This window comes from Pseudonocardia zijingensis (genome assembly GCF_042657305.1).
Classification (GTDB): Bacteria; Actinomycetota; Actinomycetes; order Mycobacteriales; family Pseudonocardiaceae; genus Pseudonocardia; species Pseudonocardia zijingensis.
Map to the genome: position 1 here is coordinate 57,502 of NZ_JBHSKO010000028.1, position 44,405 is coordinate 101,906.

Here is a 44,405-nt window from a genome sequence, read left to right on the forward strand (position 1 = left end):
GCATACCTGGAGGTCATGCGCAGCGACCTCGTCAAGACGCTGGAGTACGGCGACGTCCCCGCCCCGGTTCAGGTCGGGCAGCAGCCGCGTCCGCACTGCACGCACGCGTCCACGGCGATCGGGGGTGACCGGCTCGGCATCGTCGAGCGCTGCCCCGGCGAGGGGAGCGACCGGCTCACGCTGGTGGCAGCCGACGGCGACGACGCCGAGTCACCGGAGGTCGACTTCTCCACTCCGCTGCCCGGTGGTTCCGCGGTGGTCGTCGCGGTGTCCGCGGAGCGGGTGGCCGTGGCGCTGCCCGGCCCGCCCCGGCTGCTGGTGTACGACCACGCGGGCCGGCAGGTCGCGGAACACCCCCTGGACGTGCCGGACGCCGACCTCACCGACCCCCCGGGCGGGCTGCCCACCACCACCGCTCCCGACCAGCAGGTCACCTGGTGGACGGGGTCGCGCACGATCGTCCTGGACGGCCGGGAACTCGCCCCGCGCTGGACGGTGCCGGACGCGCTCGGCCCGGCCGTCGCCTATGCGGACGCCCTGGTCGTGCCCGTCCCGGGCGGGCTGCGGGTGCTCCACCCCGGGAGCGGCGCAGATCTGGGCACGCTCCCCGTCGACCGGCCGCCCGGCCCGGTGCGGCTCGCCGCGCTGGGTGAGGTGCTGCTGGAGCAGCGGGCGGGCGACGTGGTGGCGCTGCGCCCCGTGTAGCCCTGGTTCGCCGATCCGCCCCGATGGGGTGATGCTGGAGGGGTGAGCACCGCGACCCCCGCTCCCGCCCCGGCCGAGGGGCTCTTCCCGCCGGGCAGCGCCACCCGGCGGGTCATCGGCGACCCGGCCGCCCTCATCGGCGGCATCAGCGCCCTGTTCCTGCAGGCCCTGCACCCGCGGGCGATGGCGGGCGTCGAGCAGCACTCGTCGTTCCCGTCGGACTTCTGGCCCCGGCTGCAGCGCACCGCGGGCTACGTCACCACGCTCGCGTTCGCCGACCGCGCCACGGCCGAGCAGGCCGCGGCGCGGGTGCGGGCGATCCACCGCCACGTGCGCGGCACCGACCCGGTGACGGGCCTGCCGTACGCGGCTGACGACCCCGACCTGCTGCGCTGGGTGCACGTGAGCGAGGTCAGCTCGTTCGCCTCCGCCGTGCGGCGGCTGGGGCTGATCGATGCGGCGGAGGAGGACCGGTTCCTGGCCGAGCAGGTGCGGGCGGGCACGTTGCTGGGCGCCACGGACCTGCCGGCAGACCGGGCCGCGGTGGAGGCCTACTTCGCGGCGGTGCGCCCGGAGCTGGTGGCGAGCCCGGTGGCGTGCCGCGCCGCTGCGCGGCTGATCATCGCCCCGTTGCCGTGGCGGCTCGCGCTCACCCCGGCGCGGCCGGTGTGGACGGCCGTGGCCGCGGTGGCCGTCGGGCTGCTCCCGGACTGGGCGAAGCAGCTCTACGGGATTCCCCGCCTCCCCGGTTCGGACGCCGCCACCACGGCCGGCCTGGCCACGCTGCGGGCGGCGCTCCTGACCTTCAGACGAGCCACTGGGCGGCCAACACCCCCGCGGTGAGCGCCACCACGGCGAGCGCCGCGCCGGCCGCTCCCGGCCCGCGCGTGCGGTCGGCCCGCCGTTGAACGAGGACCGCCACGACCGCCACCACGAAGTGCGCGACGATCATCAGCGCCCCGGGCCCGGGCACGCCGCGCACCCGGGCCACGATCCCGGCCACGAGGAGCACCACGGCCAACGCCACGAGCCCGCCCGCCAGCACCCCGGCGAACCCGCGGAGCAGCCGCAGGGCCCGCGGTTCCGACCCGCGGTTCAGGGCGCCAGCCCGGCCCACGACGCCTCCTCGGGGGCCGCGGCGCGGCCCTCGGGGCAGTGCCTGCGCACGTCGCAGCTCCCGCAGCGGGGGGCGGGGCGCGGTGGGAACAGCTCGTCGGGGTCGCCCCCTGCGGCGAGCTCACCCGCGGCCCCGTCGAGCGCCGCCGCGGCGGTCTCGGCCCGCGTGACGTGCGCGCGCAGCGACTCCGCGTCGTGCTGCCACGCCGCCACCGTGCCGGAGGGCAGGTGGTGCAGTTCCACCTGCGTGCAGCGGCGGCGCAGCGTGCGTTCCACGCCCACCGCGTACAGCGCGAGCGCCTGGGACGCCGCCGCGTCGTCCGGGGTGGGGGCCCGCCGGCCGGTCTTGTAGTCGATCACCACGAGCTCGGCGCCCCGCCGGTCGATCCGGTCGACGCGCCCCTCGGCCACGATCCGGTCGGTGGCCGCGGACACCCACCGCTCCAGGCCGACGGGTTCGGTGTCGGGGTCGAGCTCGGCGACGTACTCGGAGATCCAGCCGCGGGCCCGCTCGCGGTAGTCGGCGGCCTGGTCTGCGTCGCGGAACCCCTCGCTGGTCCAGTAGCGGTCGACGAGCCGGGCCGCTGCCCGCGGGGTGCGCTCGGCGGGCGGCAGGTCGAACAGGGCGCGCAGGGCGAGGTGCACGACGGCGCCGAGGGTGTTGCCCGCGCGGGCTCCCCCGCGCGCCGGGGCCGGCCGGTCCAGGTAGGTCATCCGGTACCGGCGCGGGCAGTCGTTCCAGGTGCCGAGCCTGGCCGGCGTGACGCGCACCAGGCGAGTGGTGGCGAAGTCGAACCCGAGCTGCACGCCGTCCACGGCTGTGACGGTAGTCGCCCTCCGCGCGGCCGATCCCCCGGCCTCAGCCGGTGAGCACCTCGACGCCGCCGGGCAGCCCGGCCGTGGAGTCGAGCAGCTGCTCCAGCGACTCCGGGGCGGTGGTCTCCAGCGCGATCGGGGTGGTCTTGTTGGTGCCGTGGTAGTCGCTCGACCCGGTGCCGACGAGCCCGGTGTCGGCGACGAGCCGGCGCAGCAGCGCGCGGTCCTCCGGCGCGTGGTCGGGGTGGTCGACCTCCACGCCCACGAGCCCGGCGCCTGCCAGCTCCGCGATCATCGACGGCTCCACCACGCGTCCGCGCCTGCGCGCGAGCGGGTGGGCGAACACCGTGAACCCGCCCGCGGCGCGCACCATCCCGATGGCCGTGCGCACGGGGGTGTCGGTCTTCGGCACGAAGTAGGGGCTGCCGTTGTAGAGCAGCGTCGCGAACGCCTCGTTGACCGACTCGACCACACCCGCGGCCACCAGCGCCTGCGCGAGGTGCGGGCGCCCCGCGCTGGCCCCTTCCGGCAGCAGCGCGAACACCGCATCGGGATCGACCGGGTAACCGTCGGCGGCCATCTTCTCGGTCATCCGGCGCAACCGCTCCACGCGCTCGGCACGCAGCCGCGACTGCTCGGCCACGATCGCCGGGTGCTCCGGGTCGAACTGGTAGCCGAGCAGGTGCACCGCGACGTCCCGGTCCCCGCGCCCGGTGGGGCTCTTGCACGAGAACTCGGCCCCGCGCAGCAGCCGCATGCCGGGCGGCAACGCGGCCGCGGCCTCCGCCCACCCCGCCGTGGTGTCGTGGTCGGTGATCGCCAGCACGTCGACGCCCGCGGCCGCCGCGGCCGCGACGAGCTCGGCCGGGCGATCGGTGCCGTCGGATGCGGTGGAGTGGGTGTGCAGGTCGATGCGGGGGCGGGGCACGCCTGAGGCTAACCCGCCCCCGATCTGCGACGTCAGCGGCGCCAGCGCGGACGGGCGAGCATGCCCGTGGCGCGCGTCTTGCCCTTCTCGCCGAAGACGAGCTCGGACAGCGCCTCGTAGATCTCCTCCGGGCGGGGCAGGTAGTCGATGCGGTTGAGCGCCTGGATCTGGCCCGCCGACTCCACGACGATCGTGCCGTAGCCGAACATGCGCCCGCCGAGCGTGCGCTGGAAGGTGAGGTCGGTGACCTTGCCGAGCGGCATCATGCCGACGTTGTGGGTGATGATGCCCTGGGCCAGCATCACCCGCTTGTCGGTGATGACGATGCGCTCGATCCACCACAGGATGGTGAGCACGGTGAAGCGCAGCACCGCCACGAGCGCCAGGTACCAGGCGAGGTTGTCGAACAGCACGCTGTCGGGCAGCAGCCGCTCGCCGATCACGAGCGCGAGCAGGAACAGGGCGGTGGAGCTGACGTGGTTCATCATCACCGCCCAGTGCTGCCGCACGCGGATGACCCTGCGCTCCGTGGGGAGCAGGTACTCGTCGATCTCGCGAGGGGCGAGCATGGCGCTAGACGAGTTGGGTGACGAATCGAATGACGGACTCCGCGCCGTCCCTGAGCGTGGTGCCGATGCTCGTGACGGACCCGGCCGCGTTGTCCGGCTGAGTGAAGACGAAGAAGAGGAGAAGCGCGATCGCGAGCAACCCGACGATCTTCTTGACGTTCACCACAACCACCGTTCTGACTGGACGGAGACCACTGCTGATGATTTGTACCGCACCGATCGTGTCCAGGGTATCCGGCGTGCGGGCCTCTATCGTCGCCGTTGATGACATTGGGTGAGGAGATCATCCCCTGTGTGGGGGCAGTCGCGTACGACGACGAGGGCAGGCTGCTGCTCGTCCGGCGGGCCAACGCCCCAGGCAGGGGGCTGTGGTCGCTCCCTGGCGGCCGCGTCGAGGAGGGGGAGGACGACGCAGCCGCGCTGGTCCGGGAGATGGAGGAGGAGACCGGCCTCGTGGTCCAACCGGGTGATCTTGTCGGCCGCGTGCGCCGGGGCCCGTTCGAGATCGCGGACTACCGGTGCCGGGTGGTGGGCGGCACCCTCCGGGCGGGGGACGACGCGCTCGACGCGCGGTGGTGCGACGAGGCCGCGCTGCTCGCGCTCCCGCTGGTGCCGCTGCTGTACGAGACGCTGCGCGAGTGGGACGCCCTCCCCCGCTGACGCCTACTGGGCCTTCGGTTCCGGGCGGGCCGGCTGCTCCCCGCCGCGGGCCTCGCCGTACGAGCGCTTGGGCACCATGACCTTGCGCCGGAACGTGCACACCACGGTGCCGTCCTGCTTGTACCCGCGGGTCTCGACGTGCACCACGCCGCGGTCGTCCTTGGACTTCGACTCGGTCTTGCCGAGCACCTCGGTCTCGCCGTAGATCGTGTCGCCGTGGAACGTCGGCTTGACGTGCTTGAGCGACTCGATCTCGAGGTTGGCGATCGCCTTGCCGGAGACGTCGGGCACGGACATGCCGAGCAGCAACGAGTAGATGTAGTTGCCCACCACCACGTTTCGGCCGAAGTCGGTGGTCTCACCCGCGTAGTGGGCGTCCAGGTGCAGCGGGTGGTGGTTCATGGTGAGGAGGCAGAACAGGTGGTCGTCGTACTCGGTGACCGTTTTGCCCGGCCAGTGCTTGTAGACCGCGCCGACCTCGAACTCCTCGTAATACCGGCCGAACTGCAACGCTGCCGCCTCCATCGCCGATGCACAGGACAGTAGGGGTAATCTAGTCGGTGGACCGGCTGTGTCCGCTGTTCACGGACATGGCCCTGCACACACCGTTGAAGGAGGTGAGCGCGGTGCCGACGGCACCCGGATGCAGTAGTCGCCGCGCTCCCGGCACGGTGATCGGCTGACGGTCTCCCCGGTCGGGGGCGCGAAGTTCCACGCGCGCCGCCCCGAGCTCTGCTCGTGGCGTTCCCGATCGAGTCCAGGAGGTACGTCGTGCCGCCCCTGTCTGCCCTTCGCCCCGCCATCCGCGCCCAGCGCCAGGTCCGGCGCGACACCGTGCTGTCGAACAAGCTGCGCGTCCCGATCTCGGCGTACGTCGTCGACTGCGCCGTGTACGCCGACGGCAAGCGCCTGCCCGGGCGATGGACGCACGAGCGCGCCTTCGCCGAGGTCCGTGAGCGTGGCGGCGACACCTTCGTCTGGATCGGCCTGCACGAGCCGGACGAGGAGCAGATCACCGGCATCGCCGACGTGTTCGGCCTGCACGAGCTCGCCGTCGAGGACGCCGTGCACGCCCACCAGCGCCCCAAGCTGGAGCGCTACGACGACATGCTCTTCATGGTGCTCAAGACCGTCTGCTACCGCGGGCGGCCCGCCGAGGGCGCCGAGCACGAGATCGTCGAGACGGGCGAGGTGATGGTCTTCCTCGGCCCCGACTTCGTCATCACCGTCCGCCACGGCGACCACTCCTCGCTGCGCGACGTGCGCCGCGCGCTCGAGGACGACCCCGAGCAGCTCGCGCTCGGGCCCGCCGCCGTGCTGCACGCCATCGCCGACCACGTCGTCGACAGCTACCTCGAGGTCACGGCCGCCATCGAGGACGACATCGAGGAGATGGAGACCCGGGTCTTCGCCCCGCGCTCCACGGTCGACTCCGAGCAGATCTACGTCCTCAAGCGCGAGGTGCTGGAGCTGCGGCGCGCGGTGGTGCCGCTCGCACAGCCCGTCCGCAAGCTCACCGAGGGCTACAGCTCGCTCGTGCCGCACGACGTCCGCTCCTACTTCCGCGACGTCGACGACCACCTCGTCACCGTCACCGAGCGGATCGCCGGGTTCAACGAGCTGCTCACCACGCTGATCGACGCCGCGCTCGCCAAGATCACGCTGCGGCAGAACACCGACATGCGCAAGATCACCGCGTACGTCGCCATCATCTCGGTGCCCACGATGATCGCGGGCATCTACGGGATGAACTTCGACTTCATGCCCGAGACCCACTGGACGTACGGCTACCCGATGGTGTGGGTCATGATCATCGCCAGTTGTCTCACGCTCTTCCGGGTGTTCCGACGCAACCAGTGGCTCTGAGCGCGTCCGTGTGCTCGGATGGGTCCGGCGTGGCGGGCTCATCCGGGGGGCGGCGTCACCGCGCTGGTGGTGATCGGCGGCGCGCCTTTCGTCCTCCGGCGCCGCAGGAAGACGTGAGAGGCGCACTCGTCGAGCGGGCCGGATCACGACCGGGTGGTTAACCTCACGGGGGTGACCGAGCGCCGACCGCTCAACCCGCTGCGGCTGCTGCAGCGCCCGCGCTGGGCCGACCAGGTGCCGACGTGGGCCGATGCCAAGCCGGGTCTCATCCGCGCCGCGCTGGGGCGGGCACAGGCCCGCTCCGCCGGCGGCTGGTACGTGCTCGCCGGCAGCCGCGAGGTACGCCCCGGGCGCGCGTTCGGCTGCGTCGTCGCCGGGCGCGAGCTCGTGGCCTGGCGGGACGATGCCGGTGCGCTGCACGTCGGCCCGGGCGCGTGCCCGCACCTCGGTGCCGCGCTCTGCGACGCTCCGGTGCACCGCGGGCAGCTGGTGTGCCGCTGGCACGGGCTCGCGCTCGGTGCGGAGGGGCGGCCGGGCTGGCGCACCCTGCCCGCGCACGACGACGGCGTGCTCGCGTGGGTGCGTCTCGACGAGCCCGGCGTGGAGCCGTCCGGGGCACCGGTGCTGGGCCCGCGCCCGCCCGCCGACCGCAGCGTGCCTGCCGTGGCCACCGTGATCGGGCGGTGCGAGCCGGAGGACGTCATCGCCAACCGCCTCGACCCGTGGCACGGCGCCTGGTTCCACCCGTACTCGTTCACCGCGCTGCGCGTGCTCAGCGCGCCGCCGCCGGACTGCCCGCCCGCAGAGGACCGCTTTCTCGTCGAGGTGACGTTCACGGTGGGGCGCCGCCTCGGCGTGCCCGTCCGCGCCGAGTTCAGCTGCCCCGACGCGCGCACGATCACGATGGAGATCGTCGACGGCGAGGGCAGCGGGTCGGTGGTCGAGACCCACGCCACGCCGCTGCGGCCGGGCCCGGACGGCCTGCCCCGCACCGCCGTGATCGAGGCGGTGGTGGCGCACTCCGACCGTCCGGGCTTCGTGCACGCGCGGCGCGTCGCCGCGGCGTTGCGGCCGCTGATGGGCGTGGCGGCCCGGCGCCTGTGGCGCGACGACATCGCGTACGCGGAGCGCCGCTACGCCCTCCGGGCGCGGGCCTGACCGCGGGCGGTCAGCACGAGCGCCACCGCGAGCAGCACCCCGCCCGCGACCCCGGAGAACCCGAGCCGGTCGCCGAGGAGCACCGCCGCCAGCGCCGCGGCCGTCAGGGGTTCGAGCAACGCCATCAGCACACCCACGCCCACGGGCGCGGTGCGCAGGCCGCGGAAGTAGAGCGTGTAGGCGATCGCGGTCGGGACCAGGCCGAACGCGAGCAGCAGCCCCACCGACGCCGGTGTCGGCGCGAACCCCGCCCCCGACACCGCGGCGGCCACCGGCAGCAGCACCGCACCGCCCACGGTGAAGCCCGCGCCGGTCGTTTTCATGGCGTCGAGACCGGGCACGGGGCGGGCCCCGAGCAGCGACATCGCCGTGAACCCGGCCGCGGCCACGAGGGCGCACGCCGCCCCGGCGAGCGCGGCACCGGCGGACGGTCCGCCGTCGGCGGGAACGCCCACGAGCAGGACGAGGCCGAGCACCGCCAGCCCGACGGCGAGTACCCCGCGCCGGGTGGCACTGCGCGGGCGGGCCAGCAGGACGAGCACCGGCGACGAGCCGATCGTCACCAGCGTCGCCACGCTCACGGACGTGAGGGAGACGGCCGTGAAGTAGGCGGCCTGGAACAGCGCGGCGAGCAGGCCCGTGGCCACGATGCGGGCCCAGGCCGCCCGGGTGCGCGGCAGGCGCCCCCCGGTGGCGAACAGGCAGCAGAGCAGGATCAGGCCACCGACGGCGAGCCGGTAGGCCGCGACGGCGGGCGACGAGAGGCCTGCCACCTGGCCGAAGAGGCTGCCGAGCAGACCGCCGGTGCCCCACAGGACACCGGCGAGGACGAGGGAGGACACCCCGGAGGACGGGGTGGTGCGAACGGTGGACACGGGTGTAGGCGCTCCTGCGACGAAGGGGAATGGTCGCTGAGCGGGGCCGATCAGGCCCGGAACGATCCGCCCGGTGCACGGGCGGCGACGGAGACGGCCCCGCTAGGAGCGGGGCGGCGGGGTGATCGGGTACATCCGGTGCACGAGAGCCACGGTACTAGCCGCCCGCAATGCAGATTTCCCCCACCGAGACGGGCAACTCAGGCCACGAAATGCGCATCTCAGGCCACGAAACGCGAGACTCGCGCCCAGGGTGGCGAGTCCCCCACCCTGGCGGCCGAGTCCCCCACCGGTGCGCGAGTCTCGCGTTCGGTGGGCCGAAATGCGCGCTCAGCTGGGTGGCCTCGTCACGTCGATGCCCTCGGCGGGTGTCGGGGCATCGGGGTCGACGGTCACCTCGGCCACGGAGGGGGCGACGCCGGCGGGGTCAGCGGGCCGGCGCCCGAGGAAGGTGTGCACGATGTGCTGCTGCCAGCCGGGCACCGTCTGCACGCGGATGTCCTCGAAGCCTGCGGAGGCGAGCCGTTTCTTGAGCTCCGCGACGCCGTCGAACTGCAGCGCGCTGCGCCACAGGTAACGGTAGAGGTCGGTGGAGCCGGCGCGGACGCGCGCCATCGGGATGATCACGCCCCAGCAGACGGTGGTCCAGACGACGCGGCTGCGCAGCGAGTCCCGCACGGAGTACTCGTGGAGCGCGATCGGCGCCCCGGGGCGCAGGAGGCGGTGGAACTGGCGCAGCGCCGCGTCGCGGTGCACCAGGTTGCGCAGCAGGTAGGCGGCGAGGATCCCGTCGAAGGGCCCGACGATCCCGCTCATCGCGAGGTTCTCGGCGTTGCCGTGCACGAACCGGACGGTGCGCGGCCACGTCTTGCGCTGGGCCTGCGCGAGCATCTCGTGGGACGCGTCCACCGCCGTGATCTCGGCCTCCGGTGCGGCGTCGAGCAGGGCGGCGGTGGAGGCACCCGTTCCGCAGCCGACGTCGAGCAGTCGCAGGCCTGCGCCGCGGTCGGGCAGGCCCATGCGCTTGGTCGTGAGTCTCAGGTGCTCGTGGTAGCCGGGATTCGAGCCGACGAGCTTGTCGTAGGTCCGTGCGTGCGTGTCGAACGAGCGTGCCACCCCGCCCCGCTCGATCGGCCCTGGCTTCGGAGTCACGCCTCGCATCCTGTCTCATTTCCGGCGGCACGTCGCGGGTTCCGTAGCCTGAACGGGGTGGTGCGCGCACTTGCCGTCAGCGACGAGATCGAGGCCGGGCTCTGCGCCGGCCGGGCCCGGCGACTCGGTGTCGACCTGGTCGTCGCGGCCGGCGACCTGCCCTTCGACTACCTGGCCGAGATCTGCGACGAGGTCGACCGGCCCGGCGTGCTCGTGCCCGGCAACCACGACCCCGACATCTCGGGCTATTCGCAGCGCGCCGGGCTGTGGACGCGGGCCGGGATGCCGGCGCGCTGGCCCGGCCCGGCCGGGTACGTCGACGCCGACGGCCGGGTGGTCGACGTGGCCGGCGTGCGCGTGGCAGGCCTCGGCGGGTGCGTGCGCTACCGGCCCGGGCCGAACCAGTGGACGCAGGCCCAGCAGGCCCGGCGGGCCCGACGGCTCGTGCGGGCCGCGCAGCGGTGCACCCGGGCCGACGGCAGGCCGGTGGACGTGCTGCTCACCCACGCCCCGCCGCGGGGCTGCGGCGACCGCTCCGACCCGCCCCACCACGGCTTCGAGTGCCTGCACGACGTGGTGTGCGCACTGCAGCCGCGCCTGCTGGTGCACGGGCACATCCATCCGTACGGTGAGCGTGTTCCGGACCGGGTGATCGGGAACACCCGCGTGGTGAACGTCGTGGGACGACGGATCCTGGAGCTGTAGACCGCATGGCCGACACCGGGTTCCCCACCGTCGACGCGGAGCACGACTTCCTGCGCGCGCGCCGCAGGCAGGTGCTCTCGCGGCTGGCGGCGTGGTTGCGCCGCGAGCCGGACGACGTCTCGGAGGTGCTGCCGTTCGACGAGGTCGTGGCCGCGCTCGGGCGCACGGGCGAGCGCAAGCTGGGGTTGCAGGTCATCGACCTGGACTCGATCGTGGGCAGCGTCGACCGCACCCGCGACTTCGACCGCCGGTTCCGTCCGCGGTCGGGTCGCAGCCGGGAACGCTGGGAACGGCTCGCGCGGGCGCAGCGCCGCGGCGAGCCGATCCCGCCGATCGACGTCTACCGCGTGGGCGAGCTTCACTTCGTCAAGGACGGGCACCACCGCGTCTCGGTGGCGCACGCGCTGGGCCTGCGCACGATCGAGGCCTACGTCACCGAGGTCACCACGCGGATCGACGCCACCGGCATCTCGCGCCGCGGCGACCTCATCAGCAAGGACCTGCGCCGCGTGTTCCTCGACCGGGTGCCGCTGCCCGGGCCGGCGCTCGCCACCATCCTCGTCACCACGCCGTGGTCCTACGCCGAGCTGAGCGAGACCGTGGAGGCGTGGGGGTTCCGGCTGATGCAGCAGGAGGGCCGGTTCCTCGACCGGGAGACGGTGGCCCGGCGCTGGTACGCCGAGGAGTACCGGCCGGTGGTGCGGATGATGCAGCAGGCCGACCTGATCGGCGACCGCACCGAGGCGGAGGCCTACCTGCAGCTGTCCTGCCAGCGCTACCGCCTGATGCGCACGCACCGCTGGGACGACGAGGTGATCGAGCGCCTGCGCTCGGCTCCCGGCACCTGACGCGCCGCCCGGAACGCCGAGGAGGCTCCACCGGTGTGGTGCCGGTGGAGCCTCCTCGGTCGAGCGCGTGGGATCAGCCCGCGGCCACGGGGGCCGCCTCGGCCGTGGTGAGGTTGCGGCCGCTGCCCGGGTCGAAGACCTGGATCTTGCTCGTGTCCACCCAGACGTCGACCTTCTGGCCCTCGGTGGCGCGCGACGTGGCGGACAGCCGCGTGACCAGGGTGCCCGCGTCACCACCCGGCACGTCGGCGGTGCCCGCGTCCGCGGCGAGGTCGGCGAGGTCGTCCGACATCGCCTGCTCGCCCTCCACCGAGAAGTAGGCGAACTTGTCCGATCCCATCGACTCGAGCACGTCCACCTCGGCGTTGAACACCGTGCCGTGGGCCCGCTGGTGCTCCTCCAGCAGCGCGGCGTCCTCGAAGTGCTCGGGCCGGATGCCGACGATCACCTGGCGGGGTGCGTCGCGCGCCTCGAGGGAGCGGCGCAGCTCGTCGGCGAGCGGGATGTCGCCGAGGCCGGTGCGGAACCGGCCGTCCTCGAGCGTGGCGGGCAGGAAGTTCATCGCGGGCGAGCCGATGAACCCGGCGACGAACAGGTTGGCCGGCTCCTCGTAGAGGTGCTGCGGCGAGCCGATCTGCTGGATCTTGCCGCCACGCATCACGACGATCCGGTCGCCGAGCGTCATCGCCTCGGTCTGGTCGTGGGTGACGTAGACGGTGGTGGTCTGGAGCCGCTGCTGCAGCTTCGACACCATCGTGCGCATCTGGACGCGCAGCTTGGCGTCGAGGTTGGACAGCGGCTCGTCCATCAGGAACGCCTTCGGGCTGCGGACGATCGCGCGGCCCATGGCCACGCGCTGCCGCTGCCCGCCGGACATGTTGGCGGGCTTGCGGTCAAGGTGCTGGGTGAGGTCGAGGATCTTCGCGGCCTCCTCGACCTTGCGGTTGATCTCCGCCTTGTCGACCTTGGCGAGCTTGAGCGGGAAGCCCATGTTCTCCCGCACGGTCATGTGCGGGTAGAGCGCGTAGGACTGGAACACCATCGCGATGTCGCGGTCCTTGGGCGCCTTCTCGTTCACGCGCTCGCCGCCGATGCGCAGCTCGCCGTCGGAGATGTCCTCGAGCCCGGCGATCATGTTGAGAGTGGTCGACTTCCCGCAGCCGGACGGGCCGACCAGGATGATGAACTCGCCGTCGGCGATCTCGAAGTTCGCGTCGTCGACGCCGATGGTGCCGTCGGGGTACCGCTTGGTGATGTGGTCCAGGACGATGTCAGCCACTTTCTCAGCCCTTCACTGCACCGGAGGTCAGGCCGGCGACGATGCGCCGCTGGAAGAAGAACACGAAGATGATGATCGGGATCGTGAGCAGCACGGCCGCTGCCGCGATCGATCCCGTCGGCTCGGCGAATTCGCTCGCGCCCGTGAAGTTCGCGATCGCGACGGTGGCCGTCTGCGAGCGCTCCGTGGACGTGAGCGAGAGCGCGAACAGGAAGTCGTTCCAGCAGAAGATGAACACCAGGATGGCGGTGGTGAACACGCCCGGCGCCGCCAGCGGCACGATCACCGACCGGAACGCCTGCAGCGGGGTGGCCCCGTCCATCTTGGCGGCCTTCTCCAGCTCCCACGGGATCTCGCGGAAGAACGCCGAGAGCGTGTAGATCGCCAGCGGCAGCGAGAACGTGATGTAGGGCAGGATCAGGCCCGGCCACGTGTCGAACAGCCCGAGGGCCCGCTCGATGTCGAACAGCGGGCTCACCAGCGAGATCGGCGGGAACATCGCGATCAGCAGCGAGATGCCCACGAGCAGGCCCTTGCCGGGGAACCGCAATCGGGCGATCGCGTACGCCGCCATCGTGCCGATCACCACGGACAGCACGGTGGCGATGATCGCGATGCCGATCGAGTTGATCAGCGCGCTGGTGAACAGGGAGACGCCGAACACCTGGGTGTAGTTCTCGAGCGTCCACTCGCGCGGGATGAAGTTCCCGTCGGTGATGGTGCTCGCCGGCTTGAACGACAGGCTGACGATCCAGAGCACCGGGACGAGCGCGTAGATCAGCACCAGCGTGTTGGCCACGGCCCACTTGCTCTTCGCCGATCCGGTGGTCGCGACGGCCATGTCAGCGCCTCCCCTCGGTCTCCGAGCCCGGCGCCGCGGCGCCGAACAGCTTGATGAAGATGAACGCGATCAGCCCTACCGAGATGAAGATCAGCACGCTGATCGCCGACCCGATGCCGAGGTTGAACGCGCGGAACAGGTTGTTGTAGCCCAGCATCGACACCGAGCCGGTGCCGTTCGAGCCGCCGGTGAGGATGTAGATGTTGTCGAAGATGCGGAACGCGTCCAGCGTGCGGAAGAGCAGCGCCACGAGGATCGCGGGCTTCATCATCGGCAGCATGATCTGGGTGAGCCGCTGCCACGGCCCCGCGCCGTCGACCTGAGCGGCCTTCAGCAGGTCGTCCGGCACGAGCGCGAGCCCGGCGAGCAGGAGCAGCGCCATGAACGGCGTGGTCTTCCAGACCTCGGCGATGATGATCAGCACGATCGCCGACGCCTGCCCGGTGAGCGGCGCGCTGCCCTCCGCCAGCATGTTCGCCAGGTACCCGATGTCCGGCGTCCACGCGAACTGCCAGCTGAACGCCGCGACGACGGTGACGATGCCGTACGGGATCAGCACCACGGTGCGGGTGAGGCCGCGCCCGAGGATCGTGCGGTGCATCACCAGCGCGAGCGCGAGACCGAGCACGAACTCGATCGCCACCGAGATCACGGTGATCAGCAGCGTGATGCCGAACGCGCTCCACCAGTACCCCGAGGTGAGCACCGCGACGTAGTTGGAGAGCCCGGCGAACGCGCGGTCGGCGGGGAAGCGCAGGTCGTAGCGCTGCAGGGACAGCCAGATCGCGTACGCGATCGGGTACGCGGTGACCGCCACCATGATGATCACGGCCGGGGCGCAGAGCAGGAATGCCAGCTTCCGCTCGGCGCGGGCCCCCTCGGACAGGGGAGGCTTGCCCCGGTGTTTCGGCCCGCGGGGCGAGGTCTCGACCTCTGCGGCCGGCGCCGTGCTCGCAGCAGTCATCAGGGCACCAGTCCTTCCGAGTTCACGGCCCGCTCGACCTCGGTCGCCATCCGCGGGACGATCGTGTCCGGATCGATCTGCGCGGGCGGGTTGAGCAGGTCGGCGAGCACGATCGAGATGCTCGTGTAGGCCGGGGTCTTCGGCCGCACGCTCGCGCTCTCCAGCGAGTCGCGGATGGCCTCCCACGCCGGGTACTCGGCCTGGAACGCCGGGTCGTCGTACAGCTCAGACAGCGTCGGGGGCACGCCGCCCTCGGTGGCGTTGGTGAGCTGGTTCTCCCGGTTGCGCAGGCACTGCGCGGCCTCGAACGCCAGGTCCTGGTTGCCGCCGGTGGTGCTCACACCGATGTTCAGGCCACCGATCGTCACCGTGGCGGGCTTGTCCGGGTCGACCCGCGGGTAGGGCGCCCACGCGAAGACGTCCACGACGCGCCGGCCCGTGTCCTCCGCGGTCGGCCGCCCCTGCTCGTCGATGAACGTGCCGCCGCCACCGCCGTCCGGCGGCGGGGTGTTGATCGAGGCGTTCACGAACGGGTAGTTGACCTGGAACGCCGCGAGTCCGGCCTCCATCTGCAGGCGCCCGTCGTTCTCCTGGGCCACCGACAGCGACGGGTCGCCCGCGGGCGAGCTCCCCACGCGCTGCATGATCGACGTGGCCTTGCGGGCGGCGTCGCCGTCGTCGACGAGCACGTCGCCGTTCTCGGAGACGAGCTGGCCACCCGCGCTGGTGAGCAGCGTGTTGAACCAGACCGAGATGCCCTCGTACTGCGCCGCCTGCACCTCGATGTAGGAGGGCAGGCCCTGGTCGTGCAGCGCCTCGGACATCTGGATCATCTCGTCCCAGGTCTGCGGGGGCTGCGGAGCCAGGTCCGTGCGGTACCAGAGCAGCTGTGTGTTGGTGTTCAGCGGCGCCGCCCACAGCTGTCCCTGGTAGCGCGCCGTCTCGAGCGGTCCCTCGAGCGTGCCCTGCTCGATGGCCGCCGCGGCCTGCTCCGGCCAGGGTTCGATCCACCCCGCCTCGGCGAACTCCGCGGTCCAGGTGACGTCCATGGCCACGAGGTCGACCTCGGAGTCACCGGCGACGAGGCGGCGGGCGAGCTGCAGCCGCTGGTCGTCGGCGGCCTTCGGCAAGGTCTGCTGCGTCACGACGTAGCGGCCGTTCGCCGCCTCGGTGCACGCCTCGGCCCCCGCCGCGTACCCGGTGGCGTTGTCGGCGGGCGTGTAGAAGTTGAGCACCGGTGGCCCGGCCGGGCCCGAGCTGCACCCGGCCACCGCGGCGGCGACCAGGAGCCCGCAGGTCGCCACGGCGAGCGGTCGCCCGCGTGACCGCCGGAGCGTCGAATTGACCGGCTCCCCCATGCGTTTCTCCGTCCCGAGAGCGCGGACGACCAGGCGTCGTCGCCCGCAAGTGTGACACTGATCACGGCCAGTGGCCGGTGATCAGAACTTATGCGGGCGAGGGGGCAGCCGCAATCGCTAGGGGGAGGGTTAGGGGAACCACAAGGTGGATTTAGGCCGGGCCCCCGCTCATGGCCAGCTTGGCCAGCAGTTCACGGGCCTTCTCGGCGTTGCGCGGCTGGCAGAGGACGTCGTAGCGACCCGCGACGAGCTGGCTCACCGACTGGAAGTCGCGGCGCCCTCGGGACAGGCCGTAGGTGACCGCCGCGAAGATCAGCCCGAACACGAGACCGAAGCCGAGGCCCAGCAGGATCGGCCCGAACGACGTGCCGCCCTGGCTCACCAGGCTCAGCAGCAGACCGACGAACAGACCGAACCACGCGCCCGACGCCGCACCCGAGGCGAGAACCCGGCCCCAGGTGAGCCGGCCGATCACGCGCTCGACCAACATCAGGTCGACACCGACGATCGTGACGTCCCGCACCGGGAAGTCGGAGTCTGCGAGGTGGTCGACGGCCCGCTGCGCCTCCTCGTACGTGGCGTAGGAACCGACCGGCCACCCGGTGGGCGGGGTCGGCAGGTTGGGCAGTCCGGGCGCGGTGCGCGCGGGGCCGCCGAACGGAGTAGTCACGGGGCCTCCTCATTCCTCGAAGTCTGGGCTCCCTCGAACTCTCGAGCCCACATCATGTCAACGCGCGGACCAGCGACGAAGTGCCCATTCCGACGATCATCACATGGAGGACGGAACACCGCGCGCCCGGCAGAGGAACAGGAGACGGGTCAGCCGCCCCTACCGCAGCTTGTACTCCCGCAGCAGACCCCGGCTGATGATCGTCTTCTGGATCTCGGACGTGCCCTCGCCGATGAGCAGGAACGGCGCCTCGCGCATGAGACGCTCGATCTCGTACTCCTTCGAGTAGCCGTAGCCGCCGTGGATGCGGAACGACTCCTGCGTGACCTCGGCGGCGTACTCGCTGGCCATCAGCTTCGCCATGCCTGCCTCGACGTCGTTGCGGGTGCCCGCGTCCTTGAGGCGCGCCGCGTTGACCATCATCAGGTGGGCGGCCTCCACCTTGGTGGCCATCTCCGCGAGCTTGAACGCGATGGCCTGGTGCTCGGCGATCGGCTTGCCGAACGCCGAGCGCTGCTGGGCGTACTCGACGGCGAGCTCGAAGGCGCGGATCGCGATGCCGCACCCGCGCGCCGCCACGTTGACCCGTCCGACCTCGACGCCGTCCATCATCTGGGCGAAGCCGCCGCCCCGCTTGCCGCCGAGGATCTGCTCACCCGGCACGCGAAAGCCCTTGAACACCAGCTCCGTGGTGTCCACGCCCTTGTAGCCCATCTTGTCGATCTTGCCCGGCACGATCAGCCCGGGCGCGACCTCGCCGAACCCGGTGGGCTTCTCCACCAGGAACGTCGTGAGGTTCTGGTGCGGCTTGGGCGCGCCCTCGTCGGTGCGCACCAGCACGGCCGTCAGGTTCGACGTGCCGCCGTTGGTGAGCCACATCTTCGCGCCGTCGACGACGAAGTCGTCCCCGTCCTGCACGGCCTTCGTCTTGATGGCCGCGACGTCGGAGCCGAGGTCGGGCTCGGACATCGAGAACGAGCCGCGCACGTCACCGGTGGCCATCCGCGGCAGGTAGCGCTGCTTCTGCTCCGGCGTGCCGTGCTGGTTGATCATGTACGCCACGATGAAGTGGGTGTTGATCACCCCGGAGACGCTCATCCACCCGCGGGCGATCTGCTCCACGACCAGCGCGTACGTCAGCAGCGACTCCCCCAGCCCGCCGAACTCCTCCGGGATGGTGAGCCCGAACAGGCCCATCTCCTTCATCCCGTCGACGATGTCCTGCGGGTAGGCGTCGGCGTGCTCCAGCGCGGTGGCGTGCGGGAGGATCTCCTTGTCCACGAAGGTGCGGACGGTCGCCAGGATCTCCTGCTGGATCTCGGTGAGACCGGCGGTCTGGGCGAGCTTGGCCATCGAACGTCCTCCCGACGCTGGGCGAGTTACCGGGCAGTATCACCCGCGGATCCGGCATTTCGCTGTGAACGCCCGCACACGCACCGCCATCGGCCACGAGAGCCGCGACACACCCCGGCATGCGAGCGCTCACACACAACCACTGGCACCCACACACCGACTGCAGCCGATGTGCGAGCACCACAACCGATGTGCCAGCGGCCCGGACGAGCCCTCCGCGACGCTCACACACCACCACGGGTGTCGGTGTCGACACACCGCCTGCAACCGATGTGCCCTGAGCCCCCTCGCTGAGGCCCCGCAACGATGGCGCGAGGCCTCATGGTGGCGCCGCGCAGTCTGCGGGGGCCGCCCCTCCAGCAGGCTTCGCGGGCAGGCCAGGGCCTGCCGTGTTGGCGCGCGGCGCCACCAGGAGGCGGTCGCCCCGGGACGACGGGCCGAAAGCGAACTCTCGTGGCGATCAAGGCGAAATGGTCGCTCCCGAAGATCGTCCAACGACCATCTCCCCTTGATCGATGACCCGGAACCGGATATCGGCCCTCTCCAGGCCCATGATCAGAGAGTTGGTGCATTCCCGGGTCGAAAACGCCCGCGAACGCGCCAGAGCCGCGATCATGCCCGTCGGACCGGCCTCCGCACCGCGCGCCCACCGAGCAGGCCCCACCATCGATGTGCGAGCGCTCCGATGAGCACCCGGCGGGGCTCACACACCGCGACGAGCGCTCACACACCGACTGCAACCGATGTGCCAGCACCACAACCGGTGTGCCAGCATCCGAGGAGGGCCCGACAGGCCCGCGCTCACACCATCACCGGCGCCCACACACCGACTGCAACCGCTGTGCGAGGCCACCGGGCGGCCGAGGCCGGTCAGGCCTCCGGCGGCGTCCAGCGGTCCGTGCGCTGCATGCCCGCAGCGCGGCCCTTGCCGGCGATGACCAGCGCCATCTTGCGGCTGGCCTCGTCGATCATCTCGTCGCCGATCATCGCGGCGCCGCGCTTGCCGCCGGCCTCGGACGTGTACCACTCGTACGCGTCGAGGATGTTCTCGGCGTGGTCGTAGTCCTCCTGGCGCGGGGAGAAGGTCTCGTTGGCCGCGTCGATCTGGCCGGGGTGCAGCACCCACTTGCCGTCGAAGCCGAGTGCGGCGGAGCGGCCGGCCACCCTGCGGAAGCCGTCGACGTCCTTGATCTGCAGGTAGGGCCCGTCGATGGCCTGCTTGTCGTGTGCCCGGGCGGCCATGAGGATGCTCATGAGGATGTGGTGGTAGGCGTCGCCCACGTCGTACCCGGGGGGCTGCTCGCCCACCACCAGCGACTTCATGTTGATCGAGGCCATGAAGTCGGCCGGGCCGAAGATGATCGTCTCGACGCGCGGGGAGGCCGTGGCGATCGCGTTGACGTTGGTGAGGCCCAGCGCGTTCTCGATCTGGGCCTCGATGCCGATCCGGCCGACCTCGTAGCCCATGGCCTTCTCGATCTGCGTGAGCAGGAGGTCGAGGGCGACGACCTGCTCGGCCGTCTGCACCTTCGGCAGCATGATCGCGTCGAGGTTGGCGCCGGCGCCCTCCACGACCTCGGTGACGTCGCGGTAGGTCCACTCGGTGGTCCAGTCGTTCACGCGGACCACGCGGATCTTCTCGCCCCAGCCGCCCTCGTTCAGCGCTTCGACGATCGTCTTGCGGGCACCCGGCTTGGCCAGCGGGGCGCAGGCGTCCTCCAGGTCGAGGAAGACCTGGTCGGCGTTCAGGGTCCGGGCCTTGTCGATGAACTTCTGGCTGGACCCCGGAACGGCGAGGCAGGACCGGCGGGCGCGGAGCTGGGACGTGGTCACGGGACTACTCCTCGTCGAGTGCGGCGCGGATGGCGCGATGCTGACACGACCGACTGCATCTGCGACTCCGAGGTGACTGGGCTCTCAGACCTGGGTGGATGCACCTTAGGCTCCGCCCATGGGCATCGACCGGGTCTTCGTCGCACGCCTGGTCGGTCTCGCCGTGTTCGGCCCGGACGGGGAACGCATCGGCAAGGTGCGCGACCTCGTGGCCGCCCTGCGCGTCGACTCGAACCCGCCGCGGGTGCTCGGCATGGTGGTGGAGCTCGCCACGCGCAGGCGCATCTTCGTGCCGATGCTGCGGGTCACCGCGATCGACCCCGGCGCCGTCACGCTCGCCACGGGCTCGGTCAGCCTGCGGGGGTTCGCGCAGCGCCCCAACGAGGCGTTGCTGGTGGGCCAGATGCTCGACGCGCGGGTGCGGCTGGTGGAGGACGGCTCGGAAGCCGTTGTGGTCGACGCCGCGATCGAGCCGACCCGCTCCCGCGACTGGGTGGTCGGACGGCTCGCGGTGCGCGTGCGGCGCCACCGGCTCGGGCGGCGCGAGCCGGTGCAGGTGGTGCCGTGGCGCGCCGTCACCGGGCTCTCGCTGACCGACCGGCAGGGCACCGAGGGCCTGCTGGCGGTGTTCGAGTCGATGCGGCCCGCTGACGTCGCGGCCGCGTTGTCGGAGCTGCCGGAGAAGCGCCAGCACGAGGTCGTGGACGGGCTGGACGACGAGCGGCTCGCCGACGTGTTCGAGGAGCTGTCCGAGTCCGACCAGCGCGCGCTGCTCGCGCACCTTTCCCCGGAGCGCGCCGCCGACGTGCTCGAGGCGATGTCCCCCGACGACGCGGCCGACCTGCTGCACGAGCTCCCCGACACCGAGTCCGACGCGCTGCTCGCCCTGATGCACCCGGAGGACTCGGAGCCGGTGCGCAGGCTGATGAGCTACTCGTCGGACACGGCTGGTGGGCTCATGACCCCGGAGCCGGTGATCCTGCGCCCGGACGCCACGGTGGCCGAGGCGCTGGCCCGCATCCGCAACCCGGACATCCCGCCCGCGCTGGCCAGCATGGTGTTCGTGTGCCGGCCGCCCACGGAGACCCCGACCGGGCGCTACCTGGGCTGCGCGCACGCCCAGCGGCTGCTGCGGGCGGCGCCGTTCGAGCTGGTGGCGGGGGTCGTCGACACGGAGCTCGCCCGGTTGTCGCCCGACGCGACGCTCGGCGAGGTCACCCGCTACTTCGCGGCCTACAACCTGGTGGCTGGCCCGGTGGTGGACGCGGAGGAGCACCTGCTCGGCGCCGTGACGGTGGACGACGTGCTCGACCACCTGCTCCCGCCGGACTGGCGCGACCGGCTGACCGATCCCGACGACAGCACCGAGCCCGCCGGGGCGGAGCGGAGGCAACCCGACAATGCCTGAGATCACCACCCACCGCAGGCTCGACCAGCCGGTGCTGGGCCGCACCCGGTTCGAGGTCGACCCGGAGTGGTTCGCCCGGCTGTCGGAGAAGGTGGCCCGGTTCCTCGGCACGGGGCGGTTCCTCGCGATCCAGACGGTGGTGGTCGCCGTGTGGATCGTGCTGAACCTCACCGCGTGGATCGGCAGCTGGGACCCCTACCCGTTCATCCTGCTCAACCTGGCCTTCTCCACGCAGGCCGCCTACGCGGCGCCGCTGATCCTCCTCGCGCAGAACCGGCAGGACGACCGCGACCGCATCTCGCTGGAGGAGGACCGCGCCCGCGCGGAGCGCACGAAGGCCGACACGGAGTACCTGGCACGCGAGCTGGCGGCGCTGCGGATCGCGGTGGGCGAGGTGGCGACGCGCGACTACCTGCGCAGCGAGCTGGACAAGCTCTGCGACCGGCTCGGGGCGCCCCCCGCGCCCGAGCGGGTCAAGGGCGCTGGTCGGCGAGGCGGCGGCTGATCCGTTCGAGCACGCCCAGGTCGGCGTCGTCGAGCCGGTCGCCGAAGTAGGTGGCGACGCCGCGCAGGTGGGTGCGCGACGCCGTGCGCAGGCGGTCGAGCCCGGCGTCGGTGAGCCGGGCGGCGACGCCGCGCCCGTCGGTCTCCACCGGGCAGCGGGCCACGAGCCCGCCCTTCTCGAGCCGGTCGACGAGTCGGGTGACCCCCGATCGCGACAGCAGGACGGCGTCGGCGAGCTCGGTCATCCGCAGCCGCCTCCCCGGCGCCTCGGCCAGCTGGACGAGCACGTCGTAGGAGGCGAGCGGGAGGTCCTGCTCGGCGAGCAGCTCCGCCTCGAGCGCCCTGGTGAGCGCCGCGTGGGCGCGCAGGAACGCCCGCCACGCCGCCATCTGCGCTGATGTCGGCCCCGTGCGCCTCCGCTTCACCGAGACGTCGTCCTCCACCACCGTGCCCCCCGAGTCCGTCACGGGCGAAGATGCTACGTTCATCCGCCTCTGCTGCGCTCCGGCGTGCTTCCCGGCCCTGCGCAGACCCCGTCCGCGGGGAGGTTCCCGGCGGGCCCCGACGTACAGTGGACAGTGGGTGCGGGCAGCCGCACCCGGCAGCGTCGCGCCGTCGATGGAAGGTCCAGCGGATCCCCTGATGTCCACCACCGAGAGCACCAGCACCGTCGAGCAGGCCGTGCGGGCCGCGCTCGCCACCGTCGAGGACCCCGAGATCCACAAGCCGATCACGGACCTCGGCATGGTGAAGGGCGTCGACATCGCCCCGGACGGCCGCGCGCGCGTCGGCGTCTACCTCACGGTCGCCGGCTGCCCGATGCGCGAGACGATCACGTCGCGCGTCACCGCGGCGGTCTCGAAGGTCGCCGGTGTCAGCGGGGTCGAGGTCGAGCTCGACGTGATGAGCGACGAGCAGCGCCACGAGCTGCGCCGCAGCCTGCGGGGCGACGCGGCCGATCCGGTGATCCCGTTCGCGCAGCCGGGCTCGCTCACCCGCGTGTACTGCGTGGCGTCGGGCAAGGGCGGGGTCGGCAAGTCGTCGGTCACGGTCAACCTGGCCGCGGCGATGGCGGCGAAGGGTCTGAAGGTCGGGGTGGTGGACGCCGACATCTACGGCCACTCGGTGCCGCGGATGCTCGGCACGGCCGACCGGCCCACCAAGGTCGACGACATGATCATGCCGCCGCAGGCGCACGGCGTGAAGGTGATCTCGATCGGCATGTTCACCCCGGGCAACGACGCCGTCGTGTGGCGTGGCCCGATGCTGCACCGCGCGCTGCAGCAGTTCCTCGCCGACGTGTTCTGGGGCGACCTGGACGTCCTGCTGCTCGACCTGCCGCCGGGCACCGGCGACATCGCGATCTCCACGGCGCAGCTCGTGCCCAACGCCGAGCTGCTGGTGGTCACCACCCCGCAGATGGCGGCCGCCGAGGTGGCCGAGCGCGCGGGTTCGATCGCGCTGCAGACGCGCCAGCGGCTGGCCGGTGTGGTCGAGAACATGTCCTGGATGGAGCTGCCGGACGGCACCCGCATGGACGTGTTCGGCTCGGGCGGCGGTCAGACGGTGTCCGACTCCCTCACCCGGGCGCTCGGCGCCCCGGTGCCGCTGCTCGGGCAGGTGCCGCTGGAGCCGCGGCTGCGCGAGTGCGGCGACTCCGGCACCCCGATCGTGCTCGCGGAGCCGGAGAGCGCGTCGGCGCAGGCCCTGCGCGCGGTGGCGGAGAAGCTCACGGTGCGCTCCCGCGGCCTCGCCGGGATGAGCCTGAACATCTCCCCCGTGCGCAAGTAGAGCGTTCCGTCACGCCGCGATGCGGTAGGTGCTGCCGCTGCTGCCGGGCAACCACGCGTCCGGCAGCGCGGTGGCCAGGGCGTGCTGCGCGCGCCAGCCGGTGCAGTGCGCCGGCACCACCATCGCCGGGGCGAGCTCGGTGAGCGCGTCGATCGTCGGCGGGATCACCGGCTCGAACGCGGGACCGGACAGGTGCAGACCGCCCAGCAGCGCGTACAGCCGGTCGACGCCGGTGAGCCGCCGGGCGTGCCGGACGATGTTGACCGCTCCCGCGTGACCGCAGCCGGTGAGCACCACGAGCCCGCGGTCGCGGACGTGTACGACGAGCGCCTGGTCGTCGAGCACGAGCGGGTCGTGCTCCCACCCGGCGCCGGTCCAGGCCTGGTGGGCCGGGGGCATCCCGCGCTCGAACTCCGTGGTGCGGTCGACCTCCCCGGTGATCAGCACGCTGCCGTCCACCAGCAGGGACGGCTCGCGGCGCTCGACCACCTCGAAGCCCTCGCCCCCCAGGGCGCGCCTGCTCAGCGTGGGCAGGTCGAAGATCTCCCGGTTCGGCGGGGCCAGTCGCCTGCGCGTCCACGCGGCGGGGTGCACCACCATCGGCATGCCGCGCCGGAGCCGCCCGGAGAGGCCGGCAAGTCCACCGGCGTGGTCGAAGTGGCCGTGGCTGAGCACGATCCCCTGCGCCGCGGACAGGTCGACGCCCAGCCGGTCGGAGTTGACGACCACGGCGTCGGGCGACAGGCCGGTGTCGAACAGGAGCGTGGTGGTGGTCGCGCCCCGGTGGACCGCGACGAGCGCGGCGAAACCGTGCTCCGCCCGCATGCCCGCGTCGGTGCCGCCCTCCTCGAACTGCGCCGCGGTGACCCGCCCGCTGCCGAACTCCGCCCTGGTGACGCGGTCGTCGCCGGTGAGCAGGCCGTCGTAGACGTTGTCGACGAGCGTGGTGATCCGCACCTCGTCGACGGGTTGCAGCGCGATCGGGTCGAGCGCGGTGCCCTCCGCGGGCCGCGGGGCGCTTGCCTGCGCCTCGCCCGCCTGGCCGCCATCACACATGGCGACCACGCTAGCCGCTGCCCACCCGAGCCCGTGAGTGGATACGAGTGCTCGGGCACTCGTATCCACTCACGACCCCCTTCGGTCAGGCGCGGACCGCCTCCGCCCAGAGCCCCACGGCCTCGTCCACCTGCTCGGCGGTGACGATCAGCGGCGGGATCATCCGGACCACGTTGCCGTGCGGCCCGCAGGTGAGCAGCAGCAGGCCCTTGTCCGCCGCGGCGGCGTGGGCGCGGGTGGCGGCCACGGTGTCCGGGGCGCCGTCGGGCGTGCAGAACTCGTTGCCGACCATGAGCCCGAGCCCGCGGACGTCGGCGATGCCCGGGTGGTCGGCCGCCACCTTCTGCAGACCGTCGCGCAGGCGCAGGCCCTGTTCGGCGGCGTTGGCGACGAGCCCCTCGGACTCGATGACGTCGAGCGTGGCGAGCGCCGCGGCGCAGGCCACCGCGTTGCCGCCGTAGGTGCCGCCCTGCGAGCCCGGCCAGGCCTTGGCCATCAGCTCCTCGCTCGCCGCGATGCCCGACAGCGGGAACCCGCTCGCGAGGCCCTTCGCGGTGATCAGGACGTCCGGGGTGATGCCTTCGGCGTGCTGGTGGCCCCAGAACTTCCCGGTGCGTCCGAACCCGGTCTGCACTTCGTCGGCGATCAGCAGGATGCCGTGCGCGTCGGCCCGCTCGCGCAGCCCGGCGAGGAACGCGGGCGGCGTGGGCACGTACCCGCCCTCGCCGAGCACCGGCTCGATGACGAACGCGGCGACGTCCGACGCGGGCGCGGCGGTGATGAGGAGCCGGTCGAGCTCGCGGAGGCAGAACGCGACTGCCTCGTCCTCGCTCCACCCGTACCGGAACGCGTAGGGGAACGGCGCGAACGCGACGCCGCCCATGAGCGGGCCGATCCCGGCCCGGATCTTCGCGCCCGACGTGGTGAGCGCGGCGGCGCCCATCGTGCGGCCGTGGAACCCGCCCTCGAACGCGACCACGAGCGGCCGTCCGGTGGCCTGCCGGGCGAGCCGAACCGACGCCTCGACGGCCTCGCTGCCGGAGTTCATGAAGAACACGCTGTCCAGGCCGGCGGGCAGCACGTCGCCCAGCCGCTCGGCGAGCCGCTGCAGCGGCTGGTGCATGACGGTCGTGTACTGGCCGTGGATGAGGGTGGCGACCTGCTCCTGGGCGGCGGCGACCACCCGCGGGTGGCAGTGCCCGGTGCTGGTGACCCCGATCCCGGCGGTGAAGTCGAGGTAGCGGCGGCCCTCGAGGTCGTACACGTGCACGCCCTCGCCGCGGGCGACCTGCACGGGCGTCGCCTGCTTGAGCGCGGGGGACAAACGGGCCATGCCCACTCCTCAATCTTGTCTGATTGTTGACAATCCTCTCCGATGGAAGCACGCGAGGTGGCTCGCGGGCAAGCCTCGGGTGGGTGTCAGGCCGGCACGGCGGGAACCGGCGCGTCGGGCGCGAGGATCCGCGCGACGGCGTCGGCCATGTGCGCCTCCAGCACGGCGGCCATCCGCTCGGCGTCGCCGTCGCGCACGGCGTCGCACAGCTCGCGGTGCTCGGCGATCAGCGCGGCGGCCGGGGGCAGGGTCTCCTGCAGCGCGGCGAGGCACATCCGGGTCTCGACGAGCAGCGTCTCGGCCATCCGGCGCAGGCGCGGGCTGCCCGACGCCGCCACGAACTCGGCGTGGAAGGCGTGGTCGGCGTCGGCGAGGGCCACGGGGTCGGCGGCAGCGGCTTCCATCCGCGACAGCGCGGCCGTGAGCCGCTCGGCGGCGGCCGCGCGGTCACCCGCGAGCAGGAGCAGTCCGGCGGCCCGCTCGATCGCGGTGCGCGCGGTGTAGACGTCGCGGACGTCCTCGGCACCCAGCTCGCGCACGAACAGGCCGCGGTGGCGCTCGCTGCGCAGCAGCCCCTCGGCCACGAGCCGTTGCATCGCCTCCCGCAGCGGCCCCCGGCTCACGCCGAGCCGCGCGGCGAGCTCGACCTCCCCGAGCTGGGTGCCGGGCGGAAAGGTGCCGCGCATGATCGCGGTGCGGAGCCGGTCGGCGACGATCGCGGCCGTGGACCGCCGCTCCACCGGCTCCAGTTCACTCAGGTCCACAGTGCTCATTCGGTTCCGCTCCCCCTCCGGAGTTCGCCCGCCCGTCCGTCAGCCGGCGAACAGCGCACCGAGGCCGGTGCGCGGGGTGTCGGCCCCGGCGAGGCGCAACCCCTGCCAGATGCTCACCTGGTTGGCCGTGAGCACCGGCTTGCCGACGCGGGCGTCCAGCGCGTCGAGCAGGCCGACGGTGTGCAGTGCGGTGTCGGGCAGCAGCACGGCCTGGGCGTCCGGGTGGTCGGCCGCCGCGGCGAACTCCAGCACGGTCTCCGGCGGCAGGGTGCCGACCTCGGCGGCCGTGATGATGCCCTTGGCCGAGAGCGAGAGCACCTCGATGCCCGCGACGCCGAGGAAGGCGACGAACCGCTCCGCGACGTCGTCGGGGTAGGTGGCCCCGATCGCGACCCGGGAGACGCCCAGCCGCGCGCACGCGTCCACGAACGCGAACGACGTGCTCGACGCCGGCACACCCGAGACCTTCCCGAGCGCCTCGACCTGGGCGCTCGCGCCGTCCCAGCCGAATACGAAGCTCCCGCTCGTGCACGCCCAGACGACGGAGTCGAGGGACCCGCCCAGCGTGCGCACGCCGTCGGCCAGCACGTCGTCGCCGCCGATGTCGAGCAGCGCGTCGACGCGGTGGGCGTCCTCGCGCATGAGGGTGTGCACCAGCGGGAGCCGCGGGCCGTCCAGCAGCGACTCGGCGAGCGGGTAGTCGTCCTCGGCGGAGTAGCCGGGGTAGAGGATGCCGACGGTGGGGGCGCTCATGCGACTCCTGGTGTGAGGTGGTCGTGGGTGGCGAGCAGGCTGCCCCCGCCCACCGCCTCGCGGCCCATGGCGCGCAGCGCTGCCCACATGGTGACCTGGTTGGCGGTGAGGACGGGCTTGCCGAGCGCCTGCTCGAGGGGCTCGATGAGGTCGTAGGTGGGCACGTTGGTGCAGCTGATGAACAAGGCCTCGGCCGCCGGGTTGTCGGCGGCGCGCACGACCTCGACGACCTCCGAGTAGCTGACCCGCCAGATGTTGCCGAGCAGGCCGAGGCCCTCGCTCGACACGGTGCTCACGCCGTGCTCGGCGAGGTAGGCGACGAGGCGGCGGGTGACCGGCTCGACGTACGGGGTGGCGATGGCCAGCCGGGAGACCCCGAGGGCGCGCAGCGCGCCGATCAGGGCACCCGACGTGGTGCGTGCGACGGGCGCGCCCGCGTCCTCCATCGTGCGGCGGAGCACCTCCTCGCCCGCCGCGCCCTCCACGAAGCTGCCCGACGTGCACGCGTAGATCACCACCCCCGGTTCGGGGGTGAGCACGTCGCGGGTGGCCCGCCGCACGGCACGGCGATCGCCGCAGGCCACCGCCATCTCCACGGTGACCGGGGTGGTGAAGAACGGCAGGCGGGTGAGGTAGAGCGACACGTCCTCGGGCGCCCAGCGCCACAGCTCGCGGTCGAGGGCGAAGTCGAACGGGGCGACGACACCGATCCCCTGCTGGCGGTCGGGCTCGGCGAGGCCGACCGAGAGCTCCGTGGGCACGGCCGGCTACCCGAGCCGCTCGTACACCAGGCGCTCGCCGAGGCTGCCGGACCGCCAGACGTCGTGGCAGGCCTCGGCCATCGCGTCGAGCCCCTCGGTGATCGAGGCGTAGACGTTGCCCGGGACCCAGCCGACGTCCCCGTTGATCAGCAGGTTGTTGCGGCCGTAGAAGATCGCGAGGTCGATCCCGCCCGCGTCCGCGTCGATGCCCTGGTCGGCCTTGAACGCGGAGTCGAGCATGCCGCCCGCGAAGTCGAAGAGCACGACGTCGCCGGGGATCGGGGTAACGGTCGGGTTCTCCCGGCCGACATCGGCGAAGCGCGGCACGATCGTGTAGACCTCGTTGCGCGCGTACTTGGCATGCTGCGCCTCACCGGCCAGCGGGCCGTTCTCGAGGGCTCGCCACACCGCGGCGGTGGTGCGCGGCGCCTCCTTCTCCAGCAGCTCAGCCACGCAGGACACACCACGGCGGGCGAGGCTGATGCGGAGGAACTTCGACATAGGGCCGCTCCCGGCGTCCAGAGAAGGTGTACACCGCGGCGCCGCGGATTGTTGACAATAGTACGAGGGCTTCCTAGCGTGTCAATCCTCGCCCCCCGCTCGGGAAGGTCCCGCCGAATTGCCCGTTTCCGCTGGTCAGCGAGCTCGCCCGACGATCGCGGTGCTGCACGGCGACGATCGACCGCCGGGCCTCGAGCTCCCCGGCATGCGCTTCGCCTCCGACGCGTCCTCGCTCGCCGAGGTCCTGCCCGGCGCAGAGGTGCTGCTCGTGTGGGACTTCCTCTCCGACGCCGTGCGCGACGCGTGGCCCGCCGCCGACGCGCTGCGCTGGGTGCACACCGCGAGCGCGGGCGTCGACCGGCTCACCTTCCCCGGCCTGCTCGAGTCCGACGTCACGCTCACCAACTCGCGCGGCGTGTTCGACCGGCCCATGGCGGAGTACGTGCTCGGCCTGGTCCTCGCGATGGCGAAGGATCTCCCCGGCACGCTGGCAGCGCAGGCGCGCCGCGAGTGGCACCACCGCGAGACCGAGCCGATCGCCGGGCGCTGCGCCGTGGTGGTCGGCGGCGGCCCGATCGGGCGCGCGATCGCCGCGCTGCTCGGCGCCGTGGGGATGGACGTGGAGCTGGTCGGGCGGAAGGACTTCGACGGTCTCCCCGGGCTGCTGCCCCGCGCCGACTGGCTCGTGCTCGCCGCCCCGCTCACCGACGCCACCCGCGGCATGCTCGACGCCGCCGCGCTGGCGCGGCTGCGCCCCACCGCGCGCGTGATCAACGTGGGCCGGGGGGCGCTCGTCGTCGAGCCGGACCTCGTCGACGCGCTGCAGGGGGGCCGGCTCGGGGGTGCCGCCCTCGACGTCTTCGCCCGCGAACCGCTCCCGCCCGACTCGCCGCTGTGGACCCACCCGGGCGTGATCGTCTCGCCGCACATGTCCGGCGACCTGATCGGCTGGCGGGAGCAGCTGGTGGAGGTGTTCCGCGACAACCTCGACCGCTACCGCACGGGCGCGACGCTGCGCAACGTCGTGGACAAGACGCTGGGATACGTCACGACCGGAGGTGGCACGTGAGCGCCGACCTGACCGCCACCGAGCTGCTCGCGGCCTACCGCTCGGGCGAGCTCTCCCCCGTCGAGGCCACCGAGGCGGCCCTGCAACGGATCCGGCGGTACGACCCGCAGGTCAACGCGTTCTGCCTGGTCGACGCCGATGCCGCGCTCGGGGCGGCGAAGGAGTCGGAGGAGCGCTGGCGCCGCGGTGAGCCGCTCGGAGCGCTGGACGGCGTGCCGACCTCGATCAAGGACATCCTGCTCACCCGCGGCTGGCCCACGCTGCGCGGGTCGCGCACCGTCGACCCGACCGGCCCGTGGGAGGTCGACGGCCCGCACGTCGCGCGCGTGCGCGAGCACGGCGCTGTGCTGCTCGGCAAGACCACCACCCCGGAGCTGGGCTGGAAGGGCGTCACCGACAACCCGCTGACCGGGGTCACCCGCAACCCGTGGGACATCTCCCGCACGGCGGGCGGCTCGTCCGGAGGCAGCGCGGCGGCCGTGCTGCTCGGGATGGGCCCGCTGTCCCTCGGCACCGACGGCGGCGGCTCCGTGCGGATCCCGGCCGCCTTCACCGGCACCACGGCGCTCAAGCCCACGTACGGCCGGGTGCCGCACTTCCCGCCGAGCCCGTTCGGCACCCTCGCCCACGTCGGGCCGATGACCCGCACCGCCGCCGATGCCGCGCTGCTGCTCGACGTGGTGTCCGGCCGCGACAGCCGCGACCCGTGGGCGCTCGCCCCGGCCGGCTCGGCGGCGGCGGCGCTCGACCAGGGCGTGGCGGGCCTGCGGATCGCCGTCAGCCCCACGCTCGGGTACGTCGACGTGCACCCTGAGGTCGCCGCGGCGTTCACGGCGGCGGTGGAGGTGTTCGCCGAGCTCGGTGCCCACCTGGAGGAGGCCGATCCCGGCTTCGCCGACCCGATCGAGGCCTTCGAGACGCTGTGGTTCAGCGGGGCCGCGAAGTCGATCGAGAACCTCGGGCCCGAGCAGCGCGCGCAGATGGACCCGGGCCTCGTGGCGGTCAGCGAGCAGGGGGCACGGGCCTCGGCGCTGGACTACCTCACCGCGATGGCCGTGCGCAACGAGCTCGGCACGCTCATGGGCGAGTTCCACAACCGCTACGACCTGCTGCTCACGCCGACCCTCCCGCTGCCCGCCTTCGAGGCGGGCGTCGAGGTGCCCCCGGGGTGGCCGCACGAGCGGTGGACGACGTGGACGCCGTTCACCTACCCGTTCAACATGACCCAGCAGCCTGCGGCGAGCGTGCCGTGCGGGTTCGCCGAGGGCCTGCCGGCGGGGCTGCAGATCGTCGGCCCGCGCCACGCCGACAACGCGGTGCTCGCCGCGGCCCACGCGTTCCAGCAGGCCACGGACTGGCACACCCGCAGGCCCTGACCCGGGCGGACGAGCCGATCAGGTGGCGTCCGGGTCGACCGGCGGCACCTCGTTCTTCGCCAGCCGGTCCGGCGCGGGCGCGGGCGCGGGCGGCGGGCTCTTCGTGAGGTTCGGCTTCGGCGGGGTGTAGCCGTTGGGCTTGGGCGGGTCGTCGTCGAAGAGCGTGCGTGTGACGGCCGTGCGCGGGTTGAAGTTGCGCAGGCCCCGCAGCTCCTCGAGCGGCTTGCGCAGCTCGTCGAACTCCGGGCCGAGCTCGCCGCGCAGCTGCTCGCGCGCGCCCGTGGCGTACTCGCGGACCTGCCGGATGGCTTTGCCCGCCCAGGCCGCGGCCGATGGCAACCGCTCCGGCCCGAGGATGAACAGGCCGGCCACGATCAACACGAGGATCTCGCCCCAGCCCACGCTCTCGAACACGGGACCACCTTAGTCCGAGGCCAGGACGACGGACACCGTCAGCGGGCGACCCTCGCGCACCAGCTCGACGTCCACGGTGTCGCCGGGGTTGCGTTCCCGCACCGCGACGACCAGCTCGTCGGCACCCGCGATCGGCCTGCCGCCCAGGCGGACGATCACGTCGCCCTCCAGGATCCCGGCGGCCTCGGCGGCGCCTCCCTGCTGCACGTTCTGCACCTGCGCGCCGTCGGTGGTGCCGTCGCTGACCGACCGCGCGTTGATGCCGATCTCCGCATGGGTGACCGCCCCGGTGCGGATCAGCTCCTCGGCGATGCCGCGGGCGTCGTCGATCGGGATGGCGAAGCCCAGGCCGATGGAGCCGCCCTCCCCCATCCCGATGCTGCGGATGGCCGTGTTGATGCCCACCACGGCGCCCGTGGAGTCGACGAGCGGACCGCCCGAGTTGCCGGGGTTGATCGCGGCGTCGGTCTGGATCGCGTCGATGACCGCGTTGGTGTCGGTGCCGGACCCGTCGAGGCGCACCGGCCGGTCGAGCGCGCTGACGATGCCCTCGGTGACGGTGCCGACCAGGCCCAGCGGCGACCCGATCGCGATCACGCCGTCGCCGACGACCAGGCCGGCCGACGAGCCGAACGTGGCCACCACCGGGTTGGCGACCTCCACCTTCACCACCGCGAGGTCGGTCTTCGGGTCGCGCCCCACGATCTGGGCGGCGGCACGCGTGCCGTCGTGGAAGATCGCCTCGATCTGGGCGCCGGTGACCTCGGCCGCGGGTGCCACCACGTGGTTGTTCGTGAGCACGTAGCCCGAGGGGTCGATCATCACGCCGGAGCCGGTGCCGCCCTCGTCGCCCACCCGGACCTCGAACGAGACCACCGCGGGCACCGTGCGGGCCGCGATGTCGGCCACCGAGCCGGGCGGACGTTCCCGGGCCGGGACGGTCTGGCTGATCATGGGATCGGGGTCGGTGAGCCCCGCCGCCCCCTCGGCGGTGTAGCGGCCGACCAGCCCGCCCGCGGCACCGACGAGCAGCGCGACGGCGGCGAGCACGGCGAGCGCCCGCGGCTCGACCCGGCGGCCGAACAGCAGCTCACGCAGGCTCAGGCGGGCCCCTTCGCCGCGCACGGGCTCGGCGGGGGTGGAGCCGGCCACGGCCGGCGGGCCCAGCGCGACCGGGCTCTCCGGGTCGCGCCACGGGTCGCGCTCGGCGCCCTCGGTCCAGAACGGATCGGGGTGCGCCGCGCCGTTGGAGGACCCGTTGTCGCCCGGGCGCTGCAGCGACGGCGTGGCCGCGTCGGGACGGCCGAACGCGCTGGCCAGCGCGGCGGGCGGCGGGGCGACGAGAGTGGTGCGCTGCGGGGTGCCGTTGCGCTGGGCGGCGAAACCGCCCTCGACGCCTCCCGGGCGGCCGAACACCGCGGCCGTCTCGGGGTCGACCTCGGGCCGCTCCAGCGGGCGCGGCCCGAGACGCGGGGGTGTGGCATCGGACTTCGAGAGCTCCACCGGCGTCGAGAGCTCCACCGTGTGGTCCTCGCCAGCGCCCTCGGTGCCGTCGGCAGCGCTCCCCTCGGCGGGGCTGTTGGGATCGCTCATCCCTCGGCGGACTCCTGAACTGGGCGGACCTGACCCCACCAGACTGCCTCAGCGGCGGTGAAGTCCGCGTAGCTCAGCGGTTGCCGCCCTCGGCGGGCCGGCGCGACGGGGTGGACGGCGACGTCGACGTGGGCGCGGTGGTGGGCGTGGGCGCGAGCTGCAGCCGCGCGTCGACCGGGCTGGCGGGGGTGCCGCCGAGCACCGGCTGTTCGAACTCACCGGGGGGCGCGGGCGCCGCGGCGCCGCTCACGACGGTGGGGACGGCGAAGGCGATGGCGCCGACCGCGAGGCCGGACACGGCGACCCCGGCCCCGAGCCGGAGCCTGCGATGGCGGTCGTGTCGCCGGGCGGTGGTGTCGACATCGGTGCGCGGGGCGGCGGGGTGCTCGGGACGCAGCACCGAGACGAACTGCCCCTCAGGGGTGACCGCGAGCCCGGCGGGCGGCGCGGGGAGGTCGGTGTCCTGCGGGATCGAGCGCAGGCTCGACAGCAGGGAGGAGGGAAGGCTCGGACAGTCTGCGGTGCGCAGGGCGGCACGCGCCTGGCCCTGCGCGACGACCTGGGCGGCGCACTCGGGGCACTGGGCGAGGTGCTGGGTGGCCCGCAGGTGCGGACCGGGGGCGAGTTCCTCGTCGACGTACGCGACGATGGCGTCGGACGACAGGTGAGCCTGACCCCAGTCGGGTGTGGTCACCGAGATGCGCCAACGCCCAGAACTCACCCGTGTACCTCCTCGAGCTCGCCCACACGGTCCTCCGCGGCCCGGCGGCGCTCGAGAGCGCTGCGCAGGGCGGCCCGGCCGCGGTGGATCCTGCTTCTCACCGTACCGAGCTTCACGCCGAGAGTCGCGCCGATCTCCTCGTACGACAGGCCTTCGACGTCGCACAGCACGACCGCCGCGCGGAACTCCGGCGGCAGCTCGTCGAGCGCGGCCTGCAGCTTGGGGTCGAGGTGGGTGTCGGAGAACACCTGCTCGGGCTGCGGCCCGCTGCCGGGCAGCCGGTCGGTGTCCTCGGGCAGCGCCTCCATCCGGATGCGGGAACGGCGGCGCACCATGTCCAGGAACAGGTTCGTGGTGATGCGGTGCAGCCAGCCCTCGAACGTGCCCGGCTTGTAGGAGGCGAGGGAGCGGAACACCCGGACGAACGTCTCCTGGGTGAGGTCCTCTGCGTCATGCGGGTTGCCGGTCAGGCGGTACGCGAGGCGGTAGACGCGGTCGGCGTGCTCACGCACCACGTCGTCCCAGCTCGGTGGGGTCCAGCCGGCCTCCTCACCGGGCAGCAACGTGCTGCTCGGCAGTGTGGCTGAGCCTTCGCTCATCGTCGGGTCGCACCTCCTGCGGCGGGTCGTGCCCCCTGGCCAACGGAACACCGGTGCTCGTTGTTCCCGGCACTCCCACGGCCGACGACCCCGGCCGATGGCACCTACGGTGCCCGATACCCGTGAATTAGTGGTGAGAACCGGCTGAGAGGAGCCTGATAGAACCGGCCAAGTAGCCTCTCCCCCATGTGGGTGCCGGACGCCGCCACCGATCTGTGGGCGCTGCGCGACCACGTCGGATCCTACCTCTCCGAGGACGACGTGCTCCTGTCCGCACGGGCGGAGGCAGAGCGTTCCGGCTGCGTCCCCCTCGGGCCGGATGCGGGCGCCGGCCTGCGCTTCCTCGCGGCCACCATCGGGGCGCGCGCCGTGGTGGAGATCGGCACCGGCACCGGGGTGAGCGGGCTGTGGCTGCTGCGGGGCATGGCGTCCGACGGCACCCTCACCTCCATCGACATCGATCCCGAGCACCAGCGGGCCGCCCGGGCCGCGTTCCTCGCCGCGGGGTACGGCCCCGCCAACCTCCGGCTGATCAACGGCCTGGCGCTCGAGGTGCTGCCGAGGCTCACCGACGCCGGCTACGACCTGGTGTTCGTCGACGCCGGGCCGGCCCAGTACCCGCGCTACCTCGAGGAGGCCGTGCGCCTGCTGCGCGACGGCGGGATCGTGGTCTTCGCCGGGGCGCTCGGCGCCGGGATCGTGGACCCGGAGGCCACCGACCCGGGCACCGTGGGCCTGCGCGAGGTGGGCCGGCTGGTCCGCGACGACGACCGCCTGGTGCCGGTGCTGCTCCCCCTGGGTGACGGCCTCCTGGCCGCCCTGAAGGCCCCTACTTCCTGAGAGGCCCGGCACGCCCCCTCAGAGGGCCGTGGCGCCCTTGCCCAGCACCACCACGCCGCCCTGGCTCACGGTGTAGCGCGCGCGGTCCAGGCCCAGGTCGACGCCCACCAGCGCGCCGTCGGGGATCACCACGTTCTTGTCGAGGATGGCGCCGCGCACGATCGCGCCGCGCCCGACGCTGACGCCGGGCAGCACGACCGAGTCGGACACCTCGGCCCCGGCCTCGACGCGGACGTTCGGGCTGATCACCGAGCGGCGCACGATGGCACCGGAGATGATCGTGCCCGCGCCGACGATCGAGTCCTGCGCGATGCCGCCCTCCACGAACTTGGCGGGCGGCAGCGGGGCCATCGCCGTGCGGATGGGCCAGCGCTGGTTGTACAGGTTGAAGATCGGGTGCACCGACACCAGGTCGGTGTGGGCCTCGTAGTACGCGTCGATGGTGCCGACGTCGCGCCAGTAGCCCGCGTCGCGGTCGGTGGCGCCGGGCACCACGTTGTCGGCGAAGTCGTAGACGGCGGCGTCGCCCTGCGCGACCAGCCGCGGGATGATGTCGCCGCCCATGTCGTGGTCGGAGTCGCCGTCCTCGGCGTCGGCCCGCAGGGCCTCGAGCAGCACCTCTGTGGTGAAGATGTAGTTGCCCATCGAGGCGAACGTGACGTCCGGGTCGTCGGGCACCGAGGGCGGGTCGGAGGGCTTCTCCAGGAAGTCGGTGATCTTGCCGCCGGGCTCGGAGTTGATCACGCCGAACGCCTTGGCCTCGGCCCGCGGCACCCGGATGCCCGCGACGGTGACGCCCGCGCCGCTCTCGATGTGACGCGCCAGCATCTGACCAGGGTCCATGCGGTAGACGTGGTCGGCGCCGAACACCGCGATGTAGTCGGGGCGCTCGTCGTAGACCAGGTTGAGGCTCTGGAAGATCGCGTCGGCGCTGCCGGTGTACCAGCGCCTGCCGAGCCGCTGCTGGGCGGGCACCGTGGTGATGTACTGCCCGAGCACGCTCGAGAGCCGCCAGGTGGTGGAGATGTGGCGGTCGAGCGAGTGGGACTTGTACTGGGTGAGCACGCACACCCGGTGCATGCCCGCGTTGACCAGGTTGGACAGCACGAAGTCGATGAGGCGGTAGTTGCCGCCGAACGGCACCGCGGGTTTGGCGCGGTCGGCCGTGAGCGGCCACAACCGCTTGCCCTCGCCACCGGCGAGGACCATCCCCAGGACGTTGGCCCCCAGTGCCAGTGGTGTGGCGGAGGACATCCGCGCCCCCGTCATGGCGTCGCCCCGACCCGGGCCCCTACCGGCAGCGTCGTCACAGCCCTGACCCTAGTGCGCGGCAACGGTGCCGGGCCAGCGGAACGCCCGGTTGGGCCTGTGATCCGCCGCCCCGCGCGGCGGCGGGCGCGATGCCCTACCGTTCGCGCGTGCGCATCGGCCTGCTCACCCGCGAGTACCCCCCGGACGTCTACGGCGGCGCCGGCGTGCACGTCGGGCACCTCGCACCGGCGCTGCGCGCGCTGGTGGACGTCGACGTGCACTGCTTCGGCGAACCGCGGGAGGCGCCCGACACCTACGCGCACCGGTCGCCACCGGCGCTCGACGGGGCGAACCCGGCGCTGCAGACGCTCGGCGCGGACCTGTCGATGGTGGCCGCGCTCGGCGGGGTGGACCTCGCCCACTCCCACACCTGGTACGCCAACATGGCGGGCCACCTGGCGATGGTGCTCCACGGGGTGCCCCACGTCGTCACCGCGCACTCGCTCGAGCCGCGCAGGCCGTGGAAGGCCGAACAGCTCGGCGGCGGGTACCGGCTCTCGTCGTGGGTGGAGCGCACCGCATACGAGGCGGCGGACGCGGTGATCGCGGTGAGCGCGGGCATGCGCGAGGACGTGCTGGACTGCTACCCCGCCCTCGACCCCGAACGCGTCCACGTCGTGCACAACGGCATCGACACCGACTTCTACCGCCCGGATCCCGCGCGGGACGCCGTGCTCGCGGCGGGCATCGACCCGGACCGGCCGAGTGTGGTCTTCGTCGGGCGGATCACCCGGCAGAAGGGACTCGGGCACCTGATCGCGGCCGCCCACCACATCGACCCGGCCGCACAGGTCGTGCTGTGCGCGGGAGCGCCGGACACCCCCGAGATCGCCGCGGAGACCGAGGCCGCGGTGGCGGAGCTGAGCGCCGCCCGTTCCGGCGTCGTGTGGGTGCGCGGGATGCTGCCCACCACGTCGGTGCGCCAGATCCTGTCCGCGGCCACCGTGTTCGTATGCCCGTCGGTGTACGAGCCGCTGGGCATCGTCAACCTGGAGGCGATGGCCTGCGGCACCGCCGTGGTGGCCTCCGACGTCGGCGGCATCCCCGAGGTCGTCGCCGACGGCGAGACCGGCCTGCTCGCCCACTACGCCGAGGACGACGTGGAGACGTTCCGGACCGGGCTCGCCGAGGCGATCAACGCGCTGCTCGCCGACCCGGCCCGCGCCGCCGCGATGGGCGAGGCGGGCCGGGCCAGGGCGGAGCGGGAGTTCAGCTGGCAGCAGGCCGCCGCACGAACCGTGGAGATCTACCGGACGCTCGTCGCGGCCTGAGTCGAGACCTGAGCCCGCGCCTTGACCCGGGCGCGGTGCGCGGCCACCGCGGAGCGGTTGGCGCACGCCGACGAGCAGTAGCGGCGCGCCGCGTTGCGGGAGGTGTCGGCGAACACCTTCGCGCAACCCTCGGCGGCGCACCGGCCGTGGCGGCTGACGCCGTACTCGGACACGAGCATCGCCAGCGCGAACGCGGTGGTGGCCCGGATGCGGTCGACGAGGCCCGCCTCCGGCGGCGTGTAGTGCAGGTGCCAGCCCTCGCCGTCGTGGTCGGTGAGGTGCGGCTCGATCCGCACGTCGACTAGCAGCGCGTTGATCGCGGCGGCGGCCTCCGCGTCGGTGGTGGCGTCGAAGACGGTGCGCAGCCTGCGGCTCCAGGCGCGCAGCTTGGGTTCGACGCTGTCGGGGGCGTCGATCGCGCGGTAGGAGTGCGCGACCAGCACGCCGCGCAGCTGGTCCGGAACCCGACCCTCGGGGTCCTCGATGACGGCGTTCACCAGGTCCACGGCAGCGCCGAGGGCATCGCTCCGGTAACCGATGAAGTCCATTGGGCTATTACTACCAGACGCTCCCCGTGTAAGGTTCCAACCAAGGACGCCTATTACCGGAGGGAGGCGCGGCCATGCGGTGCGCGCGGTGCGGGTGGCCCAGCGAGGAAGCGGCGGTGCTGTCCACGCACGCCACGTCCCAGGGCTGGGTGCGCTACCGCCGGTGCGTCTGCGGCGAGGTCGCGATCGAACTCGTGACGCTCGGCCCCGCCACGGGCACACAAGTGCGGCCCCTGCGCGAGTCGGCGGGCGACGCGCTCAGGACACCCTGACGGTCAGGGCACACGACGACGAACGGCACCGGTGGGCGGCCGTCGCCGTCCACCGGTGCCGTTGATCGGGAACCGGTTTGCCCCGTGGCCGGGGCGCGCCTGCACTCAGCCGGAGGCGGCCTTGAGCGCGTCGCCGAGGTCGCTGGCTTCCTCCGCCGACATCTCGACGACCAGGCGGCCGCCCCCTTCGAGGGGGACGCGCATCACGATGCCCCGACCCTCCTTGGTCACCTCCAGGGGACCATCACCGGTCCGGGGCTTCATCGCCGCCATCTCCTGCCTCCTCCGTCGTCGTTAGTGGCCAGAGCCGTTGGCATCGCGGGTCTCGTTGCCGCTGCGCGGGCGTAGCGCGCGGCGAGGATGCTGGGAACATCTTTCCTCATCCGGCGGACAGGGGTGCAACCGGAGCGATCAACCGGTCTGATTGTTCACCCTTCGCAGTCACACCGTCGCTGCCCGCCAGCAGTCCGCGACGTGGTCGTCCACCAGTCCGGCGGCCTGCATGAGCGCGTAACAGGTGGTCGGCCCGACGAAGCGCAGCCCGAGCTTCTTGAGCGCGCGGGCCATCGCCACGGACTCCGGCGTGGTGGCCGGCACGTCCGCGAGGGTGGCGGGCCGGCGGTGGGCACCGGGCTCCGGGGCGAAGGACCAGAGCAGCTCGTCGAGCGGCCGGTCCATGTCCACGACGCGGCGCGCGTTGTGGACGGTGGCCTCGATCTTCGCCCGGTTGCGCACGATCCCGGCGTCGCCGAGCAACCGCTCCACGTCCGCCTCGCCGAAGCCGGCGACCACGGCCGGGTCGAAACCGGAGAACGCGGCGCGGAACGCAGGCCGCTTGCGCAGGATGACCAGCCAGGACAGGCCGGACTGGAACCCCTCCAGCGTCAGCCGCTCGAACAGCGCGGTGACCCCGCGCAAGGGCCGGCCCCACTCCTCGTCGTGGTAGGCGACGTACTCGGGCGCGGAGCCCGCCCAGGCGCAGCGCACGCGCCCGTCGGTGCCGGTCGTCGTCATCGGTCACCCTCCGCCATGCCGGGCGACGCCGCCAGCGCCGACTCCAGCTCCGCCACCCGGGCGAGCAGGCCGTCGCGCTGCGCACCGGTGCGGTCGAGCTCGTCGGCGAGCCGGTCCAGCACCCAGTCGACCTCGTCCATGCGGTAGCCGCGCAGCGCCTGCTGGAACCGCAGCTCACGCACGTCGGCGCCGTCGATCTCACCGGCGGGCAGCCGGGTCGGGGTGGCCCCCGGCGGCAGCGGAGCCAGCTCCTCGCCACGCCCGAAGACGAGCGTGGCTATCCCGAACAGGGCGGCCCCGACAGCCGCGACGACCAAGAGGTAGATCAGCGCGGTCCCCACCCCGCCGATCCCATCACGCACCCCCGGTCAACGCACGGATCGGGGGTCGATCGGCCACGCCGAGCGTGCTCGCCGCCGGCAGCCACTCCCCCTCCACCTGCACGAACTGGGTGAGCGCCGCGCCCGAATCGGACACGCCGCAGCGGGCGAGCGCCGCCGCGAGGATCTGGCGCGCCATCACCCCCAGCTGCAGCAGCGACCGGTTCCGGTGCTTGCGCACCCCCAGGTTCACCTGGGCGAGGCCGTCGAGACCGAGCCGGGCGTAGGTGTCGAGCAGCAGGCCGATCTCCACGCCGTAGCCCGGCGCGAACGGCACGGACTCCAGCAACTCCCGGGTGCCCGCGTACTCACCGCCCAGCGGCTGCACGATCCCGGCGAGCTCTGGTCGCAGCGCCGCCAGCAGCGGCCGCACGAGCAACTCGGTGACCCGCCCGCCGCCGGTGTCGACCTCCGCGGTCTCCAGGCGCAGCGGACGCCGGTAGAAGCCCTTCACCAGCGCGACCCCCCGCTCGGTGAGCAGCGGGCCGAGCAGGGCGGGCACGAAGCCCGGGTCGAAGTCGACGAGGTCGGAGTCGAGGTAGCAGACGACGTCACCGGTGGTGGCGGCGAGCGACCGCCACAGCACCTCCCCCTTGCCCGGCACCGGGTCGACCTCCGGCAGCACGTCGGTGCGCAGCACCACCCGCGCGCCCGCGGCGGCGGCCACCTCGACCGTGCGGTCGGTGGAGCCGGAGTCGACCACCACCAGCTCGTCGACCAGCGGCGCCGGGCCGCGGGTCAGGGGCACGATCGCGGCGACGATCGCCCCGACCGTGGCCTCCTCGTCGAGGGCGGGCAGCACCACCGAGACCCGGCGGCCCGCCTTCGCCGCCACGAGCTCCTCGACGCTCCAGCGGGGCTCCTGCCACGTCCGCCGGGCGAACCACTCCTCGATGACCGGATCCACCTGTCCGCTCCCTCCCGTGCCTGGTTGCGGGTTGGCGATCACCGATGACCGACGCGACCACGTCTCGAGAGGGTCCCACCGACAGGCGGCCCGCGGGAGGGGTCAGCCGTCAACGGGCTTGGCGCACGCGTCCAGCGCATCGGCCACATCGGTGGCGACGACCAGGCGCTCGATCGCCTCCGGCCGCACGAACCCGCGCTCCCCCAGCCCGCGCACCCACTCCAGCAGCCCGGCGTAGTGCCCGTCGGGGTCGAGCACCACCACGGGCTTGCGGTGCATGCCCAGGTAACCCGCCGTCCAGACCTCGAACAGCTCCTCGCAGGTGCCCACGCCGCCCGGCAGCGCGAGGAACGCGTCGGCGTGGGCCTCCATGAGGGCCTTGCGCTCCCGCATCGTGTCGACGACGAGCAGCTCGTCGGAGTCGTGGTCGGCCCACTCGAGGTCGACGAGCGCCTGCGGGATCACCCCGACGGTGCGCGCCCCGCCCGCGCGGGCGGCGGCACCGACGGCACCCATCATCGCCGCCTTCCCGCCACCGGACACGAGCTGCCAGCCGCGGGCCGCGATCCCGGCGCCGACGTCGGCCGCGAGCCGCAGGTAGCGCTCCGGCAGGCCCTCGATCGAGCCGCAGTACACGCAGACGGCCAGCGAGCCGCTCAATGCGCCTCCTCCCACGCTCGCCACGCGTCCTGCACGATCTTCACCGCGTCGTCGACGTCGTCGGTGAGGTGCAGCAGTGCGAGGTCCTTCTCGCCGACCTTGCCGGCACCCAGCACCGTGGTGGCGATCCAGTCGTACAGCCCGCCCCAGTACTCGCTGCCCAGCAGCACCACCGGGAACTTCGTGACCTTCTTCGTCTGCACCAGCGTGAGGGCCTCGAACAGCTCGTCGAGCGTGCCGAAGCCGCCGGGCAGGCACACGAAGGCCTGCGAGTACTTCACGAACATCGTCTTGCGCGCGAAGAAGTAGCGGAAGTTGATGCCCAGGTCGACCCAGTCGTTGAGGCCCTGCTCGAAGGGCAGCTCGATGCCCAGCCCCACCGACAGCCCGCCTGCGTCCGAGCAGCCCTTGTTGGCCGCCTCCATCACGCCCGGCCCGCCCCCGGTGATCACCGCGAAGCCCGCCTCGGCGAGGGCCGTGCCCAGCGCCCGGCCCTGCGCGTACTCGGGGTGGTCGCGCGGCGTGCGCGCCGAACCGAACACGGTGACCGCCCTCGGCAGCTCCGCGAGCATGCCGAAGCCCTCGACGAACTCGGCCTGGATGCGCATCACCCGCCAGGGGTCGGTGTGCACCCAGTCGCTGGGACCGCGCGAATCGAGCAACCGCTGGTCGGTGGTGGTCGGCTCGTTCCGCCGTTCGCGCCGCAGCACGACAGGGCCGCGCTGCTTCTCCTCGGGGCGCCGCGCCCCGTCCGTGCTCATGGCGGCCAGGGTAGTGAGCGCACGTGTCAGCCGAGGAAACGGCGGAGGACGTCGAGCGCCTCCGTGATCCGGGCCGGGTCCACGTGCTCGTCGCGGGTGTGGGCGAGGTTCGGGTCGCCCGGGCCGTAGTTCAGCGCCGGGATGCCGAGCGCCGCGAAGCGCGAGACGTCCGTCCAGCCGTACTTGGCGGTGGGCTCGGCGCCGGTGGCGGCCAGGAACTCACGCGCGGCGGGGGCGCCCAGCCCCGGCAGCGCACCCGGCGACAGGTCGGTGATCTCGAGCTCGAAGCCCTCGAACACCTCCCGCACGTGCTTCTCCGCGGCCGCGGCGTCGCGGTCGGGGGCGAACCGGAAGTTGATCGTGACCACGCACTCGTCGGGCACCACGTTGCCCGCCACCCCACCGGCGATGCGCACGGCCTGCAGGCCCTCCCGGTACCGGCAGCCGTCGATCTCGACCTCGCGGGCCGGGTACGCGGCCAGCCGTTCCAGCACGGGCCCTGCCGCGTGCACGGCGTTCTCGCCCAGCCATGAGCGGGCCGAGTGGGCCCGCCGGCCGCGCAGGGTGATCTCCGCCCGCAGGGTGCCCTGGCAGCCCGCCTCGACGGCCCCGTTCGTCGGCTCGCCGAGGATCGCGAGGTCGGCGGCGAGCCAGTCGCGGTGCTCGCGCTCGATGCGTCCGAGCCCGTTGCGCACCGCCTCGACCTCCTCGCAGTCGTAGAACACGAACGTGAGGTCGTGGCGCGGATCCGGCAGCACGGCCGCGAGGTGGGCGAACACGGCGTCGCCCGCCTTCATGTCGGAGGTGCCGCAGCCGTAGATCAGGCCCTGGTCACGCCTGCTGGGCACGTTGTCGGCGATCGGCACCGTGTCGATGTGCCCCGCGAGCAGCACGCGCCCGGGCCGGCCCAGGTCGGTGCGCGCCAGCACCGCGTGGCCGGACCGCAACACCTCCAGGTGCGGGGCCTGGGCGCGCAGCGCCGCCTCGAGGGCGTCGGCGAGCGCCCCCTCCTCGCCGGAGACGCTCGGCACGTCCACGAGCGCGGCGCAGAGGTCGACGGGGTCGGCGGTGAGGTCGAGTGGGCGCACAGCAGCGACGGTACTGGCCTCCCACGCCACTCCCCGGTCCGCCCGCGCCGACCGCTGCGGTTAGCGTTGGGGCCGTGAGCAGCGCACTTCGCATCGAGGGGGCCTCCGGCACCGGCCTGGCCACCGTCGCCGCCGATGGCACCGTCCTGGACACCTGGTTCCCCGCGCCCGCACTGGGCCCCGACGCGGCGGATGTCACCGCAGACCTGGAACCGCTGGCCGGCACCGACGACGTCCGCGGCGTGCGCACCGTCGTCGTGCGCACCGCGATCGCCTCGCTCGCCGACCCGCCCGCCGACGCCCATGACGCCTACCTGCGGCTGCACCTGCTGAGCCACCGGCTGGTCGCACCTCGGGAGGTGAACCTGGACGGCGTCTTCGGCGTGCTCGCCAACGTCGTGTGGACCAGCCAGGGTCCCTGCCCCGTGCCCGGCTTCGAGCTCACCCGCGCCCGGCTGCGCGCCCGCGGCCCCCTGGCCGTGTACGGCGTGGACAAGTTCCCCCGGATGGTCGACTACGTGCTGCCCGAGGGCGTGCGCATCGCCGACGCCGACCGCGTGCGGCTCGGCGCCCACCTCGCCGCCGGCACCACGGTGATGCACGAGGGCTTCGTGAACTACAACGCGGGCACGCTCGGCGCGTCGATGGTGGAGGGCCGCATCTCCGCGGGCGTCGTGGTCGGCGACGGCTCCGACGTCGGCGGCGGCGCCTCGATCATGGGCACGCTCTCCGGCGGCGGCAAGGAGGTCATCTCCGTGGGCGAGCGGTGCCTGCTCGGCGCCAACGCCGGGATCGGCATCTCGCTCGGCGACGACTGCGTGGTGGAGGCCGGCCTCTACGTCACGGCGGGCACGAAGGTGTCGCTGCCGGACGGGAGCAGCGTGGCCGCCCGCAGCCTCTCCGGCCGCAACGGCCTGCTGCTGCGCCGCAACTCGGTCTCGGGGGCCGTGGAGGCGCTGCCCCGCACGGGCGAGGGCATCACGCTGAACGAGGCGCTGCACGCGA

General features: G+C 73.0%; 51 protein-coding genes (1 of these 51 running past the window's edge). 16 read left to right on the top strand and 35 right to left on the bottom strand.

Going from position 1 to position 44,405, the window contains the following annotated elements; genetic code table 11:
* Together ACFPL3_RS35640 and ACFPL3_RS35645 are read left to right on the top strand one after the other, a co-directional pair.
* Nucleotides 1-705, top strand: partial view of an Rv3212 family protein gene (locus ACFPL3_RS35640; RefSeq protein WP_343947053.1) — the 3' portion only. Its footprint begins 483 nt before the window's first position; the window shows 705 of its 1,188 coding nt (coding positions 484-1,188); its start codon lies off the left edge, out of view; its stop codon occupies nucleotides 703-705.
* A 42-nt stretch (nucleotides 706-747) separates the two neighbouring features.
* Nucleotides 748-1,548 (top strand): oxygenase MpaB family protein, encoded by an 801-nt coding sequence (locus ACFPL3_RS35645; protein WP_343947054.1) that lies wholly within the window; start codon nucleotides 748-750, stop codon nucleotides 1,546-1,548.
* Here the strand turns inward: ACFPL3_RS35645 and ACFPL3_RS35650 are convergent.
* From ACFPL3_RS35650 to ACFPL3_RS35670, 5 genes are read right to left on the bottom strand one after another with little or no spacing between them, the layout of a single operon-like run.
* Nucleotides 1,511-1,822 carry a hypothetical protein gene (locus ACFPL3_RS35650; protein WP_343947055.1) on the bottom strand — a complete coding sequence of 104 codons (312 nt, stop codon included), beginning with the start codon at nucleotides 1,820-1,822 and terminating at the stop codon, nucleotides 1,511-1,513. The two genes, ACFPL3_RS35645 and ACFPL3_RS35650, sit on opposite strands and share 38 nt — an antisense overlap.
* Nucleotides 1,801-2,637, bottom strand: coding sequence for a RecB family exonuclease (locus tag ACFPL3_RS35655; protein ID WP_343947056.1), 837 nt, complete (start codon nucleotides 2,635-2,637; stop codon nucleotides 1,801-1,803). Before ACFPL3_RS35655 ends, ACFPL3_RS35650 begins: the two co-directional genes overlap by 22 nt.
* A gap of 43 nt (nucleotides 2,638-2,680) precedes the next feature.
* Complete coding sequence (locus tag ACFPL3_RS35660; RefSeq protein ID WP_343947057.1) at nucleotides 2,681-3,565, bottom strand: PHP domain-containing protein; 885 nt, start codon at nucleotides 3,563-3,565, stop codon at nucleotides 2,681-2,683.
* A gap of 32 nt (nucleotides 3,566-3,597) precedes the next feature.
* Complete coding sequence (locus ACFPL3_RS35665) at nucleotides 3,598-4,134, bottom strand: PH domain-containing protein (RefSeq protein ID WP_343947058.1); 537 nt, start codon at nucleotides 4,132-4,134, stop codon at nucleotides 3,598-3,600.
* 4 nt (nucleotides 4,135-4,138) lie between these two features.
* Nucleotides 4,139-4,297, bottom strand: a complete 159-nt coding sequence (locus ACFPL3_RS35670) for a hypothetical protein (protein WP_343947101.1) — start codon at nucleotides 4,295-4,297, stop codon at nucleotides 4,139-4,141.
* Nucleotides 4,298-4,398: 101 nt separating this feature from the next.
* Between ACFPL3_RS35670 and ACFPL3_RS35675 the strand changes: the two genes are divergently transcribed.
* The gene (locus ACFPL3_RS35675; protein WP_343947059.1) at nucleotides 4,399-4,794 is read left to right on the top strand and encodes an NUDIX hydrolase; all 396 of its coding nucleotides are present in this window, start codon (nucleotides 4,399-4,401) and stop codon (nucleotides 4,792-4,794) included.
* A 3-nt stretch (nucleotides 4,795-4,797) separates the two neighbouring features.
* Here ACFPL3_RS35675 and ACFPL3_RS35680 read toward each other — a convergent pair whose 3' ends face one another.
* Nucleotides 4,798-5,304: a MaoC family dehydratase gene (locus tag ACFPL3_RS35680; protein ID WP_343947097.1), complete on the bottom strand. Its 507-nt coding sequence runs from the start codon at nucleotides 5,302-5,304 to the stop codon at nucleotides 4,798-4,800.
* A 291-nt stretch (nucleotides 5,305-5,595) separates the two neighbouring features.
* Here ACFPL3_RS35680 and corA point away from each other — a divergent pair, with 291 nt between their 5' ends.
* Both corA and ACFPL3_RS35690 read left to right on the top strand, forming a co-directional pair.
* The gene (gene corA / locus ACFPL3_RS35685) at nucleotides 5,596-6,660 is read left to right on the top strand and encodes a magnesium/cobalt transporter CorA (protein ID WP_343947098.1); all 1,065 of its coding nucleotides are present in this window, start codon (nucleotides 5,596-5,598) and stop codon (nucleotides 6,658-6,660) included.
* Nucleotides 6,661-6,831: 171 nt separating this feature from the next.
* Nucleotides 6,832-7,818 (top strand): DUF5914 domain-containing protein, encoded by a 987-nt coding sequence (locus ACFPL3_RS35690; protein ID WP_343947060.1) that lies wholly within the window; start codon nucleotides 6,832-6,834, stop codon nucleotides 7,816-7,818.
* On the opposite strand, the gene ACFPL3_RS35695 is transcribed toward ACFPL3_RS35690, so the two are convergent.
* Nucleotides 7,794-8,693 carry a DMT family transporter gene (locus ACFPL3_RS35695; protein ID WP_343947061.1) on the bottom strand — a complete coding sequence of 300 codons (900 nt, stop codon included), beginning with the start codon at nucleotides 8,691-8,693 and terminating at the stop codon, nucleotides 7,794-7,796. The two genes, ACFPL3_RS35690 and ACFPL3_RS35695, sit on opposite strands and share 25 nt — an antisense overlap.
* Before the next feature lie 330 nt (nucleotides 8,694-9,023).
* Nucleotides 9,024-9,845, bottom strand: a complete 822-nt coding sequence (locus ACFPL3_RS35700; protein WP_343947062.1) for a class I SAM-dependent methyltransferase — start codon at nucleotides 9,843-9,845, stop codon at nucleotides 9,024-9,026.
* Nucleotides 9,846-9,902: 57 nt separating this feature from the next.
* Here ACFPL3_RS35700 and ACFPL3_RS35705 point away from each other — a divergent pair, with 57 nt between their 5' ends.
* On the top strand, nucleotides 9,903-10,550 hold the full coding sequence (locus ACFPL3_RS35705; RefSeq protein ID WP_343947063.1) for a metallophosphoesterase family protein: 648 nt from the start codon (nucleotides 9,903-9,905) through the stop codon (nucleotides 10,548-10,550).
* 5 nt (nucleotides 10,551-10,555) lie between these two features.
* Nucleotides 10,556-11,398, top strand: a complete 843-nt coding sequence (locus ACFPL3_RS35710) for a ParB N-terminal domain-containing protein (protein ID WP_343947064.1) — start codon at nucleotides 10,556-10,558, stop codon at nucleotides 11,396-11,398.
* A gap of 73 nt (nucleotides 11,399-11,471) precedes the next feature.
* Here ACFPL3_RS35710 and ACFPL3_RS35715 read toward each other — a convergent pair whose 3' ends face one another.
* The 7 genes from ACFPL3_RS35715 to ACFPL3_RS35745 all read right to left on the bottom strand — a co-directional run bounded on the left by ACFPL3_RS35715 (nucleotide 11,472) and on the right by ACFPL3_RS35745 (nucleotide 19,696).
* Nucleotides 11,472-12,677, bottom strand: a complete 1,206-nt coding sequence (locus ACFPL3_RS35715; protein ID WP_343947065.1) for an ABC transporter ATP-binding protein — start codon at nucleotides 12,675-12,677, stop codon at nucleotides 11,472-11,474.
* 4 nt (nucleotides 12,678-12,681) lie between these two features.
* Nucleotides 12,682-13,518 carry a carbohydrate ABC transporter permease gene (locus tag ACFPL3_RS35720; protein ID WP_343947066.1) on the bottom strand — a complete coding sequence of 279 codons (837 nt, stop codon included), beginning with the start codon at nucleotides 13,516-13,518 and terminating at the stop codon, nucleotides 12,682-12,684.
* 1 nt (nucleotide 13,519) lies between these two features.
* The gene (locus ACFPL3_RS35725) at nucleotides 13,520-14,482 is read right to left on the bottom strand and encodes a carbohydrate ABC transporter permease (protein WP_343947067.1); all 963 of its coding nucleotides are present in this window, start codon (nucleotides 14,480-14,482) and stop codon (nucleotides 13,520-13,522) included.
* Entirely contained in the window at nucleotides 14,482-15,840 is a 1,359-nt protein-coding gene (locus ACFPL3_RS35730; RefSeq protein WP_343947068.1) for an ABC transporter substrate-binding protein, read from the bottom strand. Before ACFPL3_RS35730 ends, ACFPL3_RS35725 begins: the two co-directional genes overlap by 1 nt.
* A 151-nt stretch (nucleotides 15,841-15,991) precedes the next feature.
* Nucleotides 15,992-16,510: a general stress protein gene (locus tag ACFPL3_RS35735; RefSeq protein WP_220259117.1), complete on the bottom strand. Its 519-nt coding sequence runs from the start codon at nucleotides 16,508-16,510 to the stop codon at nucleotides 15,992-15,994.
* Nucleotides 16,511-16,669: 159 nt separating this feature from the next.
* Nucleotides 16,670-17,863, bottom strand: a complete 1,194-nt coding sequence (locus ACFPL3_RS35740) for an acyl-CoA dehydrogenase family protein (RefSeq protein ID WP_343947069.1) — start codon at nucleotides 17,861-17,863, stop codon at nucleotides 16,670-16,672.
* 870 nt (nucleotides 17,864-18,733) lie between these two features.
* Entirely contained in the window at nucleotides 18,734-19,696 is a 963-nt protein-coding gene (locus tag ACFPL3_RS35745; RefSeq protein WP_343947070.1) for an HpcH/HpaI aldolase/citrate lyase family protein, read from the bottom strand.
* A gap of 118 nt (nucleotides 19,697-19,814) precedes the next feature.
* Here ACFPL3_RS35745 and ACFPL3_RS35750 point away from each other — a divergent pair, with 118 nt between their 5' ends.
* Both ACFPL3_RS35750 and ACFPL3_RS35755 read left to right on the top strand, forming a co-directional pair.
* A complete protein-coding gene (locus ACFPL3_RS35750; protein WP_343947071.1) occupies nucleotides 19,815-21,104 on the top strand; it encodes a magnesium transporter MgtE N-terminal domain-containing protein in 1,290 nt (429 codons plus the stop codon).
* The gene (locus ACFPL3_RS35755) at nucleotides 21,097-21,609 is read left to right on the top strand and encodes a DUF1003 domain-containing protein (protein WP_343947072.1); all 513 of its coding nucleotides are present in this window, start codon (nucleotides 21,097-21,099) and stop codon (nucleotides 21,607-21,609) included. Before ACFPL3_RS35750 ends, ACFPL3_RS35755 begins: the two co-directional genes overlap by 8 nt.
* On the opposite strand, the gene ACFPL3_RS35760 is transcribed toward ACFPL3_RS35755, so the two are convergent.
* Entirely contained in the window at nucleotides 21,578-21,997 is a 420-nt protein-coding gene (locus ACFPL3_RS35760) for a MarR family winged helix-turn-helix transcriptional regulator (protein ID WP_343947099.1), read from the bottom strand. The two genes, ACFPL3_RS35755 and ACFPL3_RS35760, sit on opposite strands and share 32 nt — an antisense overlap.
* Nucleotides 21,998-22,250: 253 nt before the next feature.
* Here ACFPL3_RS35760 and ACFPL3_RS35765 point away from each other — a divergent pair, with 253 nt between their 5' ends.
* Nucleotides 22,251-23,399, top strand: coding sequence for an Mrp/NBP35 family ATP-binding protein (locus ACFPL3_RS35765; RefSeq protein ID WP_343947073.1), 1,149 nt, complete (start codon nucleotides 22,251-22,253; stop codon nucleotides 23,397-23,399).
* Between the two features lie 9 nt (nucleotides 23,400-23,408).
* Here the strand turns inward: ACFPL3_RS35765 and ACFPL3_RS35770 are convergent, their stop codons facing one another.
* The 6 genes from ACFPL3_RS35770 to ACFPL3_RS35795 form a co-directional block, all read right to left on the bottom strand.
* Entirely contained in the window at nucleotides 23,409-24,455 is a 1,047-nt protein-coding gene (locus tag ACFPL3_RS35770; RefSeq protein ID WP_343947074.1) for an MBL fold metallo-hydrolase, read from the bottom strand.
* Between the two features lie 85 nt (nucleotides 24,456-24,540).
* Entirely contained in the window at nucleotides 24,541-25,788 is a 1,248-nt protein-coding gene (locus tag ACFPL3_RS35775) for an aspartate aminotransferase family protein (protein WP_343947075.1), read from the bottom strand.
* Between the two features lie 86 nt (nucleotides 25,789-25,874).
* The gene (locus ACFPL3_RS35780) at nucleotides 25,875-26,561 is read right to left on the bottom strand and encodes a GntR family transcriptional regulator (RefSeq protein WP_343947076.1); all 687 of its coding nucleotides are present in this window, start codon (nucleotides 26,559-26,561) and stop codon (nucleotides 25,875-25,877) included.
* Nucleotides 26,562-26,600: 39 nt separating this feature from the next.
* The gene (locus tag ACFPL3_RS35785; RefSeq protein WP_343947077.1) at nucleotides 26,601-27,314 is read right to left on the bottom strand and encodes a maleate cis-trans isomerase family protein; all 714 of its coding nucleotides are present in this window, start codon (nucleotides 27,312-27,314) and stop codon (nucleotides 26,601-26,603) included.
* Nucleotides 27,311-28,075 (bottom strand): maleate cis-trans isomerase family protein, encoded by a 765-nt coding sequence (locus ACFPL3_RS35790; RefSeq protein WP_343947078.1) that lies wholly within the window; start codon nucleotides 28,073-28,075, stop codon nucleotides 27,311-27,313. The genes ACFPL3_RS35785 and ACFPL3_RS35790 overlap by 4 nt, the downstream gene beginning before the upstream one ends.
* Nucleotides 28,076-28,081: 6 nt before the next feature.
* Nucleotides 28,082-28,576, bottom strand: a complete 495-nt coding sequence (locus tag ACFPL3_RS35795) for a DUF3830 family protein (protein WP_343947079.1) — start codon at nucleotides 28,574-28,576, stop codon at nucleotides 28,082-28,084.
* A 160-nt stretch (nucleotides 28,577-28,736) separates the two neighbouring features.
* Here ACFPL3_RS35795 and ACFPL3_RS35800 point away from each other — a divergent pair, with 160 nt between their 5' ends.
* Both ACFPL3_RS35800 and ACFPL3_RS35805 read left to right on the top strand, forming a co-directional pair.
* On the top strand, nucleotides 28,737-29,645 hold the full coding sequence (locus ACFPL3_RS35800; protein ID WP_379590373.1) for a D-2-hydroxyacid dehydrogenase: 909 nt from the start codon (nucleotides 28,737-28,739) through the stop codon (nucleotides 29,643-29,645).
* Nucleotides 29,642-31,021, top strand: coding sequence for an amidase (locus tag ACFPL3_RS35805; RefSeq protein ID WP_343947080.1), 1,380 nt, complete (start codon nucleotides 29,642-29,644; stop codon nucleotides 31,019-31,021). Before ACFPL3_RS35800 ends, ACFPL3_RS35805 begins: the two co-directional genes overlap by 4 nt.
* An 18-nt stretch (nucleotides 31,022-31,039) precedes the next feature.
* Here ACFPL3_RS35805 and tatB read toward each other — a convergent pair whose 3' ends face one another.
* From tatB to sigE, 4 genes are all read right to left on the bottom strand, one after another.
* On the bottom strand, nucleotides 31,040-31,435 hold the full coding sequence (tatB, locus tag ACFPL3_RS35810; RefSeq protein ID WP_343947081.1) for a Sec-independent protein translocase protein TatB: 396 nt from the start codon (nucleotides 31,433-31,435) through the stop codon (nucleotides 31,040-31,042).
* A 9-nt stretch (nucleotides 31,436-31,444) separates the two neighbouring features.
* Nucleotides 31,445-33,028, bottom strand: a complete 1,584-nt coding sequence (locus tag ACFPL3_RS35815; protein ID WP_343947082.1) for a S1C family serine protease — start codon at nucleotides 33,026-33,028, stop codon at nucleotides 31,445-31,447.
* A 73-nt stretch (nucleotides 33,029-33,101) separates the two neighbouring features.
* Complete coding sequence (locus ACFPL3_RS35820; protein ID WP_343947083.1) at nucleotides 33,102-33,749, bottom strand: anti-sigma factor family protein; 648 nt, start codon at nucleotides 33,747-33,749, stop codon at nucleotides 33,102-33,104.
* Nucleotides 33,746-34,348, bottom strand: coding sequence for an RNA polymerase sigma factor SigE (gene sigE, locus ACFPL3_RS35825; RefSeq protein WP_343947084.1), 603 nt, complete (start codon nucleotides 34,346-34,348; stop codon nucleotides 33,746-33,748). The genes ACFPL3_RS35820 and sigE overlap by 4 nt, the downstream gene beginning before the upstream one ends.
* A 186-nt stretch (nucleotides 34,349-34,534) precedes the next feature.
* Here sigE and ACFPL3_RS35830 point away from each other — a divergent pair, with 186 nt between their 5' ends.
* Nucleotides 34,535-35,188, top strand: a complete 654-nt coding sequence (locus ACFPL3_RS35830; protein WP_343947085.1) for an O-methyltransferase — start codon at nucleotides 34,535-34,537, stop codon at nucleotides 35,186-35,188.
* A gap of 18 nt (nucleotides 35,189-35,206) precedes the next feature.
* On the opposite strand, the gene glgC is transcribed toward ACFPL3_RS35830, so the two are convergent.
* Nucleotides 35,207-36,457 (bottom strand): glucose-1-phosphate adenylyltransferase, encoded by a 1,251-nt coding sequence (gene glgC / locus ACFPL3_RS35835; RefSeq protein WP_343947086.1) that lies wholly within the window; start codon nucleotides 36,455-36,457, stop codon nucleotides 35,207-35,209.
* Between the two features lie 149 nt (nucleotides 36,458-36,606).
* On the opposite strand from glgC, the gene glgA reads away from it, so the two are divergent.
* On the top strand, nucleotides 36,607-37,770 hold the full coding sequence (gene glgA / locus ACFPL3_RS35840) for a glycogen synthase (RefSeq protein WP_343947087.1): 1,164 nt from the start codon (nucleotides 36,607-36,609) through the stop codon (nucleotides 37,768-37,770).
* Here the strand turns inward: glgA and ACFPL3_RS35845 are convergent.
* Entirely contained in the window at nucleotides 37,746-38,318 is a 573-nt protein-coding gene (locus ACFPL3_RS35845) for a CGNR zinc finger domain-containing protein (protein WP_343947088.1), read from the bottom strand. The genes glgA and ACFPL3_RS35845 overlap by 25 nt on opposite strands.
* A gap of 116 nt (nucleotides 38,319-38,434) precedes the next feature.
* Here ACFPL3_RS35845 and ACFPL3_RS35850 point away from each other — a divergent pair, with 116 nt between their 5' ends.
* A complete protein-coding gene (locus ACFPL3_RS35850; protein WP_343947089.1) occupies nucleotides 38,435-38,590 on the top strand; it encodes a hypothetical protein in 156 nt (51 codons plus the stop codon).
* 105 nt (nucleotides 38,591-38,695) lie between these two features.
* Here the strand turns inward: ACFPL3_RS35850 and ACFPL3_RS35855 are convergent, their stop codons facing one another.
* The 7 genes from ACFPL3_RS35855 to dapE form a co-directional block, all read right to left on the bottom strand.
* Nucleotides 38,696-38,863, bottom strand: coding sequence for a DUF3117 domain-containing protein (locus ACFPL3_RS35855; protein WP_084211001.1), 168 nt, complete (start codon nucleotides 38,861-38,863; stop codon nucleotides 38,696-38,698).
* A 168-nt stretch (nucleotides 38,864-39,031) separates the two neighbouring features.
* Entirely contained in the window at nucleotides 39,032-39,604 is a 573-nt protein-coding gene (locus tag ACFPL3_RS35860) for a DNA-3-methyladenine glycosylase I (RefSeq protein WP_343947090.1), read from the bottom strand.
* Nucleotides 39,601-39,945: a DivIVA domain-containing protein gene (locus ACFPL3_RS35865; RefSeq protein ID WP_343947091.1), complete on the bottom strand. Its 345-nt coding sequence runs from the start codon at nucleotides 39,943-39,945 to the stop codon at nucleotides 39,601-39,603. Before ACFPL3_RS35865 ends, ACFPL3_RS35860 begins: the two co-directional genes overlap by 4 nt.
* Nucleotides 39,946-39,958: 13 nt before the next feature.
* The gene (locus tag ACFPL3_RS35870) at nucleotides 39,959-40,891 is read right to left on the bottom strand and encodes a glucosyl-3-phosphoglycerate synthase (protein WP_343947092.1); all 933 of its coding nucleotides are present in this window, start codon (nucleotides 40,889-40,891) and stop codon (nucleotides 39,959-39,961) included.
* A gap of 102 nt (nucleotides 40,892-40,993) precedes the next feature.
* The gene (locus ACFPL3_RS35875) at nucleotides 40,994-41,551 is read right to left on the bottom strand and encodes an LOG family protein (protein WP_343947093.1); all 558 of its coding nucleotides are present in this window, start codon (nucleotides 41,549-41,551) and stop codon (nucleotides 40,994-40,996) included.
* Complete coding sequence (locus ACFPL3_RS35880) at nucleotides 41,548-42,312, bottom strand: LOG family protein (RefSeq protein ID WP_343947094.1); 765 nt, start codon at nucleotides 42,310-42,312, stop codon at nucleotides 41,548-41,550. The genes ACFPL3_RS35875 and ACFPL3_RS35880 overlap by 4 nt, the downstream gene beginning before the upstream one ends.
* A 26-nt stretch (nucleotides 42,313-42,338) precedes the next feature.
* Nucleotides 42,339-43,400 carry a succinyl-diaminopimelate desuccinylase gene (gene dapE, locus ACFPL3_RS35885; RefSeq protein WP_343947095.1) on the bottom strand — a complete coding sequence of 354 codons (1,062 nt, stop codon included), beginning with the start codon at nucleotides 43,398-43,400 and terminating at the stop codon, nucleotides 42,339-42,341.
* A gap of 74 nt (nucleotides 43,401-43,474) precedes the next feature.
* Here dapE and dapD point away from each other — a divergent pair.
* On the top strand, nucleotides 43,475-44,405 hold a 931-nt coding region (dapD, locus tag ACFPL3_RS35890), incomplete at its 3' end, for a 2,3,4,5-tetrahydropyridine-2,6-dicarboxylate N-succinyltransferase (RefSeq protein WP_379590380.1).

Bases quoted from the DNA above. Each gene is read 5' to 3' on its own strand.
- ACFPL3_RS35665 (WP_343947058.1), bottom strand. From the start codon at position 4,134: ATGCTCGCCCCTCGCGAGATCGACGAGTACCTGCTCCCCACGGAGCGC.
- ACFPL3_RS35675 (WP_343947059.1), top strand. From the start codon at position 4,399: ATGACATTGGGTGAGGAGATCATCCCCTGTGTGGGGGCAGTCGCGTAC.
- ACFPL3_RS35710 (WP_343947064.1), top strand. From the start codon at position 10,556: ATGGCCGACACCGGGTTCCCCACCGTCGACGCGGAGCACGACTTCCTG.
- ACFPL3_RS35720 (WP_343947066.1), bottom strand. From the start codon at position 13,518: ATGGCCGTCGCGACCACCGGATCGGCGAAGAGCAAGTGGGCCGTGGCC.
- ACFPL3_RS35725 (WP_343947067.1), bottom strand. From the start codon at position 14,482: ATGACTGCTGCGAGCACGGCGCCGGCCGCAGAGGTCGAGACCTCGCCC.
- ACFPL3_RS35730 (WP_343947068.1), bottom strand. From the start codon at position 15,840: ATGGGGGAGCCGGTCAATTCGACGCTCCGGCGGTCACGCGGGCGACCG.
- ACFPL3_RS35740 (WP_343947069.1), bottom strand. From the start codon at position 17,863: ATGGCCAAGCTCGCCCAGACCGCCGGTCTCACCGAGATCCAGCAGGAG.
- ACFPL3_RS35750 (WP_343947071.1), top strand. From the start codon at position 19,815: ATGGGCATCGACCGGGTCTTCGTCGCACGCCTGGTCGGTCTCGCCGTG.
- ACFPL3_RS35755 (WP_343947072.1), top strand. From the start codon at position 21,097: ATGCCTGAGATCACCACCCACCGCAGGCTCGACCAGCCGGTGCTGGGC.
- ACFPL3_RS35760 (WP_343947099.1), bottom strand. From the start codon at position 21,997: ATGGCGGCGTGGCGGGCGTTCCTGCGCGCCCACGCGGCGCTCACCAGG.
- ACFPL3_RS35765 (WP_343947073.1), top strand. From the start codon at position 22,251: ATGTCCACCACCGAGAGCACCAGCACCGTCGAGCAGGCCGTGCGGGCC.
- ACFPL3_RS35770 (WP_343947074.1), bottom strand. From the start codon at position 24,455: ATGTGTGATGGCGGCCAGGCGGGCGAGGCGCAGGCAAGCGCCCCGCGG.
- ACFPL3_RS35775 (WP_343947075.1), bottom strand. From the start codon at position 25,788: ATGGCCCGTTTGTCCCCCGCGCTCAAGCAGGCGACGCCCGTGCAGGTC.
- ACFPL3_RS35780 (WP_343947076.1), bottom strand. From the start codon at position 26,561: ATGAGCACTGTGGACCTGAGTGAACTGGAGCCGGTGGAGCGGCGGTCC.
- ACFPL3_RS35785 (WP_343947077.1), bottom strand. From the start codon at position 27,314: ATGAGCGCCCCCACCGTCGGCATCCTCTACCCCGGCTACTCCGCCGAG.
- ACFPL3_RS35795 (WP_343947079.1), bottom strand. From the start codon at position 28,576: ATGTCGAAGTTCCTCCGCATCAGCCTCGCCCGCCGTGGTGTGTCCTGC.
- ACFPL3_RS35815 (WP_343947082.1), bottom strand. From the start codon at position 33,028: ATGAGCGATCCCAACAGCCCCGCCGAGGGGAGCGCTGCCGACGGCACC.
- sigE (WP_343947084.1), bottom strand. From the start codon at position 34,348: ATGAGCGAAGGCTCAGCCACACTGCCGAGCAGCACGTTGCTGCCCGGT.
- ACFPL3_RS35830 (WP_343947085.1), top strand. From the start codon at position 34,535: ATGTGGGTGCCGGACGCCGCCACCGATCTGTGGGCGCTGCGCGACCAC.
- glgC (WP_343947086.1), bottom strand. From the start codon at position 36,457: ATGACGGGGGCGCGGATGTCCTCCGCCACACCACTGGCACTGGGGGCC.
- ACFPL3_RS35845 (WP_343947088.1), bottom strand. From the start codon at position 38,318: ATGGACTTCATCGGTTACCGGAGCGATGCCCTCGGCGCTGCCGTGGAC.
- ACFPL3_RS35855 (WP_084211001.1), bottom strand. From the start codon at position 38,863: ATGGCGGCGATGAAGCCCCGGACCGGTGATGGTCCCCTGGAGGTGACC.
- ACFPL3_RS35860 (WP_343947090.1), bottom strand. From the start codon at position 39,604: ATGACGACGACCGGCACCGACGGGCGCGTGCGCTGCGCCTGGGCGGGC.
- ACFPL3_RS35880 (WP_343947094.1), bottom strand. From the start codon at position 42,312: ATGAGCACGGACGGGGCGCGGCGCCCCGAGGAGAAGCAGCGCGGCCCT.